The sequence below is a fragment of the Armatimonadota bacterium genome (genome assembly GCA_020354555.1).
Lineage (GTDB): Bacteria > Armatimonadota > Hebobacteria.
In genome coordinates, this window is sequence record CP070648.1 from 4,775,113 (window position 1) to 4,821,575 (window position 46,463).

The window sequence follows — 46,463 nt, forward strand, 5'->3', positions numbered from 1 at the left end:
CCACGGAACCGATAACGTGCTCGCCCTCGCCAATCTGGCGATGCTCACCGGCAATCTCGGCAAGCCCGGGGCCGGCGTCAACCCGCTGCGAGGGCAGAATAACGTCCAAGGCGCCTGCGACATGGGCGCGCTGCCGAACGTCTTCTCGGGCTACCAGCGCGTCAACGACGACGACGCGCGGCGCAAGTTCGAGCAGGCCTGGGCGAAGCCGCTTCCGTCCGAGCTCGGCCTGACGGTCGTCGAAATGATGAACGCCGCCGATTCGGGGCGGATTCGCGGCATGTACATCATGGGCGAGAACCCGGTGTTGAGCGACCCGGATGTGTGCCATGTGCGCGAGGCGCTGGCGAAGCTAGACCTCCTAGTCGTGCAGGACATTTTCCTGTCCGAGACCTGCGAGTTCGCTGATGTGGTGCTGCCCGGCGCCGCGTTCGCGGAGAAGGGCGGCACGTTCACGAATACGGAGCGGCGCGTGCAGGTCCTGCGCCGGGTGCTGCCAGCGCCTGGCGACGCGCGGGAGGATTGGCGGATTCTGCTCGATGTGGCGAAGGCTGCGGGCGAGGATTTCGCGCTCGCGGACGAATCCGCCGTGTTCGACGAGATGGCGGCGCTGACGCCGTCGTACGCCGGCATCAGCCACGCGCGACTCCGCGAGACGTCGCTGCACTGGCCCTGTCCTACCCCGGATCATCCGGGCACCCCTATCCTTCACACCGAGCGCTTCACGCGCGGCAAAGGGCTGTTCCACGCCGTCAGCTACCGCCCGCCCGCCGAGGAGCCCGATGCCGAGTATCCGCTGATCCTCACGACGGGCCGTATCCTATACCATTTCCACACCGGCACGGTCTCGCGCCGTTCGGCGAGCCTCGACGCCCTGGTGCCGGAGGGCTACGTCGAGCTGAGTCCAGACACGGCCGCGCAGTTAGGGGTTGCCGACAAGGACCGCGTGCGGGTGTCGTCGCGGCGCGGATCCATCGAGATCCGGGCCCGGCTCACCGAGCGGGTCGCCAACGATGTCGTCTTCATCCCGTTCCATTTCGCCGAGAGCGCGGCGAACGTGCTCACCAACGCGGCCCTCGACCCCCAGGCGAAGATACCGGAGTTCAAGGTCTGCGCCGTGCGCGTGGAGCGGGCGTAGGGCCTCGCCTTCTCTCCTGCCCAATCCCGACGAGTCGCCGTGCTGCGACACAGGGTCTCTTGCCAGCCCCGGCATCAGCACCGCCGCGGCCTGCCCGAAGTGACCGCCTGAGAGAGCGAAGGCGATGGTTTGGCTCACGGCGAATCCTCACCGCGTTCCACCCCAGGAGGAGTCAGCATGCCATGAGCACACAAGCTGCGTTTGCCGAAGTTGACATCACGCCGCCCCTCGGGACGAAGAAGATCGGGTGGCTGAAGGAAATCGTCGGCGATTCGGTGCTCGACCCGCTGTTCGCCCGAGCCGCGGTGATCCAATCGGGCGCGGCCGGCATTGCCTTCATCCAGTTGGACACCCTCAGCATTCGGTGGACGACGACCAATGAGATTCGGCGGCGGATAGAGCAGCGATGCGGGTTCCCGGGCGCGAGTGTCATGGCCGCGGCGACGCACAACCACGCCGGCCCAGCCGTCGCGACGACGGGCGAGGTGCCTCGCGACGACGCGTATATCGAGATGATGGTGTCCAGGATCGTTGACATGTTCTGCGCGGCGCTCGATAATCTGCAGCCCGCCGAGATCGGCATCGCCAGCGCGTTCGAGTGGAACGTGGCGCACAATCGGCGCGTCGTGATGCGCGATGGCACCGTTCAGACGCACGGCCGGTTCCCCGACCCGAACGCACTCTACATCGAGGGGCCGATTGACCCCGAGGTGGCGGTGCTCGCCGCGCGCAGCTCCAACGGCGAGATGCTGGGCGCCATTGTCAACTTCGCGTGCCACCCCACCCACCACGGCCCCGAGCCGGGCTTCTCCGCCGGCTTCCCCGGCGTGCTGGCGCGGGAGATGAAGTCTCGCGGGTGCCCGGTCACGCTGTTCCTCAACGGGGCGAGCGGGAACATCCACACCGCCGATCCCACGCGGAACGGGGCCGACGTGGAAATGGAAGCCGCCGGTCTCGCATTGGCCGACGACGTATCGCAAGCAATGACCGACATGTCTTTCAGGGCCGCCGTCCGCGTTGGCTGCGCGGCGCGCACGGTCGAGCTTCCGTTTCGCAAGGCCACGGAGGACGAGGTGCGCGGCACGATCCGGGGCGCGCAGCGGTTCGTGGATCCGACGATCTACGACCGTACGATGCCGCGGGTCCTCGAGAGGATACGCGAGTGCGGGGTGCAGCTTGCCGAGGTGCAGGCGCTGTTCGTGGACGACTACGCCTTCGTCAGCATGCCCGCGGAGTACTTCGTGCAGTTGGGTCTGCGCATCAAAGAAGAGTCACACCCGCGCCACGCGCTCGTCGTGAGCTGCGCGAATGGAATGGTCGGGTATGTTCCTCATCGCGAAGCGTTCCTGCGTGGAGGCTACGAGACGACGTTCACCAACAGCAGCAGGCTGGCGCCGGAGGCGGGCGACCTGCTGGCCGATTGCGCGATCGAGATCATCCGCGCCGGGTGCGACGGCGCGGTGGAGGTGTAGTCGCTTGTTCCGCGCCCCGCGAGGTCGTTGGCTGATCGCGGTCGCGCTGGCCGCAGCGGCTGCGAGCGCAGATCCTGCCCGGGAGGGAACCATGCAAATCGTGAAGCCGACGCGGCCGCAGGAGGTCTTCCGCGGCCACGGCGGCGTCATCCTCACCGACGATTCGCAGTTCGAGATCATCGCCCGCGACCCCGCCGCCCCGCTGTTCGAGGGCGAGGGGCGCGCGAATTACCTCTATCCGCCGGACGCCTCGCTCATCAGTCTGATGGATCAGGCCGCGAAGCGCGGCGCGGGCCGCTTCATGGTATCCTACGATTTCTTCTTCGGGGGCCAGGCGCGGCGGCTGCACCTCGACTCGCCGGAGACGCTCGCCGCGTTCGAGGTCATCGCGAGATTAGCGCGAGAGCGCGGCATGACCCTCGAGGGCAGCGTCATCAACCCGCTCGACCTCGGCCGCGGGTACGCCGCCAAGCATGACCACGCCGGCGAGATGTGCCTGTTCCAGGAAGGCCGCATTGCCGCGGACGGCCGCTACAGGATGACGCTGCGCGCGCAGGCGCAGTGGTGCAACAACAAAGGCCCGATCTCCCTCCAGGTGAAGGCGGTGAAGGTATTCGCATTTGCCGAGCGACGCGTACCCGGCACGTCGTACTTCGCCGTGGATCCGCGCGATATCGTTGACATCAGCGACACGGTGGAGCGGGCCGAGCCGGCGGGCGAGGTCACCGGCCCAGCGGCTGGGTGGCGCGAGCAGCCGTACCGAGTCGAAGGCCGGTGGCCGCAAGCGGGCAAAGACACGCGGTGCCTCGTCGTCCTGGTGCACGCGTTGCCGGAACTCGATTACTTCAACCCCGACGCGCTCGAGTATGCCAAAGGCGTGATTAACGAGTACCATCGCCGCGGGATAGACTTCGCCGCGTTCTATGGCGATGAAATGCACAGCCAGTTCGACTGGGACCTGCGGCGCGTCGGGCGCGAGGAATTGCAGGTGCGCTACGTCACCCCGAGCATGTGCCGGGCATTCGCGCGCGCTTACGGCCGCGAGTTCGCAGACCTCTATAAGTATTTGGTCTACTTCTGCCAAGGCCACGGGTGCCTGGACGGAGAGCAGGCGATTGACGGCACGCAGCACGTCATGGGGGCGGACCGGGAGAGCATCTACCGCACGTGGATGTTCCGTCGCAACTACTTCGATATGTTGTCCGCCGCGGTCGTCGGCCTGTCGCTCGAGGCGAAGCGGTATGCGGAGAGATTATATGGACGTCCGGTGGAGGTGACGGCGCATCCGACCTGGCAGGAGGCCCCGACGTGCGATGATTTCGGCGCGGGCTGCGGCGGCGATCGCGCGCATTCCTACGACTACACCGACGCGTTCCGCGGCAGCGCGTCGGTGCGCGAGGCGATCAGCGCCTGTTACGACTACTGGCGCTGGAACCGCGTGTACACCGGCTGCGGCACGGATCACCCGGAGGGCGGGTGGGCCGACCGCAACTACTTCGGGCGGGCATTCGCCTGCGGTCTGGGGACGATCAATGATGCGGGATGGACCTACTGCGCCTCCTGGGGCGCGCCGGCGGAAATCATCGCTCGCATGAACCAGGTCACCGCCGCCTACGGCTGCCGCCACAGTAACCCGCTGCATAACGTCGTCCAAGGCGAGGTGCACCGCGACACGGACGTGCTGCTGCTCTACCCGCTCGACTTGCTCTACGTCGATCAGCGCTTCGGCTCGTGGATGGTGCAGTACGGCTACTGCAACTATGCGACCGAGGAGGAGTTGTGCCGCTGGGGACGGGTGACCGCCGACGGCCGGCTCTCGCTTCGCGGGCGCCGGTACCGCGTGGTGGGGGCGCTGTTCGAGCCGTTCGTGCGGCCGAAAACGCTCGACCTGATGGCGGCCATGCTGGCGCGCGGCGGGTCAGTGTTGTGGATGGCCACGCCGCCGGAGCGATACGAGGAGGGCACGGGATCGCCGCTCGCCCGATGGCAGAGGATGTTCGGCGTCACGTACGAGCGGCCGCCCGCGGGAGGCGCCGCAGCGGGCGGCAAGAACGTGCGATTCGCCGGGGCGATGTCGAACGCCGCGCCCATGGAGGTGCCCTCTGATCTGCTGCCCGACTGGATCTATCCGGTCAAGCCGGATAACGCCGACGCCGTGGCGAGAATCGGCACGCGGGTGGTGGGGGCGATCCGATGCCACCGCGGCGGGGGACGGGCGATGTTCCTCGGCTTCCGCGCGAGAGACGACCAGTCGGCCTCGACGGGCAAGGACATCCGCGTTCTATTCGACGCACTGTCGGCGGCCGGCGCCTATACCGGCGATGACCATCCCGAGCGGATGTCGCGCACCGGCGACGTGCTCGCCAACAAGTTCCCGAATGGCGTAGTGACGGTGACGAATCACTTCCGCTCGCTGCCCGAGCAGTGGCCGGGAGGGTTCAAGCGCGACCCGGAGCGGGATGCTCCCATCGTGGCGCGACTGAACCTGCCGCCGAATGAGGTGCGACTGGACGGGGTAAGGCTGGACGGGCACACTGTGACGTACCGCGGCACGGAAATGGTGAGCTACCGCGTCGCGAGCGGCAAGTTGACGGCGTTCTGCGGCCGCGACACGACGGGCATCAAAATAGACGGCACGGAATACCGGTTTGCCGAGCAACCGCTGACGATCGCCTGGGCGGAGGTCGCGCGCCGCGAGCGAGCCTCTGCCGTGCGGACGGCGCACCGGTTGTGGGTGTCGGGGCCGTGCGAGGTCACGTTACCGGTGGACGCGCGGGGATGGCAGAGCCCGCGGGGCGCGGTGGCCAGCGGGGCTGACGCCGCGGGAGCCATCGCGGTGCGCGCCGCGGGAGACGCGTTGGTCGTATCCGTGGCGCCCGGTCAGGAAGGCCGATGGTTGTACGTGGGGGATTGGTGAGAAGCGCCGCCGGGCTCGCAGGGAGGAGACATGTCGTGCAAAGTGCTAGGTTCGCAAGGTGGTGTGCCATCGTGACGTGGTGCATGGCGATATCCGCCGGGGGCGGCGCGCAGGCACCGCAGCCGCTGGCGCCGGTGGTTGAGGTGGAAGAGGACGTGTACCAGTATGAGCCGGCGGACAACGGCGCCGGGCCGTTGTGGTGCAAAGGCTCCACCTGCATCGTGCGCATCGGCGATCACGTGCTGGCCAGCGGCCTGGAGACCATTCCTGATCTGAAGCCGCTCAACAACTGCCGATGGCTTCTGTTCAAGCGAACGGACGACGGCTGGGCACTGCAGCGGCGCGATGAGAAAGGCCGCACGCGCGAGCCGTGCCCGCTGGCCGGTTTCTCCGCCGACCGCATATTCCTCTCCGTGAATCCGACGCTCACCGAGCCGAACGTGTACGGCGGCCCGGCGCGACCTCAGATCCTGGAGTTCGCCGCCGCTGATCCCAAAGCTGACTATAAGACGCTCCTGCCCGAATGGGAGGACGAGCCCCGATTCACCGAGCATTCATATCGCGGCCTCGCCGCGGACGGGCCGAGCGGCGAGTTGTTGCTGCTCAACATCCTTGGGCACGAGGCACAGCACTGGAGTTTCCGCGACAAAGACGGGCGCTGGTCGGCACGAGGCAAGCTCGTGTTCCCGATGGGGATGGACTATGAGGAGCCGGAGCCGATTCGACTGTGTTATCCGGTGATCGCGCTCCGGAATCGCACGGCGTACGTGCTCGGCATCAGCGACATCATCGAGCCGGTCAAGGAGTGGCGCGCGTACAAGCGCGAGCTGACCGGGCGCGAGTGGGACTACGACTTCCGGCGCCTGTTTTTCACGTGGACCCCCGACATCGTCACCACGCCGTTCGCGGAGTGGGTCGAGATCGCCAGCCGCGAGAAGACGGCGGGGCATATCAACAACCTCGACATCTGGATCACCCCGGATGGCGCCGCGCACATGCTGTGGAGCGAGACATCGCTTGATTCCCGGCTGCGGGAAAAGTACTTCCCTGGGGAGCGCTTGACCTATGCGTTGGAGCGCTGCGTGGTGCGTGACGGGAAAGTAGTTGCCCGCGACACGCTGGCGAAGGGAGGAGAAGGCGAGTCGAGCGAGATACCCGGAGTCGCTCGTTTCCACGCGACCCCCGATGGCCGACTGTTTGTGTTCTATTACTGCGGGGGGAGCGACGCGCAGGGCAATCCGCTGTCGGAGAACCGGTTGATGGAGATACTGCCGGGCGAAACGCACGGCGAGCCGGTGAAGGTCAGGCTGGAATGTCCCCTCACCGGCTTCTTCACCGCGACTGAGCGCGGCGGCTCGGCGCCATCCGACACGCTCGATGTCCTCGGCGAGTGCCCCGCTAAGGCGCGGACGCTGCGCTACGCGCGCATTCGCATCCGGTGACGTCGGGGCGCTGTCGCAGGCGCAGGCTCGTGCGGCAGCACCGTGTCCGCGAGTCAAGGCTCACCGGCGATTCGCTCTACGCCCAATCCGGCGGCGCGTCCAGGTCCGCGAATACGCAGCGCTGCGCCGCCGCGCGCGCAATGAGTTCCCCGACCACACCGACCTCGGGCCATTTGACCTTCTTGACCTGATTGCGCGCAGCCTCGTAGATCGCCTGGATGGTGTACGTGACCTTGACACCTTCCGCAAGGGGGACGAACGGCGTCCCGCCGTGCATGATCGCCCGGTACAGGTTGTCGTGTTTGCTCGGGACGTCGGCGGGGATCTTCATCGCCCGCTTGGTGCCGTCGTGCAGGTCAATGTGGCTCGCGCCGAGAGTCGCGGCGCCTTTGGTGCCGAAGACCCTGATCCAGCTTGTTCCCTTGGCGCCCTCATTGCATGTCGTCGCGTAGAAGTAGAGCTTGGTTCCGGATGGCCCTTCGAGATCCACCACGGCGCAGGCCAAATCCTCCATCTCCAGTGTGCGCACGGGATGCGCGCGGTAGAGGCCGGCGCGGGCGCACTTGGCCACTGATATCGCCGGTCGCGGCGCCGTGTTTGCCAGCATCAGCGCGGCCGACATGGCGTGGCTCGCCTGGTTGTAGATCACACCGTCGCGGCACCACTTGCCCTCCACACGCTTGCGCCCGACCCAATGGGCGCGGCGGTAGTAGTCATCCTCGCGGTACCAGTTGACCACCGCAGCCACTTCGCGAATCTCGCCGAGGTCGCCGCGCGCGATGTGGTTCTTCAGCCCGATCAGCCCTGCGCCGGCGGGCGGGCTGAAACCGACGGTGACGACCTTGCCGGCTTAGTGCTGCGCCTTCAGCATGCGGTCGGCGTCGGCGTTGGAAGCCGTGGTCGGTTTCTCGACGAACACGTGCATGCCGCGCTTGAGCGCCGCGATGGTCATCGGCGCGTGCCAGTGGTGTGGCGTGCAGATGAATGCGACATCGCCCTCGACGGTGCGAAATGCGTCGCGATAGTCCTCGAAGAAGGGCACCCCCGCTGCCGCGGCAGCCTTGCGGCTGTTGCGCACATCGGGCCGTCGCGGATACGCATCGCACACGGCGGCGACGTCGAAGCGCGGGTTCTCCATCAGCGCTTTGAGGTGTCCTCGACCGATGCCACCGATACCTATCTGAATCGTCCTCAGCACTTTCGGCACGGCACTACCTCCTGGCTTGAATGATGCCATTTCCGGGCGACCAAGCCGACCGGCCGGTTGCCGCCGCGGTGCCCCGTCACGCGCATTACTTTCCGCTCGCATCGGTGAATCCCTTTCGCTGAGGCGGCAGTAGTCAGCGAGTCGGCGACATTCGCGGTCAACGCGGGCGCGCATAGCCCGCCGACACCGGCAGGCGCTGCGGCGGAGGCGGGCGAACTTATGCCTGCGAAGCCATGCGCAAGAAGCTCTCTTTCTGGGCGGCGGTCAGCCGCGCCCCGTTCTTCACGGGTTCCGCGCTGCCGGTCGGGCTCGGCGCCGCCGCTGTATGGTACCAGAGCGGCGAGTTCCGCCTCGGCCTGTTCGTGCTGACGCTCGTCGGCGCGGTGCTCGTCCACGCCGGCGCCAACATCGCAAACGATTACTACGACCACCTCTCCGGCGCCGACGACATCAACCCGGACTTCCACACGCCCCTGTTCGGCGGCAGCCGCTTGATCCAGGACGGGCTGATGACGCCGCGCGCGACGCTGATGGCGGCACTTGCATGTCTCAGCATTGCCGCCGTTATCGGCATCGTTCTCACCTGGCTGCGAGGTTGGCCGATACTTGCGCTTGGGCTCGTCGGTGTCCTCTCGGGCTTCTTCTACACCGCGCCGCCGCTCAAGCTAAGCTATCGCGGGTGGGGTGAATTGGCGGTGGCGCTCGATTTCGGCGTGCTCATGGTCGCGGGGACGCAGTACGTGCAAGTCCGCGCTGTAACGGCCGTAGGGCTTGCGGCTTCGGTGCCCGTGGCGCTGCTGATACTGCTCGTACTCTACGTCAACCAATTCCCCGATGCGCCCGCGGACGGACAGGCAGGCAAGCGGCACCTCGTGGTGAGATGGGGGACGCGGCGGGCGCGCCTTGGCGTGCCGGTCCTGTACGCCGCAACCTACGCCAGCATCTTGGCCGCGATCGCGGCCGGTCTGGCACCCGGCTGGTGCTTGGTGGCGCTGCTGACGGCGCCGCTGGGGGCGGGCGCGTCGGCCGTCGTATGGCAGTACCACTCTCAACCCAAGCGCCTGGTACCCGCCAGCGCCATGACCATCGCCGCGCATGCGCTGACGAGCGTGCTGCTCATCATCGGGTACGTCGCCGGCCGGGCGTCCGCCGGCGTGTGACCGCCGGCGCAGGGACACCTCACCCACAGGAGCGTTCAATGAGCAAGCAGGATCTTCGTTCGCAGCCATTTCGCACCATGGTCGCGTTGGGCGAAAGCCACGTCGCGGGGGCATGCGCCACCGATGAGAGCCGCCGCTGGGTCAACGTCGTCGCGGAACTCATCAGCAGGTGTCAGGGCGAGCCGGTCACGCTGCACAACAAGGGAATCGGCGCGAACGCCATCTCCCCGCGCAGCCCCGGCTACGCGAGTTCCGCCAAGCCGAGCGCCCTCGAACGCTACACCGCTGACGTCATCGCGCTGCAACCGGACCTGTTCATCCTCGCGTACGGGCTCAACGACATGCGGGCCGGCATGCCCCCGGAGGACTTCCGCGAGGACATGGCGCAGATCATCCGCGACGTCAGAGATGCCTGCAGCCCGGTGACCGTGCTGACGACCGTTTACCACATGAGCGCCTACGACTGGTATCCGCCGTATGACGTCGGGAGCGTGGCCGCGACGGAGGTCTTCAATCTCGTCATCCGTCAACTCGCCGAGGAACACGAATGCATCCTCGCCGATATCTGGGACGCCGAGGGGCAGGCCGACTGGGCGATACACCCGGACACGGTTCACGCGAACGATCTGGGGCATCTGCTGATCGCGAACCGAGTGTTCGAGGCGATTGCCACGAATTGCAGCGGCGTCGCGGCGCGCGTCACCGCCGAGCTTGCCGAAGATCGCGCGGAAGTCCTGCGCACCATTGACCAGCGCCGCAGGCCGCAGGACTACGGCTCAAAGGACTGAGCCTCCGCCGCTCCTCCCCTATCGGCCGCGCTGCGTCGGCGGCGGAGACGCGCGGATTCGCAGGTGCGCGGCCGCGGCGGGGCGAAGTCGGTTCCGGGATAACGCTTTCCAGGCTTATGACCATGGGCAAGTTCATGCGGGTGCTGTTCTGGGTCGTGCTGCTGGTGCTGGTGCTGACGGCAATCGCCGCCGGCGCGTTCTGGATCTGGTTCTTCTCGCCGCGGACCGAGACGACACTGGCTGCTCGGTACGGGCCGTTCCGCGAAGCGTGGCGGGCGGGCCGCCTCGAACAGGTCGCAGCCGGGCCGCTCACGGCGGGCGCGGCGTCGGTGGACATCACCCCGCCGATCGGCACGCCGTTGGGCGGATACGGTGCGCGCCGGGGCCGGCCGTCGACGGGCGTGCACGACGCAATCTATGCCAAAGCGCTCGTGCTCGACAACGGCAGCGAGCGGATCGGGATCGTCACGTGCGACCTGATCGGGGTCAGCAAGGACGTCAAGCGCCAGGTGCTCAAGCGTGCCGCGCGGGCGACCGGCCTCGACGACGACCACCTCCTGATCTGCGCCAGCCATACGCATTCGGGACCCGGCGCGCTCGCGCCCGAGTTCGTATGGCAGCTGGCGATGGGGCGGTACGATGCAGGCCTGCGCAGGCAAATCGTCAACAAGATCGCCGGTGCGCTCATCTCTGCGAACGGCAACCGCCGCCCCGCGCGCATCGGCTGGGCGGCAGGAACCGCGCCGGAGTTTGCCTCCAATCGCCGCGGCGAGGACGCCGAGCGCGTCACCGACCCCCAACTCGTCGTGGTGCGCGTGGATGGTCAGGATGACAAGCCCATCGCGGCGCTCGTCAATTTCGCCGCACACGGGACGTGCCTCGACGACGACAACATGCTGGTCTCGGGCGACTGGCCCGGGTATCTCCAGCGCCGCCTGGAGGCCGAGATCGGCGACGGCGTGACCGCAATGTTCGCCAACGGCGCACAGGGCGACCAGTCGCCGCGCTCGCCGAACGGGCTGGACGGCTATCGCGGCGCCGAGGACGTCGGCTTCGGGCTCGCCGACCGCTGCATCGAGATGTGGACGAAGATTCGTACCCAGGACGAGGCCGAACTCGCCGTCGCCTCGTTCCCCGTCCGGCTGCCGGAGGGCCTCGGGTCGGTGTTGCTGACGCCTGCGACGCGGATTACGGCGATGAATCTCGCCGGGCTCGGCATCATGGCGGTGCCGGGAGAGATGTCGGCACCGCTCGGCATGAGGCTCAAGGAGCAGGCACGACGACTGGGCTTCGCGGAGCCCTGCATATTCGGCCTGGCCAACGACCACATCGGTTACATCCTCACGGAAGACCAGTACCGACGCGGCGGGTACGAGCGCACGGTATCGGGCTACGGCCCCGGGCTGGGGCAGTTTATCGAGAAGGCTTTCGCCGGCGCCGTCATGGAGCTTGCGGTTCGCGCCAGCGACATCACGCCGGTCGTCGAAGACAAACTCGGCAGGCGCATCTGCGGGCCGGCGCGAGCATATCATAAGCACGGCCAGTGGATCCTGGAGTTGACCGGCAATCCGTATGAAATCGGCTACCGCCACGGCGCGCTAGTCAAGCCGGAGTTCAAGGAGACGCTGGCGGCCATGCGCAAGTCCGCGGGACGCGAGCTGCCGGTGCCCGGCGGCATGCGCAGCCTGCTGTTTGCCGCAAGGCGGTCGGAGTACATGCTGGAGCGGCACCTGCCGCCGGAGTACGTACTCGAAATCCACGGCCTGGCGGACGGCCTCGGGCTCGACTACGACACGACGCTGTTCCTGCAGGTCATGCTCGCGATCGTCGAGCAGCCGACGATGAAGAAGATGCTCGGGGTGGGAGCGAGTTGCTCGAACATGGTGGCCATCGGCTCGGCGACGCGGCGCGCGGGAGATCTGATTCACGGGCGCAACCTCGACTGGGGCATGGGCGAAGTGCTGCCGCAAGTCGCGACCGTGGCGTTCTACAAGCCGGCCGCCGGGCACGACTTCGTGGCAGTCAACTGGGCGGGCATGGTCGGCTGCCTGACTGCGATGAACGCGGCGGGCCTGTGCATCGGCGAGGAGAGCGTATCTTCGCCGCTCGACACGTCGGTTGACGGCAAGCCCTTGTTCCTGCTCATTCGCGAGGCGATTCAGTATTGCGATTCGCTCGACCAAGCGGTGGATTTCGTCGCCGAGACGCCCGGCACGTGCGGCTATCACGTGACGATTTGCGACGGGAACCTGCGCGACGCGCGCACCGTTGAAGTGACCGCGCATCACCATGCCGTGCGCGTGCCGCGGGATGATGTGCTGTTCGGATGCGTCGGCGAGCGTCGGCCGGAGATGTTCGAGGGGGGCGCCCTGCCGCATCCCGATATCGCGCGCGCTGATTCGAGCAGTGATTCGCGGTACGCGCGTCTGCGGGAGCTGGCGGCGGAGTATCACGGCCGGATTGACGTGCCGCGGATGGCGGAGTTCCTGCGGGATGACATAGATCCACGCAGCGGCAAGCCGGGATCATCGGGGCATTCGGTGTGCAACTCGTCAACGCTGCACAGCGTGGTCATGCGGCCCGGGCGGCGGGATCTGTGGGTCGCGCAGGGGGAGATGCCGGCACCGACCGGCGAGTACGTCCACTACGAGCTGCGCCAGGTGCTGGCGCGGATGAAGTAGCGCTACATCACGGCGGGAGGCGGCGGTGAGGCGCCTTCGGGTGCCGGGGCCGCCGTCTGTGCCCTGCGGCGCGCCACAACACCGCACGTCGTTGTGCCGAGCGCCAGCCCGACAACGGCGAACGCAATCGCAACCCCTGACACTCCTGGATCAACCATGCCATCGGCGAACACCACGACCGCGGCATAAGGCACGCCGATGACGAATCCCGGGAACGCTCGCGTCGCGTACAATCCGCACACGAGTCCGCCGAGGATGAACGGCAGCACGTGCCAAGCGGTCGGTGGGAAGATATGCGCCTTCAGCGGCCAGACCAGGAGGAGATGTCCTACGCCCTGCACGATGAGGCCGAGCACGATGCCTTTGATGATTCGCATAGCTGTTCTCCAAAGCTAAGCGGTTCTGCGCACAGAGCCCGCCTCCTGCTTATCCGATGAGTGCCGCAACTGCGTTTACAGGAACGCTTGCCGCGGCAGTCGAAGACTTCCGCCATCGCCAAGACGGAGGAGTGAGTATATGCCAAAGATTCAACGCGACGCCGCGACTGAGCTGTACCCGGTGCCAGCAGCCGTCATCAGCTGCGCGGACGCGCAGGGAGACGCCAACCTCATCACCCTCGCGTGGGTCGGCGTGGTCTGCTCTGACCCGCCTATGCTCAGCATCGCCGTGCGCCCCGGGCGGTACTCGCACCCCATGATTAAAGAGACTCGCGAGTTCGTCGTCAATCTGCCGCGCGCGAGCCAAGCGAAAGCGGTGGACGTGTGCGGCACGGTGTCCGGGCGCTCCGGGGACAAGTTCACGGCCGCCGGCGTGACCGCCGAGCCCGCCGCCTATGTCAAGGCTCCGTTGATCAAGGAGTTCCCCGTCAACATCGAGTGCCGCGTGCGGGAGGTCCTCAGCCTCGGGACGCACGACGTCTTCCTCGGCGAGATTCTGTGCGTCCACGCGGATGAGGAGGTGCTCGACGAGGGCGGTAACCTGGCGGCGGAGAAGCTCGACCCGCTGGCATTTGTCAACGGCGAATACTACGCCCTGGGCAAGCTGGTGGGGTCCCACGGCTTCTCGGCGAAGTAGGGCGCGGGATGCGCCTTGGCCCGTCGCGATGCCCGCGTCGTCCGTTTCGGCGCGAGCTTGTGCGAACTTTTCGGGCGCCGCCGGCTCTAATCCTATAGCCCGATTCCGCGGAGCGGCCGATGCCGGATGTGAGCCAAGCAAGCCCACTGTACGTTGGCGAGGCCGAGCTGATAGCAGCCTGCCAAAGCGGCGACGAGGCAGCCTGGAACGAGCTGTTTCGCCGCTACCGCAGGCTCGTGTTCACGCACGGCCTGCTGGTGGCCGGCGACGCAGAGGGAGCGGCAGACTTCGTCGCGGAGATCTTCGCCCGGTTGCTGGCGGCTCTCCCCCGTTTTCGCGGTGACGCCGCGTTCATCACCTACCTCCGCAGCATGCTCGCGCGTGAAGGCCGGCGCTGGCGGCGCCGCGAGCAGGCGTCTCATTTGCTCGAAGACCCCGCCGACGAGTGCAGCGCCAATCCGGCGACCGAACTTGTGCGGGCGGAACGACTGGCCCGTGTTCGACGCGTCATCGCCTCACTCCCACCTAGACTGCGCGAGGTCATCGTGCTCCGGCATGTCCACGACCTCAGCTACCAGGAGATAGCTCGGGCCGTGCGCTGTCCCATCGGTACCGTGCGGTCGCGGCTGAGCAAGGCGCGGGAAATGCTGCGGGTGCGACTCGTCGCCATGGGCATCAGCGAAAGAGACGAACCATGAAGACATTCAACTGCAGGCGCGCGCGCCCGTGCCTGTCGGCGTATCTGGATGGCGAGCTGACGCCGGAACGAGCGCGGACGCTGGAGGCCCATCTGCGGGCGTGCGCCGACTGCGCGGCGCATCTCGATGTGCTCGCGGCCCACGCTGCGCTCGTGGACGCGGCTGCCGACGGCGGTGCTGCTGTGCCTGACGGCCTGTGGGCCCGTGCGCGCGAACGAGCGGCGACGAGGCGCACCCGAGCGTCGGTAGGCTGGCGCGAAACCGCGGCAATTGCAGCTGCGACGATGGCCTTAATTCTGTTGATGTGGCTGGCGGAGCCGCGAGACCGGCGAGACATCACACCTGTGGTACGTCCGCCGGGCGCAGAGGAGATGGAAATACTTGACCTCGTGGCCAGGCTTGACCTCGACGAAGCTGCAGATGGTTCAGAACGGTTCGGATTCCGGAGGACGCCATGACCGAAGACGAGATGCCCGGCAGTGCGCGGGACGGCGACCCCGGCGTTCTCGGATATATCGCGAAGTGGGCCCTGATAAGCCTGGTGTTCGGCGTAGTGCTCGGCGCGCTCAAGGGCGCCGGGCTTCTCGCGAGTTCGTGGTCACTGCGCCTCGAAGCGCTGGCCTGGGTGCAGTGGCTCAAGGGGCAGCTCGGCCCCATCTCCGGCGGGCTGTGGCTCGTCGCCTTCCTCTACGGCGTGTGCATCGCGCGCCTGGCAGGCTACGCATGGCGAGAAGCACTGTGGCGCGTGACGGCCGTCGCCTTCGCACTTCTCGCCTTTGCGGGGGTCGCGCTGCTGAGCGCGTCGTGCGCGCGCGAGCACGGCTTCATACCGCCGCCGGAGGTCGGACGCTTGTGGAGGTGGATGCCGGCGGTCGCAGCAACGGCGATCGCGTACGGGCTGCATGCTCGCTCGTGGAAGGGAGCAGCGCTGGCCCTGCTGGTGAGTGCCGGCGTACTGTGTGCCGTGTTCGGCGCGTGGATTATCGGGTGCGAGGGCCGCATCGCGTATTCCGTAGCCGCGGTAGGAGCGGTCGCTCTCGCCTGCGCGGCATACTGCTGGTCTGGACGCGATGGGATCATAGCGGGTGTGACCGGCGGCATCGTCGTCGGCGCGGCATGGGTAGCGGGGCTGCTGGCGGCCCAAATGTACTCCGGTCAATCCGAGTACAGCACGTACGCTATCCCGTTGTTTCACGGCGTCGGCCTCGTCTGCTTGGCGGGCGTGATCGCCGGCGTGGCGAGGCGGTCGGCGGCATCGGCGGCGCTGGCGACCGCGGGCACGGCGGTCGCCTGGGCGATGATCAACAGCCTCGGTCAGATATCCACCTGGCTTCGCAGCGCATCAGACGGCTTGCGGAGCTACGCCGCTTCAACATCACTCCCAGCGCCGCCGCTTCCGGGATACCTTGCACTGACGTTGCAGGGGCCGGCGAGAGGACACGCAGCATGGCATGATGCGTTCGGGGGAGCGGCGCTGGGCATTGCGGGAGGCCTTGCGTGGTGGGCGACTGCGCGAGAGCGTTCGGTTCGCAATCTGGCGGTTACCGTCGGCGCCGCAGCGGTTTGCGGTGCCCTGATCGCAGCTCTGCTCCGTTCGGCTGCGGACGTAAGTGCGTTCTACGTCTTCAGTCGCGGCGGCACGCCGGAGATTGGGGAAGCGATCGTGTTCGGCGGGCTTGCGGCGGGATGCGTGCTCATCACGAGTGTTGCGTTCGGGTTGCTCATCCGGATCGCCCACAGTGGTGAAGCGGCGCCAGCCCGCCAGGTGCGGCGGGCTGCAGTCGCGGTGATCGGGCTCATTGCAGCGTGTCTCGCGACCAGCTACAGTTACGTCAGTTGGGCCAACGGCCCGAATCACGACCGTTTGTTGGAGATTCTACGCGATCACCGTGAAGAGCGTCGGGCTTACGAGACGGGCGGCGAGCACCGTATCCAGTCGGGGCCTGCGCCGCTTGTTACTCTCGATTTCTCGCACGCCGGCGATTACCGGGTGCCGCATCGGCTGGACTATCCTCGGGGCGACGTGCTGCTCTCCACGTTGAGCTGGTACCGGCGCGCGGGCTGCGGCGCCGCCGATAGGCCGCGTCTTCTCCACTATATCTACCGCGAGCAGACCAAGCAGTGGCGTCTCGCGCCGGCGCTGAAGACGGCGCAGGCTGCCTGGCGGGACTACGGGGTGAATGCGTCCTGGGCGCGAGCAGGGATGATCCGTATGCTGATGGCGCTCCGGCGTTGGGATGAGGCGGCGCGCGAGCTGGAGGGCATCATCGAGCAGGGATATGTGGCTGAGGTGCGGAGACGGGACAAGTTCGGACGTTTGATGACACAAACAGTCACCCTGTACGAAATGGGCTACGGCGGCCCGGAGCAGATGCTGGCCACGTGCTACGAGATGATGGGGCAGTGGGAGCAGTGCTTGGCGATGGCCGGCAAGGCGCTTGAGAAGGTCAAACATCCGCCGGCAGGCATGTACACTTACACGGGGAACGCCGCGGCGGCGCTTGAATCTCAGATAGGCCGCGCGCGGCGGGCGCGCCGCGACGGCGTTGGGAAATGGTCTGGCGTGGTCGTCGGAAGCTTGCGTGTCGGGTCCGCGCGGGTACGCGCCGAAGCCATCCTGTTGTCTCACGAGAACACGGGCTGGACGCGATGGCTCGAGCCATGGGCGCCGGCTGCATCTCTGGCGGGATTCGCTGGTACAAGCAAGGGCGTGTTCCGGTTCGATGGCCTGCCGCCAGGCACGTACCATCTCGTCGTCCGGTTCGTCTATAGGCCGTACATGGAGGGGTGCGTAGTGCTCGACGGACCGAAAGAGATTAGGGTTGATGAGAACACCGTCCACCTCGATCCCATCGAATTCGTGCCTGCGCTGAGACACAAGTCGCCCGCCGCGGGCGCGACGATAAGAGCCACGAACCCTGTGCTGTCCTGGTATCCGCACCCCAGAGCGGCCTATTACACCGTGCACATCAGCGGCGGCTGCGAGAAGTGGGTGTGGGAGAGCGGATCCATCACCAACAGCTCCGTTCGCGTGGATGCCGAGGGCTTCGACCGGGGCGCAGGAGGTACGGAGAGGTGGCGGGGGGGCCTTATTCCTGGAGCATGGTACGGTTGGCTGGTCGTGGCACATGACGAGCGCGGCCGTGCGATATCGAACAGCCAGGACTACCGGCTCAGTGGGATCCCATGGTTCAAGGTCGCCAAGTGAGGGACTAGAACACACCGGGGATGAGGCGGGCGGTGCGGCGGGCGTACTCCTGGTATTCATCGCCGTAGTGACGGGCGAGCAGTTCCTCCTCGACCTGGATGCGGTGACCGACCGCAGGCCACACACCGAGTCCCATGACTACGGCCGCCCACATGCTCTGGAACGCTATCGGTATGCCGAGGCAGACCAGGAGCATGCCGAGGTACGAGGGATGCCGCATGAAGCGGTACACCCCGCCGGTGATCAGGGGCTGCCCGTCCTTAACCTCCGCACGCAGCGACCACCATTTACCAAGCGCCCGCCCGGCGGCCATGCGCAGGATTAGCCCGACGAGCATGAGCAGCAAGCCGATGCCGGCGAGAAGCGGGCGTGGCGGCGCAAAGCCCCGAGCCGGCAGCGCGAGCAGCGCCACGATCACCTCGCCGTAGTACGCCAGGCGCAGGGCGATGAGTGATCCGCGATCTGTGCCAGTCGTCTTTTCAGCCATGGTCTATCGCCAGTGCTCCGAAGGCGCTTGACCGCAGCAGGTGCTATTTGGCGCTCCCGGTCGCCTTTCCCTGCTGTGGGAGATGGACCGCGCGCGAGCGCGGGCGCAGAATCTCGAGTTCATAGAGGCGCTTGCGCATTGCCGTAAGGCTGACGCCAAACCTCTGCGCCAACACCTCGACGAGCGCGTCGGGGTTCGTGCTGAAGCGACCGGCTTCGGCCATCATCACATCCGCCGGCATCAGTATGCACGTCGCGAATCGGTTGGCGAGTCGCTCCACGCCGACCTGGGAGAGTTCCGTCGGGAAGCCCCGCTGCGCCGCCAACAGGCAGAACACCTCGCGCCAGGCGGCGAAAGCTTGCGCCTCGCGCTGCTCGTGCTCGGACACGGTGATCGCGTAGCCGTCGCCCCGGCGCACCCGCTTTCCTCGCGCGGGCGGCTCCACCATCCCGCGTTCGACGGTGATCCCGATGCGCGGCAGCAGCGAGCGGGGGTCGCGCGGCGGCGCGCCTGCTCTCAGCAGCTCCGCGAAGCGCTGGGCGAACGTCTCGACGTTCGTGCGGCGCACGTAGGCGAAGCGGCGCAGGAAACGATCCAATCGGCGATCCGTTTCAGAGCGAGGCGACGTTCTGTCCATTCCGGTCTCCGCTCTGCGGCAGGTAGCCGTCGCGCTGATAGCGTATCACACCCAGCGCAGCGCTGTAAACACATTGGCGCGGTGCAGGCAGCCTGCCGCCCGCCCGCCCGCTCTGCTTGGAGGTTGTCCTATGCCAGAGATTACCGCGGAGGAGACCGAGCGTTTCCTGGATTATGTGAGCGTGTGGCTCGGCGGACTGCCGGCGCTGAAATGGGCCGAGGTGGAGCGCGAGGCCGGCGGCCCCGACAACATCGCGGTGCTGGCCGTGGATGTGACTAACGGCTTCTGCAAGCACGGGAACCTGGCGAGCAAACGAGTCGGCGCCATCGTCGAGCCAATCGTGCGCCTGTTTCGCGCAGCCCACGAGCGCGGCGTGCGCACGTTCATCCTGCCGCAGGACTGCCACCCGCCGGACTCCCCTGAGTTCGACGCCTACGGCCCGCACGCCGTGTGCGGCACGGACGAGGCGGAAACAGTCCGGGAGTTGAGAGATCTGCCGTTTTCGAACATCTTCCGGATCATGCCTAAGCGCGCCATCAACGTCGCGATTGACACCGATCTCGAGCCGTGGCTTGAGAAAGCAGGCACGCCGGAGGCGGCCATCGTGACCGGCGACTGCACCGACCTCTGCGTCTACCAGTTGGCCACCTACCTCAAGTTCCGGTCGGACGCACGCGGCGAGAGGGCGCTCGTCGTGGTACCGCAGGACTGTGTGGACACGTACGATGTGACGGTCGAAGCGGCCGAGGCAGCAGGCATCATCCCCCACCCCGGCGAGCTGATGCACCGGCTGTTCCTCTACCACATGATGCTCAACGGCATCCGGGTGGTGCAGCGGATCGAGTAGGACCGGCTTGGCGGGCGCGCGTCACGAGACATCGGCGCGCTGCGTCGGTGCGATCAGGCCGCTGCCTTTGCCGCAGGCGGACCCAACGCAGCCGCGACGGCGGTGCCGAGAAAGAGCCCGAACAGAAGGCCGACGACGAGATTGACGACCAGCTTGGGGCGATCGTGGCGCTCCGGCGGCACCGCCTTGTCCAGCACCTCGAACACGGGCTGCTCTTGGAGTTCCCTGAGCCGCGCCGCCTCGAGCTGCGTGCCGATGGTGATGTACACCTGCTCCTGCGCACGCACCTCGCGCTGCAGCCTCGAGTAGTGGAGCAGTCGCTCCGGCAGCTCGCCGGAGCGGCCCTCGACTTGGTTGACCAACTCCTGCAGGCCCTGCACCCGTGCTTCCTGGCCAATCACCGCCGTCTCCAACGAGACGAGCTGCTCGAGCGCCGACGCATACACCGGGCTGCGCGTGCGCGTTTCGGCGGTGAGGGTCTTGCGCGCCTCGGAGGCGAGGCGGCTGCGCGTCTCCTCGATCCGGCTCTGCAGCCGCTTGACTTCGGGGTGCTCATCGCTGAGGTCGTGGCGAGCGGCGGCGAGCTGCACCTCGAGGCTGACCAACTCCGCGCGAATCGCAGCGGTCTCGGGGTTGTCCGAGAGCGTCTCGCTCGTCATCTCCCACGGCACGGCATAGACGGACCCCGACTCTGATCCTTGCGGATTCTCGGCGGCGAGACGACTGAGCTGCGTGACCAATTCAGCGCGCCGCCGCTGCGCCGACTCGAGTTCGACCTCAGCGGTCGCCTGCTCGATGCGGATGTCCGCGAGCTTCTCCAGTATCGGCGCCACTTCATCGGGCGCGAGCAGCGCTTCGCCGCGCTTCTGGTAGTCCTCCAACTCGGCCTCGAAAGTCCTGAGGTCTGTCTCGGCCTGGGCCACGCGCCGCTCGAGAAACTCGCGCTCGCCGCGTGCGCGCGAGACCGTGCCCTCGCGGTAGACGCGCTCGACAATCCGCGCGTAGGCATTGGCGAGGTCGGCGGAGAGACGCGGGTCGGTCGTGTCGACGCGAATCAGCAGCAGCCCCTCGGGAGTAATCGCCGTCCACGTGGAGTCGCGCAGTTGATCCGTGGCGTCCTGGAAGGTTTCGGTCTCAAAACGCTCCTGCAAGCCGTACTCGCGACAGATCTCCGCGCGCGCGGAGTAGCTGTCGGCGATTGCCTTGCACAGCGACGCCGCCGCCGACGACGGGCCCAACCTGGCGAGAGCCGCCGACACGCCCGCCGCTTGCCCCAGCGATCCGAGGGCTGCGGTCAGTCCCGTATCGCGCGACTCGGGGAAGAAGACGCTGGTCTGAGCGCGGTAGATCTTGGGCAGCGCGATGGTCACCGCGCCGGCCGTGACGACGCAGACAACGGTGACCAGTGCCACCAGCACCTTGCGGCGCCAGACCACCCGGATCAGTTGCGTCAGTGAGAACTCGTCTGCCATATCAGAATATCCTGATGGCGGCCACAATGCCGGTCAGGACCTGGCCCAGGGAACCCCAGTCCTGCACGGTGGCGATGCGCCGTCCGGGAACGAAGATGACATCGCCTTGTGCGACGAGCGGCGGGGCGCCTTTGGCTCGTCCCGTCATGAACTTGGCGAGGTCCACAGGTATCGTGCGCGGCTCGGCGTTGCCGCGGCGGACGATGACCACTCGATCGAGCACCGCGCGATTGGTCGCGCCCCCAGCGAGGCCGATGTAATCTATGACCGTCCGGTTCTCCTCGAACGGCTTCGCGCCGGGCTGTGCTACTTCTCCGGCCAGGTAGACATCCGTGAGCCGACTCACCAGGCGCACGGTATCCCCGAAGATGAGCGGCGGGTCCGCATCCCCGCCCGGATCCGCCAGAGCCGCCCGAGGGTTCACCTCGATGGTCTGGGGCTCACCGTCAGGCGTCGGGCGCTCGATAACCGCGCGCTCGGGATCAGCCGCCGCCGTCAGGCCGCCGGCCATAACGAGGACATGGCTGAGTCGGTCCCCATGGAGCAGTTCGTACACGGCAGGCGCTTGGGCGGGCCCGATCACGGTGACCCACCGCTCGCGCGTCGCGACATATACCACGTCCTGCGGGTGCAGGACGACGTCCTGGTCGCTGCGGCCGAGACTGAGTATCGCGTACAGGTCAATCGGGCCGATTTCTTGCCCGCCACGCACAAGGGAGACCCGCCGCGACGATGCCTGCGGCAGCAGGCCGCCAGCCTGCGTCACCGCCTGGGACAGCAAGGGGCGCTCATCCGGCAAACGCTGCTCCCCCGGCTCCGCCACCTGCCCCAGTACGGAGACCACGATCTCCTTGCGCTCGGTCACGAGCACGACCACTTGCACCTGGCCGACATAGTATCGCTCCAACTCGCGCGCGATCTCGGCCTCCAGCTCGACGGGGGTCTTTCCCTCCGCGGCGAAGGCGCCCGTGGGGGGAACGTAGATGCGCCCGTCCACAGACACGACGCTGTCGAGCGACAACTGCGTCTGCTCGGTGCGCACTTCGATGGTAACGCTGTCGCCGGGACCGAGGGTGTACGCGAGGGCCAGGGTCGGCGTCAATGCGATGAGCAGTCCGAGCGCAACTCGTAGATGGAATCTGACGCAACTCACGTGCTTTCGCCTCCCCGATGCTTGAGAGTATAGGGAAACGCGCTGCTCCGTGTCAAGGGAGCGGCGGATCCGGGCCGTCGTACCGATTTCGCCGCAGCGCCGCACAGTCACGGCGAGGAAAGGCGCCAGTACGGGGCGAAGAGACGAGGGCGCGCGGCAGGCACCGTGCGGGGTGAAGCCGGAGCGAGGGAGGAGTCGAGATGCGGATCGTTGACGCGATGGATGTCGAAGCCAAGCCGGTAGCTATGGAGGGGGCGAAGGGCGTCGCGATGCGCGTGCTCATCGGGCCTGAGATGGGCGCGCCGAGTTTCGTGATGCGCATGTTCGAGGTCGAGCCCGGCGGTAATACCCCGCTGCACCAACATGCCTGGGAGCACGAGGTGTTCGTTCTCGCGGGGCAGGGGGAAGTGGCTTCCCCGGACGAGCGCAGACCGCTGCGGGCCGGAACCGCGGCGTTCGTCCCCGGCGGCGAAACGCATCAGTTCGTCAACCCCGGGAGTGACGTGCTGCGCTTCCTGTGCCTGATACCGGCCGAAGGCTAGCCTGCCGGCGCGTATCCGGCGGGCGCCGGATCCCGGAGCGGCAGCGCCGCTCAATGCCCTGTGCGGAACCGAGGCGCAAGGAACGCCCCGATCGCAATGAATCGGAGCCCAAAGATGAACCGCTGTCTCGATATTCTCACCGACGACCAGCTTGACCAGCTTGCCGATGCCGCGTTGACCGTGCTCGAGCGTGCGGGCGTGATGTTCCAGTCCGACGCGATTCTGGATGCGCTCCAGTCCGCGGGGGCGGAGGTGGATAGACACGCGCAGCGGGCGCGTTTCCCGCGCCAGGTGATCGAAACCGTCGTCGCGCATCAGAAGCAGCGCGCGCCGACAACGGCGTTCTGGGAGCCCGCGTCGCCCGACGGCGCACTCCCCGGCATCGCGCTCCAGATCGCGCAGTTCTACTACGACCACGAGGGAGGCGAACGACGGCCGGGCAATCGCGATGACCTGGTGCGGATGGTGCAGTTCGGCGACGCGCTGGATGAGCGCGAGTCGGTGTCGCACGTCCTTATCATGCGCGAGCAACCGCCGCCGGTAGAGCCGCTGGAGGCGGCGCTGGTGCTGCTCGAACACACGGCGCGCCCGGGTCATGTGTACCCGCACTTCGCGTCTCAGTTTCCGTACCTCGAAGAAATCGGCGAGATCTGCGCTGGCGACTCCAACCGGTTCCTGACCGGCGGCGTCTTCATGGTATCGCCGCTGCGGATGGACCGCCGTTCTGCGGATTACATGGTGGACATGTCGCGCCGCAAACTGGCGCGCGGCGTCGGCACGCAGCCGGTCAGCGGCGTCTCCGCGCCGGTCACACGAGCAGGCGTGATCGTCGTCGCCGCTGCGGACATACTCGCGGGCTGGGCGGCGGCGCTCGCGCTCGACCCGGACCTGCCGGTGTCGGGCGGCATCTGCTCGGGGTCGGTGGACATGGCGACGGGCAATGTCAGCTTCTGCTCGCCCGAGGCGATGGTGCAGGACATCGGGTGCGTCGAGTTATTCCGCCGCCGCTTCGGCGGGCGCGTCGGTGTCGCCGGCGGCGCGGATTACACTAATGCGAAGTCCCCGGGCTACCAGGCGGGCTTCGAGAAGGCGTTCGAGGCGCTGACTATCGCGGCGCATACCGGCTCGCATCCGCACTTGGGCGCCGGCTTGCTCGATTCGGGCAAGACGTTTTCGCCGCTGCAACTGCTCATTGACCGCGAGCTGCAGAGCTGTCTGTGGCGATTCGCGGCCGGCGCGCCGGTGGACGAGGAGAGCATCGCACTCGACACGATTCTCGACATCGGCTCCGGCATCGAGTCGTCGTATCTGGAAGCGGAGCATACGCTGCGGCATTATCGCCAGAACCTGTGGTTTCCGGCGCTGTTGGATCGCGGCGTGTGGCGAAGCGAACGCGAGGAGGAACACCCGGATCGGCGGCTGCTCGAGCGCGCGCAGAAGCAGTTCGACGAAGTAATAGCGCGCTATCGCCCGCCCGACGTGGATCGAGACATGCTGGCGAAGGTGAAGCAAGTCGTCGACCGCGCGCGACGCGAGCTGCTGGAGAGTTGAGTCCGGGCGCGAAAGCGACGCGAGGCGAGAGGCGCTGTGGCGCGTCATGGGAGGGCAGGCCGATGATTGTTGATGAGCTGAAGAACTGGCGGCGATACGCGCAGCTGGCCGAGCTGAGGCCGGCGTTCGAGTGGCTGGAGCAGCATGCGGGCGAGGACCTACCGGAGGGCCGCATCGAGATCGACGGCGCTCGTCTTTTTGCACTGCCGCAGAGCTACGCGCCCAAGCCGGTCGAGGGCAGTCTGTTCGAGGCCCACCGGCGGTATGCTGATGTGCAGTACATCGCCGCCGGCACGGAAATGATCGGCTACGCGCCGACCGAAACGCTGACGGTTGAGACGCCCCACGACGCGGGGAAAGACATCGCGTTCTACGCGCGGCCTAGCCGGTACACACCGGTCGCGTTGACTGCCGGCATGTTTGCCGTTTTCTACCCCGAAGATGCGCACATGCCGTGCTGCCGGCTCGATTCCGATGCGATCGTGCGCAAGCTAGTGATCAAGATCGCGCTGTAGGCGGGGCGTCGCGGCCGGCCGTCTTGCGCCAACGGACGCGGGCCAATGCCGCGCCGTACGGGCGTCCGGTCAGTCCACCGCTTCTTTATCCTCCGGCAGGTAGGGGCACTTGATGAAGATGATGCGGGTGTCCTGGTCGCTATCGTTGATGATGTCGTGGGCCTCGCCCGGGTCGAGGCGGAAGACATCGCCGGGTGTGACGCGGTGCTGGGCCCCGTCCACGACCATGATCGGCGCGCCCGATTCGAAGTAAAACGTCTCTTCGACCTCGCGGTGGCGATGGGCGCCGAGCGTCTGCCCGGGATGGAAGACGATGACGCCCCACTCGTGTTTCGGCCCGCGGATGAAGTACTTCGGGCCGCTGTCGCCGAAGCGGAACTCACACTCGAACTCGTTGACGCGCTGCATCCCAATCCTCCCTGGCGTATCAGTATTGGGTTCCGTAGAGGAGCGAGGCCAGTATCGCGATTCCGCCGCAGAGCACGATGACGGCGGCGCTTCCGAGATTGACGGTGAACTGCAGCAATGTGACCGATACCCCAGCAGCGGCGTGGCCGACAGCGCCCGCGGCGAGCAGGGCGAGGGCGAACCCGGCGTATGTGATGCCGTCGAGCCATCGGGGCACCGGCAGCAAGCCCGCGCGGCCGGCTTTCGCTATCGCCCGACTGAGGATCGCCGCACGCAGTTCGGCCGGCGGCTCGGCCAGCGGCTCCGCCGACAAGCCATGGTCGAGAGCGCGCAAGGACTCGAACTCGAGCCGGCATGCGTCACAACCGCTCACGTGCCGCTCGATCCCCCGCGCCTCCCGTTCGGTCAGCGCGCCGTCCGCGAACGCCTGCAGACGGCTCTGAACGCGGCTACATCTCATCCTCGGGATTCCCTTCCCTCAAGACCAACGGTCCGAGCAGATCCCGCAGCATCCTGCGGGCGCGGTACAGCCGTGTCTTGAGCGTGAGCACCGGCACTCCCGTCAGCCTTGCAGCTTCCTTGTATGATCGACCCTCGATGTAGAATGCGACGACGGCCAGCCGGTACTTCGGCGGCAGTTGAGCAATCGCGTCGCGAACCGAGATCGCGACGTCGGCGCCGGAGTGGCTCTCGCTCCGCCCGTACGCCGGCATCCTATCGACCTCACTCGGCAGTCCTGCGCGCTCGGGGCGTGAGCGCAGCCGCATCAGGCATAGGTTGGCCGCGATGCGCGACAGCCACGAGCGAAACGCTGCGTCATCCTTGAGGCGCGGCAGGGCCTCGAATGCCTTGAGAAACGCCTCCTGGGTCACGTCCTCGGCGTCCTCGCGCTGGCGCAGCATCCGATAGGCCAGGTTATACACGACCGTCTGGTGGCGCCGGACCAGTTCGTCGAGAGCCGACGGGTCGCCCCGGCGCGCCAGCGCCAGCAGCCTCGAATCGGCCGCCTCCGGCGTAAGCCCGCCGGACGACAGTCGCGCGAGCAGACACGCTGCAGCGGCGCTCATGAAGTGCTCTCGGTGTCCGAGCATTCGGCAGTACCGCTCCGCCTGCATCCCCAGATGATATGAGCGACCAGCACGACGAGCCCCACAGCCGCGGCAGCGCCTCCGAGGCTCGCCAGCACGCCTCCGCCGGCCTCATCGGTGTCCATCACCACCAAGCCTGCCGCGAGCACACCTGCTCCCAGCAGCAGCACGATCGCACCGGCGATTATACCGCCGCGAATCCGCCAGCGTTCACGGTCGGCTATCAAGGCCTGCCACTCGCCGCCCCGCTCGTGCAGCAGGATCAGCTCTTTGTGATGCAGGTAGCGATTCCACGCCAGCCAGGCGAACAGGGCGACCAGGAGCACTACCCCGGAACCATCGAAATCGTACGACACCATAGCCATGATGGCCTCCATAGCGCGTTACTTCCGATAGTACAGATGCAATGCGGTCGCGATATGGCTTCACACGGACATGACAATTCGCCGTGCCGCAGGGATGCTACTGCCGCGACAGAGGCCTATTTCGGCACCGCCTAGGTTGCGGCAGGCATCACCTCGGACAACGCCGAATCCCATGGCCAATCCCGCACGGAGGTCATGCCATCGTGACAAGATCCACGTCTCGCCCACAGCATCCGCGAGCCGCCGCGATTCTCAAGGGCGCGTGCACAGCTTTGATGCTCGTGGCCGTGCTGCTCGCAGGGATGCCTCTTGCGGCTCGCGCCGCAGCGGATTCGCTCGCTGCCGGCTTCGAGCGCCCGCCCGATTCGGCCAAACCCCACACGTGGTGGCACTGGCTGAACGGCAACTCGAGCGAGGCGGGCATCACCGCCGACCTCGAAGCCATGCGGAGCGCGGGCATCGGCGGGGTGCAGATCTTCAACGTAGACTGCGGCATCCCCGACGGCCCGGTGCCCGTGATGAGCCAGGAATGGCGCGAGCATACGCGGCACGCCATCGCTGAGGCCGCGCGACTCGGTCTCGAAGTCTGCGTCCATAACTGCGCGGGATGGTCGAGCAGCGGCGGGCCGTGGGTCAGCCCCGAACACGCCATGCAAATGCTGACCTGGTCGGAGCAGACGGTAACCGGCCCCGCGCTCTTCGATGCCGTGCTCGAACAGCCCCCAACGCGCCGGGACTACTACCGCGACATCGCCGTCTTCGCCATCCCGACGCCGAAGGACTCGGCCGCTGCCGCGTATCGCATTGCCGGCATCGGCCCGAAAGCATCATTCGCCAGGCCGCCCATGCGAGATCCCGAACTGACGCCCGGTGCCCCCGCCGGCATTCCGGCATCTGGTGTTGTTGACATTACGAGCCACATGGACACCTCGGGCAAGCTGACTTGGGATGTGCCCGATGGCCAATGGACGGTCCTCCGCATGGGCCATACATGCACCGGAGCCCAGAACGCGCCGGCGCCGGCCTCGGGACGCGGGCTGGAGGTGGACAAGCTCAGCCGCGAGGCCATGGACGCCTTCTGGCCGGGCTTCATGGGCGCGGTCATCGCCGAGGCCGGACCGCTGACTGGCACGACGCTCAACAACGCGCTCATAGACAGCTACGAGACCGGCTACCAGAACTGGACGCCTCGGTTCCGCGAGGAGTTTGTGCGTCTCCGCGGCTACGACCCGATGCCTTACCTGCCTGCGATTACAGGCCGGGTCGTCGAGAGCCTCGAGCAAAGCGAACGCTTCCTCTGGGACTTCCGCCGCACGGTGGCCGATCTGTGGGCGGCCAACTACTACGGCTACTTCGCGGAATTGTGCCGCAAGCACGACATGCTGTTCTCGGTCGAGCCCTACGGCAACGGCGGATTCGACAACCTGCAGTGCGGCGGGCTGGCCGACGTGCCCATGGGCGAATTCTGGGTGCCCAACGCCGGCGCCGGCGAGACGCTGAAGATCGCGGCATCGGCAGCGCACACGAACGCGCGCAAGTTCGTGGGCGCAGAGTCGTTTACCGCCGACGAGCGCCGTGGGCGCTGGCTGGTCGAGCCTTACGGTATCAAAGCGCTGGGCGACTACGTTTTCACCCAGGGCATCAACCGCTACATCTTCCACCGGTACGCTCACCAGCCGTGGATGGATCTCTACCCCGGCATGACGATGGGCCCATGGGGCACGCATCTTGAGCGGACGATCACGTGGTGGGACCAGGCGTCCGCGTGGTTCCGCTACATCGCCCGCTGCCAGTACCTACTCCAGTCGGGCAAGTTCGTGGCCGATGCCTGCTACTTCACCGGCGAGGCGGGTCCCAACAACCTGGACGGCCGTCCGTGGCTGAATCCGCAATTGCCAGCCGGCTACGACTACGACGGATGTGACGCGACAGTGGTGATGAACCGGATGGCGGTCAGGAATGGGCGCATCGTGCTTCCCGACGGCATGAGCTACGGCGTGCTCGTCCTCCCCGACAGCCGGTTCATGACGCCCGCGCTGGCACGCAAGATACGCGACCTCGTGCGGGCGGGGGCGACGGTCATCGGGCCGAAGCCGGAGCAGTCGCCGAGCCTTCAGGGCTACCCGCAGTGCGATGCCGAGGTGGCGGCCATCGGCGAAGAGGTCTGGGGCAACTGCGACGGTCGAACCGTGAAGCAGCGCGCGTACGGCAAGGGCCGCGTGCTTTGGGGCGTGACAATGCGCGAGGTCTTCATGTTGCTGAAGACGCCGTGGGACTTTGACTATCGGGCGGCAGGCGGCGCGAAGCTCGCCTATATTCACCGGCGAATCGGCGATGCTGAGGTCTACTTCGTCTCGAATCAGCAATACCGGAACGTGGCGGTAGATTGCCGGTTCCGGGTGCACGGTAAGCTGCCGGAGCTATGGCACCCAGACACCGGTGCGATCGAGCTTGCGCCGCTGTGGCGCGCAACCGGGAGTCGCACGGTCGTCTCGCTTCGCATGGAGCCCGCTGCGTCGGTCTTCGTCGTCTTCCGCAAGCCCGCGAAGGGTGATCACCTGACTCACGTCGCGCGCTCCGGGCCCGCTGGTCCGAAGCCGCAGGCGGAGCGCATCGAGGTGACGCTCGCGCGCTACGAGGCCCAGGACGGAAGCCGCTGGGGCGACGTCACTGCGCGCGTCGCCGCAATGGTGGCCGCAGGCCAGACTGAGATACCGGCGACGAACGAGGTCTTCGGCGACCCCGTGCCAATGGCGGTGAAGCGGCTGCGAGTCGAGTATCTGCTCAACGGGAAGCCGATGCAGGCAATGGCGGATGAGGGCAGCTCGGTGCTGCTGAGTTCGCAGGCGCGGCTGGCTGCGCAGTCCCAGTGGTTCCTACGCCTCAAGACATCGGGCACGGCGATCCTCACGCCGTGGCGCGCAGGGATCTACGAGCTTCGCACCGCATGGGGCGCGATGCAAACGATACCGGTAGGCGTCGGTGCTGACGAGTTGCAGGTGACCGGGCCGTGGACCGTCCGCTTCACACCCGGATGGGGCGCTCCGCCGGAGGCGACGTTCCCCGAACTTGCGTCGTGGACCGACAACGCGGAAGAGGGCATCCGGTACTACTCCGGCTCGGCGACCTACATCAAGGATATCACTGTTCCGGCGTCCGCTCTGGGACGAGGCCGCGACGTGGTACTCGATCTCGGATCGGTCAAGAACTTCGCCGAGGTCACCCTGAACGGGCGTTACCTCGGCGCACTCTGGAAAGCGCCGTTCCGCGTCAATGTCACCGGGATGCTAAAGGCTGGCGAGAATACGCTGGAGATCAAGGTCACCAACCTGTGGCCCAACCGCCTCATCGGTGATGAACAGTTGCCGCCGGAGGTCGAGTGGGAGGGTAACAGACTGAAGGCATGGCCGGACTGGCTCTGGTCCGGCAAGCCGCGCCCTAGGACGGAGCGCTATACGTTCACGACATGGCGCTTCTGGTGGAAGGACAGCGAACTCGTCGAGTCGGGACTGTTGGGGCCGGTGGTCATCCGTTCGGCGAAGACGGTGACTGTGGAGTTGTGACGCATCACGAAGGCGGGGCGCGGCCCGGTCACGCACATTTGGAGGACCGCCGTTGTGGGTCGCGCAGTGTTGTCTGTCCGCCCGGTGGCTGCCGCGGCCCATAGGGCTGAGGGGCCGCGGCAGCCCGGTTGAGCGCTTGAGTGGTGGAATGGAAGAATTGAAGTGTGTGTCCCCCGAATTCCCCCCTGCACGTGCTACCTCTTTAGCCGCACGATGTGTTTCTCCACCATGTGGTGCGGGTGATAGGACTCCTTCGCTTTCCTGAGTCCCTGTATGCCGAGGTCCTGCTGTCGGTTCACAAACGCGTACCCCTGCCATTGATGCTCGAGGAATTGCTGGTTCACGACCTGGTAGAGGCCGTGAAACTGCGCGTTGGCCTTTTCCAGGTGAATCGTTACCGTATCGTCGTTGAGGGGTTCGCCGACGGTAAAGGCCTGGACCTTGCCCTCGACCAGGATGCAACCGCCAACGGCGGAGAGCGTATCCAGGTTGCGCAGCGCCTCTTTAACGGCGCGTGATTCTGCGCGCAGGGTCGCCGACAGATCGCAGTGCCTCTCGTCGCACCACATATCCTGCAGTTCCTCGCACGCAGGCACGAGATCCGGCGTCAGCGGCCGGTATTCGAAGTCATGCTTGGCCTGGAACTGCGCGATGTGATTGCGCTTGCCGTGGTACTTGTCGCCGCTGAGTTCAATAAGGTCGCGGACAGAATACACGTAGTCCCAGTTGTCCCGATCCGGTTCGATGGCGAAGCGCTCGGCGTCAAGGCCCATCGTCTTGAGTTGGGCGGCTGAGACGCGGCAGAGCTTCGCGTCGTGCCCGTTCTGCGCCATGTGCTCGAGCGCGCGCGCGACCCCCTGCGGGCTTCCCGACGACAGCGGAAGCGGCGGCAGAAGGAACGAATCCTCGGGATCGCTGCGCCAGGCGAAGATACACAGCGTGTCGTCAACGCCGCTGAGACGCAACTCGTAGGCGTGCCGCCATATGAACAGGTTCGTGAAGGTCAACTCGGATGTGTCCGGCCGGTCGCGGGCGAGCAGCCCTTCGATGAGCGCGCGATCGTCGAGAGTCAGTTCGCGCATGTCCGGAAGCTGAGGTATGCCGTCGAGCGCGGTCATCGCGTTGTCAGCCCGTCTCCTGCCGATTCCCGGCGGCGTCTCGGACAGCCTTCGACAGTCCTTCGAAGTCCTGCGGCCCGTCATAGCGCTCGCCGTTGATGAAGAATGTGGGGGTCGTGTTGAGGCCGCTGCGCACGCCTTCGCGCTTTTGCTCGCGGATCTTGCGCGCCAGGTCGTCATCGTCGAGGTCAGCCTGGAATCGCTCGACATCAAGCCCCAGTTCCCCGGCATGCCGCAGGAGGTGATCGCGGCCGAGCTGCGGCGGGTCACGAAACAGCCGCTCGTGCATCTCCCAGAATTTGCCCTGTCGCCCCGCGGCTTCCGCCGCCATCGCCGCGTCCATCGCGTGTTCATGTCTGCTGACGAGCGGAACGTGCCGCACGGCGAACCGGATGCGCGAGCCTTCCGCTTCGAACAGCCGCTCCACCACTGAGTGCGCCGCCCGACACAGGGGGCACTCGTAGTCCGTGTACTCGACGAGCGTCACCGGCGCATTTTCCGCCCCACGCGTCCAGTCGTCTTCGGAGACCGGAACGCGCAGGCGATCAGGCCTGTCCGGCGCGTCGAAGCCGCTCACGCCCCGCCTTCCCCCATTCCTTCGAGCGCATCGAGTATCCGCCCCACCCCTGGGTTCTCCCCGATTGGCGAGACGTAGGAGTAGCGGATCGTGCCGTCGCGGTCGATGACAAACAGCGCGCGCTCGGTGACGCCGTCATCGCGCATCACGCCGTACTTCTCGGCGACCGCGCCTTTCGGGTGGAAGTCGGAGAGCAGCGGAAAGGTGATGCCCCGGTTCTCGGCAAACGCCGCATTCGACCAGAAGTTGTCCACCGAGATGCCGACGACCTTGGCGTTGAGGCGCTCAAGCTCGTCCAGCGATTCCTGGAACAGCGTCAGCTCGTCGCCACACACCCCGCTCCACGCGGCCGGGTAGAAGGCAAGGACAATGTGCTTGCCGTCCTTGAGCAGACCCGACAGGCTCACTGCGCTGCGCTGGGCGTCAGTCAGTTTGAAATCGGGGGCTTTGCTGTCCACTCGGAGTGCCGGCATTTTGTGCGCTACCTCCCTTGTTCTTCGCTTCCCGCGTTTCGCAGGCGAGATGCCTGCGCTACCGCATCGGCAGCCGAGGACGGTCGCCCTACCATCGTTCCCGACGGAGAACGGCCGCGCTATTGTCTCACGCAGGCTCGGACGGCCTCGACGACATCGTACCGGTCCGCCATGACGTGATTCTCCAGCGGTTCGGCGAAGGGTATCGGGGCAAAGCGCGAGCCGACGCGCACCGGCGCCTGCTTGAGATGCTCCCACGCGCGCTCAGTCAGTTGCGCGACGACCTCGGCCCCGAGCCCGCAATACGTCACGGCTTCGTGGGCGACCACGAGGCGGCCGGTCTTGCGCACGGAGTCGATCACCGGCTCGAGATCCACGGGCAGCAGCGTGCGCAGGTCTATCACCTCGACTTCTATGCCGTCGTCTGCCACCTCCTCCGCAGCCGCAACGCATTCGCCGGCCATGGCCGACCACGAAACGAGCGTCACGTCCTTGCCCTCGCGCACTACCTTCGCGACCCCGATCGGTTCGAGCGTCTCTTCCGCCGGCATCGCCCCCGTCGTCTGGTACAGGGCCTTGTGCTCGATGACCACGACCGGGTTCGGGTCGCGAATCGCGGACTTCAGCAGACCGCGCGCATCCCCGCAGTTGCCAGGCGTGACCACCTTCAGCCCCGGGATGTGAGTGACCCACGTCTCGAGCGATTGCGAGTGCTGTGCCGCGTAGCCGTGGCCGCCGGCGGAGGTCCGGATCACCATCGGTATCTCCAACTGCCCGCCGCTCATGTAGCGGAGTTTCGCGGCGTTGTTGGCGATCGCGTCGAGGGCGATGGACAGGAAGTCGCAGTACATGATCTCAGCCACCGGCCGCAGCCCGCCGATGGCGGCGCCGACGGCCATGCCGGCGATAGCGGCCTCGGAGATCGGCGTGTCGCGCACGCGCTCCTCGCCGAACTCGCGCTGCAGGCCGCGGGTCGCGCCGTACACGCCCCCGTACACGCCGATGTCCTCACCCATGAGGAAAACACGGTCGTCGCGCAGCATCTCCTCGCGCAGCGCAGTGCGCACCGCCAGCGCATAGGCAACTTCCCGCACGCCGGGTCCCGCCTTCTTCGACGCCTCAGGCTTCCGTGACATAGACGTCCTCCATCGCCCATTCCGTCGGCGGCGGCTGGATCTGCTTCGCGGCCTCGGCCGCGTCGTCAATCTCCCGCTTCACGCGCTCGCGCAGCTCGACCAGCGCATCCATCGGCACAGTGTGATCGTCGCCGAGTTCGCGCTCCAGGAGATGGATCGGGTCGTGCTCGCGGAATTCGTCGCGCGCCTCCTCCGGCGGGCGGTAGCGCAGCGTGTCCTTGGTGTAATGGCCGACGAAGCGATAGGTATTGGCGACGAGCAGCACTGGCACCTGATGGCTGCGGCATACTTCCACTGCCCGTCGCGCGGCGTCGTACACCTCCCATACGCGCATGCCGTCAACACTCTCGTGCCAGATGCCGTAGGCGGCGGCGCGGTCGGCGAGGTCGGTGACTGCGCTGGCGCGCTCGACCGACACCGAGATCGCATAGCGGTTGTTCTCGCAGATCATGAACAGGGGCAGCTTCCACACGCTGGCGAGGTTGGCCGTCTCGTGGAACGCGCCCGTATTCATCGCGCCGTCGCCGAAGAACACCGCAGTCACGCGCCCGTTGTCCAGATACTTCGAGGCTAACGCGAGACCAGCGCCGATCGGTATGTTAGCGCCGACGACGGGATTCGCGCCGACGAAGTTGGTCTCCATGTCGCAGAGGTGCATCGAGCCGCCCTTGCCCCGACAGACACCGTCGCGGCGGCCCATGATCTCGGCGAACACGCGCATCGGGTCGGAACCGCGTATCAGGCAGTGGCCGTGGCCGCGGTGCGTGCTCAGGACGTAGTCCTGCGCCTCCAACGCGCGGATCACGCCCACGCCGGTCGCCTCTTGCCCGATGTAGAGGTGGGTCAGCCCACGGATGAGCCCGGCCGGGAAGATCTCCTGGTCGAGCTTCTCCTCGAAGAACCGTACGCGGAGCATGTCCTCGAGCATGCTCACCAACTGTTCGGTCGGCGGCTTTGTCGGCACGCTACTCCTCCTCGCCGGACCAGGACTGGATCCGTTCCATGAGCACCGACAGAAACTCGGCGCCCACCGCGCCGTCCACGACTCGATGGTCAACCGTGAGCGCCAGCCACACGGTCGGCCGCACGACGACCGTGTCATCGGACACGACGGGGCGCTTTGCGATAGGTCCGATCGCCAGAATCCCCGTCTGCGGCGGGCTGATGATGGCGTCGAACGCGTCGATCTTCTTGGGGCCGACGTTGGAGATGGTGAAGCCGGCCCACTGTTGGAAGCTCGCGCGCAGCCTGCCCTTGCGCGCAAGCTCCGTCAGCTCCAGCGCCTCCTCGTTGATCTGGCGCAGCGGTTTCTTGTTCGCGTCGAACACCGTCGGCAGCAACACGCCCTGGTCGGTTTGCACGGCGAAGCCGAGGTGCACCGGCTTGAACACCTTCAGGCCTTCGTCCTCGCACCATGCGTTGAGAACCGGGAACTCCGGCATGACCCTGGCGACGATGTAGATGAACAGGTCGTTGTACGTCGGCACGAATCCGTCGCCGCTCTGCTTTCTGCGCTCGCGGTCGTCGAGGAGCGAGCCGACGTCCGCCTGGACGAACAGATCGAAGTGCGGGATTTCCCGCCGGCTTCGGCTGACGCGCTCGCCGATCGCCAAGCGCGTGCGGCTGTGCGGTATCAGGTCAAACTCCGGGGGTTGTTTTGGGACTTCCATTGCCTCTCTGCACCCTCCGTTCCGATGAGTCACGGAGCCCATGCCGTAACGTATCCCCGACGGCAGACGCGCAGCCGGACTCCGCCATATGTTTCTTCGCGTCCCGGCCGACTCCGGGGCGCAGATCGCCGACGGCGGCCGCGTCATGCCGATGACGCGCATCAGAGCGGCCGCCCGACAGACGTGCTCAGCGCGGCGCGAATCGCGTCCCGCGCGTGCTACTTGCCCTAGTCTGGATTATACATACTAGGCCTGAGGTGCGTGCATCCTGACCATCACTCGTGCGCGCATGAGTAATGCGCGCTAGGCGGCGGCGAGGCGCTTGGCGACGTCATCCCAGTTGACCAGGCTGTCCATGAACGCCTTCGTCCACTCAGGGCGCCGGTTCTGGTACTTCAGATAGTACGCGTGCTCCCAGACGTCGAGGACGAGGATGGGCACGACGCCCCACTGGGTCAGGTTCTCGTGCTTCTCCGCCTGCAGCACAATCAGCGCGTCGTCGGCCTTGCGATACGCCAGAACGCCCCAACCCGAGCCGGCGACCGCATTTGTCGCCGCAAGGAAGAGCCCCTTGAACGCTTCGAAGCTGCCAAACTGCTTCGCGATCGCGGCCGCGAGTTCCCCCGCCGGCTCGCCGCCGCCGTTCGGCTTCATGTTGGTCCAGAAGATGGAGTGCAACATGTGCCCGGAGCCGTGGAAAGCCAACTCGCCGCACACCGCTTTCGCGGCCGCGAAGTCGCCCGATTTCAGCATTGCCGCGACTTTCTCTTCCGCGGCGTTCAAGCCCTTCACGTATCCGGCGTGATGGATATCGTGATGCAGTCGAACCGTCTGCTCGTCGTAGTACGGCTCCAGCGCGTCGTACGCGTAAGGCAACTCCGGAAGTTCGTGATGGTGTGGCATACTCTCGTTTCCTCCTTGCTCAGTTGATGCGGATATCAAGCGACATTCCATTAGTCCCACAGCGGCGCCGAAGCCGACTGCTCTCAGGAATTCCCGCCGACTGACCACTGTCTTCTCCCGGCGCGCGGTCTCGCCCCAGCGGATTCTTCGCGCTGCTCGCTCGTCATCCCTCGTTCGATCAACGCCCATTGCGGTCTTCGACCACTTCGCGGTTGACGATGTTCGGCGGCGCCTCGCCACGCATCGCCGCGAACACGTTCTCCGCGGCAAGCATGATCATGCGCGTGCGCGTCTCGACCGTCGCGCTGCCGATGTGAGGCGCGAGAACGACGTTGTCCAGTTCCGCCAAGCCATCGGTGAGCTGCGGCTCGTTCTCGAAGACATCCAGCGCGGCGCCGGCGATGCGCTTCTCACGAAGTGCCTGCACCAGCGCCGCCTCGTCCACGACTGCTCCGCGCGCGGTGTTGACGAGGTAAGCCGTAGGCTTCATCATGCCCAGGCGTTCGGCCCCGATGAAGTGGCGCGTGTCGGGCGTCAGCGGAACATGCAGGGAAACGAAGTCCGCCTCGCGCAGCGCCGTTTCCAGATCCACGCGGCGCGCGCCGAGTTCGCGCTCAAGGGCATCATTCGGCCGTTCGTCCACATAGACTACGCGCATGTTGAAGCCCTTCGAGCGCATCGCGAACGCGCTGCCGACGCGCCCCGTGCCGATCACGGCCAGCGTCTTCCCGACAAGGTCCGACCCGAGCAGCAGCCCCGGCTCCCATCCGCGGAACTTGCCCGCGCGCACTAACCTGTCGGCCTCCACGACGCGGCGCACAACCGCCATGAGCAGCGCCCAGGCGAGGTCCGCCGTCGCGTCGGTCAAGACGTCCGGGGTGTTGGTGACGATGATGCCGCGCGCGGTGGCCGCCCTAACGTCAATGTTGTCGAAGCCGACGGCGCAGTTGGCGATCACCCGCAGCTCACCGCCGCCCTCGATGATCTCCGCGTCAATCCGGTCGGTGAGAAACGTGAGCACGGCGTCGCGGTCGCGCAGATTCCGTATCAACTCATCGCGCGTGAGACCACGGTCTTCGGCGTTCACCTCGATGTTGAGGCATGCCTGACAAAGGCGCTGGCGGGCGGCCTCGGGTATCGGTCGTGTGACAAAGATGCGGCAGGACTCCGCCACGAGCGCCTCCTGGGAAGGCTGCCATCCGCTCGGTATCTCGCCGACAGCGGCTGTTGCGCCGAAGGTTACCAGGAAGCTCGCGGAGTGTGTGGACAACCATGTCGCTTCCGGCATACATTGCTTCCCTCCCGCCCAACGAATTGGGGGCACTTGTGGGCACGACCTTACAAGCTGCGTTGTTTCAATCGTGCAAATTGCTGACCCTTGGCCGCCAGCCATTCATCTGTCACTGAAGGCCATCGAAGCCGCGTGCCAGCGCCGCCCCGCTGCGACGTCAAGCAGGAGAGCCGAGGCGCCGGGGTTAATCAAGAGGCGCTGCGTTATTTTCAGCGGGAGGGACAGCCGCGTTGAACGATAGCGAGCAGCAGACTTATGACCTCGTCATCATCGGCGCCGGGCCCGCAGGCGGAACCGCCGCCATCTATGCCGCCCGAGCGCGGCTGGGGACGCTCGTCATTGACAAGGCCAAGGTCGGTGGGTCGCTGGCGGTTGCGCCGTGGATCGCGAACTTCCCGGGTTGCACCAAGCCCATGCCCGGCGTCAAGCTCGCCGGCATCATCAAGCAGCAGGCGATTGATCTCGGCGCGGAATACCTTCAGGCCCCTGTGCTGGGGGTTGACTTCAACGCCGATCCCAAGCAGGTCTTCACCACCGAGGGCGTGCGCGCCGCCAAGACGGTCATCGTCGCGACCGGCGCGATGGGCCGCGGTTCGCGCGTGCCGGGCGAGGACGAATTCCTCGGGCGCGGGGTGAGCTACTGCGCGACTTGCGATGCGGCGTTCTACGACGGCCAGATCGTGGCGGTGGTCGGCAAAACCGAAGAGGCGGTGGACGACGCCCTGCTGCTCGCGAAGTTCGCGCAGCGCGTGTACCTGGTGGCGCCGTCGGCAAATCTGTCAGTCGGCGAGGAGGGCCAGCGCGCTGTCGAGGCCGATGCGCGGATTGAGCTGCTCCAAGAGCGGAAACTGACCGAGGTCCGCGGCGAGGAGCAGGTCAAGGAGATCGTGCTCGCCGCGGCCGACGGCTCGACGCAGACGCTGGAGGTCGGCGGGGTGTTCATCTACCTCGCGGGCAACAAGCCGGTAGTTGACTTCCTGCATGAGGCCCTGGAGCTGACCGGTGATGGCTGCATCCGCGCTGATTCCACGATGGCGACGAGCATCCCCGGGGTGTTCGCCGCGGGCGACGTGCGGTGCACGGATTTCCGGCAGGCGATCACCGCGGCGGGCGACGGCGCGATTGCCGCGATGTCGGCGGATCGGTACGTCAACCGCCGCGAGAGCTTTCGGCCATCGCGGTGAAGGACGATGGCGGCGAGCGGGAATCGCGCCCGGGGGGGGTGGATCAGGGCGCGCGGCAGACGTCGTTGGGCCTCACCTGTTCTCTCACGGGACTGCAAGCAATTCCAACGCGGCGATCCCGAATCTTTGCGGCATGCGAGACGATTGGAGGCATGAGATGAGTCGGTGTACGTGCAGAGCTGGGTTGGCTGTAGTCGTTCTCGTGCTCGCGGCGCTCGGTCCGGCGCGCGCGGCGGAGGACTCCAGCGAGCCGCTGCGAATCAAGATCGGCCCGTATCAGCAGCACGTCACCCGGGACAGCATCACCATCATGTGGGAGACGAACAGGCCTGCGTCGTCCGTCGTCGAGTACGGCACCGCGGCGCCGCCGACGCTGCGGTGCGAGAGCGCCGGCGAGGCGAAGATGCACGAGGTCACAATCACCGGCTTGCTTGCCGAGCTGGTGTTCTTCTATCGCGTGATATCCGAGGCCGGCGGCGAGCGCGTCGAGAGCGAGGTGTATCCCTTCAAGACGGCCGCTGTTGAGGGCACGCCATTCGCCTTCGCGGTGGTCGGCGACAATCGCTCGAACCCCGAGAACTGGGGGCGGATCGCGGATCTCTGCTATGCCGAGCGCCCCAACTTCGTGATCAACGTCGGCGACCTGTGCGCGGACGGCAACGTGTACGAGGAGTGGATCGAGCAGTGGCTCGCGCCGGCCGCGACGCTGATGGCGCGCGTGCCGATGTACGCGTCAATCGGCAATCACGAGCGCAATGCGGATTGGTACTACTACTACGTCTCGTATCCGCAGCCCGAGAACTACTACTCCTTCGACTACGGCAACGCGCACTTCGTCGCGGTGGACACGAACCAGGATGTCTCGCCCGACAGCCCGCAGTACAGGTGGCTGGAGAAGGATCTGCGCCGCGCCGACGAGCGATGGAAGTTCGTGTTCCACCATCATCCCCTGTACAGCTCCGATCTCAACGACTATGGCGACACGACCAAGGAGCAGTCCACGCTCGGGCACCTGAACCTGCGGCATCTCGCGCGGCTGTACGAGAACTACGGGGTTGACGTCGTGTTCGTCGGCCACATCCACAGCTACGAGCGCACGTGGCCGATGCGCGGGGGGAAGGTGAACCACAACGGCGGAGTGATCTACCTGCAGGCGGGCGGCGGCGGGGCTCCGCTGGAGGACTTCGCGCCCGAGCGCAGCTACTTCACCGCCAAGGTCGCGAGCAATCACCATTACTGCATCGTCGCGATTTCCGGCAACACACTGCGCATGATGGCGTACGATATTGACGGGCGGATGTTCGATTACCTCGACGTGAACAAGCGGTAGGCAGGCCCCGGATTCAGCCGCCGATTGACGCGGATGAACGCGGATCTGGTGGGATGGAAGGGGCACGCGCGGCTGCGCCACGCGTCTGGATGTGTAGGGCGACCGTACCTACGGCCGCCGATACCCCAGAATGGCGGGCATAGGAATGTCTGCCCTACAATGGGCGCGATTTGGGGACGCCGCGCCCAAAGGTGCGGCCTCTCCGGCATCCCCGCGATCCCGCGAGGTCGCTCGCGGCGGGCGTGCGCGGCGATTACGAGCCACCCTCACCTCGGTCCCGCCCGAGGCGGGTGCACCTCTGCCTTGTACGGATAGCAGTCAGCGCGCGTCAGCCCTGCTTCGCCGCGATGGCCCGGCGCAGTCCAACGAGCGCATCCGCGACCCGCCGCCGCTCGCGCTTCAGGACCTCCCAGCTCAGCTCGGGCAGGTCTTCGTCCCAGCCGGCACTGACGGCGTTGACCGCTTCGGCGCGCGTGGTTCGGGCGCGCTCGCACAGCGCGGCATCAACGCCCGCTGTTTCCGCCTCCGCGACGGCGTCGTCGAGCAGGAGCACCGCCGTCACGTCCTGCACGCCGTCGTGCGCGGAACGCCAGCGCCGCGCGTCCACGACTTGCGTCCGGTCGATGTGCACCGTCCCGTAGTCGGGCTCGTTCTTCTCGCCGACACCCCAGAGATCGGAGTAGTAATAGACCCAGAACCCCGACCCGCGGGCGCCGTTGCGCAGCGCCACCCACGGCTGCCTGCGGTAGAAGCCCAGCGGGCTGAGGACGCGTATGTTCCCGGGCGCGTCGTACATCCAGACGTGGCGGTTGCGCGCGGACATGACCGCGTGGAAGTCAGCGCGATTCGACAGGCCGCTCGACGGCGCCCATACGTCAACCCACGGATCAAGCTCGCGAATCCATTCCAAGGTATATGCCGCGCCCGCCGGGTCGGCATACACAGGCGCGTTGGGGTCGGCTTCGCGCAGTATCTTCGCCTCCGCGATGAGCTGCTCGATGCCGCTGTGGCCTGAGTTGCCCGGCTCATCCACGGGATAGAACGCGAAGTCGCGGTAGGTGATGCCGATCGACGCGAGGTGTGCGACGAATTCCTGCATCCACGCCTTGAACGCCTTCTTCCACTCCGGCGCTTCTCGCGTCATGCCCTGCGGGGCGCTGAGAGGCAGTGAGGTGAAGAACAGGAACGGGTCGCCCGGTTTCGCCACGGCCACAAGGGCATCGAGCTGCGACCAGTCCACCTCCCCTATCAACTCGCCCTGCTCGTCACATTGGCGCGCCGGGGCGTTTGCGTACATCACGTTCGACCCGTGCGAGATGAGATTCCGAATCACGCGGTCGCGCAGCGGCTGGGGGAATCCCATCGGCCACGCCCAGTTGCACATCTTCCAGGGGTATGGGTACGGAAGCTCGACGGGGAGCACATCGAGGCGCAGGGTGACGTCGACGGCCTCGGCCGACATGGTCAGGGATTGCAGACGCACAGGGATGCTCCACTCGCCCGGCGCGAGGCCTTTCGTATCCACGACCAGCCAGACCTGTGCGAACCTGCTGGGCGCAAGCTGCACCGTGCGGCCGGGGTTCATTTCCGGCAGCATGTCCGGCACCTCGCCGCCGAAGCGGGTCGGCATCCACACGACCTCGAGGACACTCAGATGCTCCTGCCACGGCGCCTTCGCTTCGCCCGGGCCGACAAGGTCTTGCGGCTCGATGCGGACGCTGTACGTGTCCGGGCTGAGGCTCAGCAGGTTAAGACAGAAGTCCTCGCGCTGGTTGCCGTACGCCCAACCGGCGAAGGTCGCTTCGGCGGAAGTGGCCTGCGGGAGATCATCACGGGGATCCGCGTCGTCCCACGGGTTGGCATCGTGCCAGGCGATGAAGCGCAGGTCAGGCGCGTTCTCGGCTGCTCCGCGCGCGAACTCAGCGAACGCCTTCTCACGGCCAATCTGGCTGCGCAGAGCCGCCGCTTCTGCGACGACGGCTTCCGGGAACTCGGCATCGGTGGATACCTGCGCGACGCGGGCCTGGAGGGTCGCGAGCATCGCGCGCAGTTGGGCGCGGCGCCGCTCCAACCCAGCAGAGATGTGCGGGACGGATGACGCAAGTGTTGCTGGCGGCTCGAGGTCCGCAATCGCTTCCTCGACCATGCGTCGCTCGGCCGCAAGCGACTCGTAGGTCAGCGCGCGCGTTTCCTCAAACAGAACGCGCCGCGCCGCGGTGTCCAGGAGTCGAGCTGTGATCTGGTAGCGGCCGCGGTGACGGAATGGAATCAGCACCTCCACCGACTGCTCGTCCCGCGTCGTGCGGAAAGCCTGCGTGACCAGGACGCCGCGCGGATTCGTGACCGCGATTTCCACGTATCCCTGCCTGGGAGTCGAAGCTTCCCAGGTTGCCGTCACCGGCGTGTCGCCGAGAACCGGTTCGAACGTCGCGGGCAGCAGTCGGCCTTCACGTGCGGCGGCCGCCTTTGCTGCGGCGGCGACGGCGGCGCGCGCGGTGAGACGATTGCCGTTCAGCGCGGAGTTCCCACGGTAGCACGGCCACAACACCTCGCCCGCCTTCGCGGGACTGCCGAAGTGGTAGGCGAAGACCGTGTTGCGCGAGCAGCTCACCACGTCGAGCGCGCCGTCGCGGTCGAGGTCGGCAACCATCGGCGCGACGTTCGCCTCGCCCTCCTGCGGATACGCCCCGAGCACGTTGCCCGCGGTGTCGAGGACGTAGAGGGAGTTCCCCTCGACACCGGACTGCCGAACGCCGACCACGATTTCCAGCTCGCCGTTTCCGTCAACGTCCGCGACCGCGGAACTCCAGAAGATACCGTGGCCACCCATCGTGGTCACCCACAGCGGCTCGCCGGTGTGCGAGAACGCCCGCAGCTCGTTGTACTTCGTGCCGACGAGGATCTCATCGAAGCCATCTCTATTGATGTCGGCGACGGTCAGCGCGCAGAACCCCTTGGCGGGAACGTGCGCGGCCCACAGCAGCCTGCCGATCGCGCCGTCCAGGCAGTGGACCATGCTGTCCGCATCGGTCTTGAGCATGAAGACCTCGGGCTTGCCGTCGCGCTCAACGTCCGCCACCACCGCGTGACATCGGCCGAAGTTGTGCGGATCCGCGAACTCCCAGAACAGCCGGCCGTCGTTGGTGAGCGCCACGATGCGCTCGGCATCTATGCCGGAGACGAATTCGTTCTTGCCATCGCCATTGAGGTCGGCAGCCGCGGGAGACGAGATCGGCCCTTCCTCTGCGATCCTGTAGCGCCAGCGGATGCGGCCATTCGGGTCGAGGCACGTGAGCCACCCGTCCGGGTTGTTGAGGAGGACGTCGCAGCCGCCGCCCGGGCGCTCCGACAGCACAACGCACGCGTAGTTCACAAAGGCGTAACGCACATCGCACGACCAGTTTAGATGCCCGTCGCCGGTGAGGCACACGATATACCCGCGCACCGTGCCCGCGACGATATCCACCGAGCCGTCGCCGTCCACATCGCCGCACGCGGGCACCGCGCCGATGCCATCACCGAGGTCGTATTCGAATATGACCTCGCCCTTCGCGTCGAGCCGTACGACCTTGTTATCGCCAGTGGTGATGACGACGCTGTCGGGCGCGTCCGCGGAGGGATACGGGACCGGCGATGAACCAACGCCGCCGGCGATCTTAGCGCTCCAGACGATGGCTCGCTCGAGGTCGGCGCCCGCGCAGGCGGCAGAGAGCGCGAGCGCGAGGCCGACTGCCAGGATTCCGCGGGTCAGCCATTTCACATCCGACATCAAGACACGTCTCCTATTCCTGGGCTCTTCCGCCCGAGATGCTCTCGGCGGGCGAATCCATCATGGGGAAGTTCGGCAAGCGAAGGGGCGTGTTCCTGCTCAGCCAGGATTCGAGTTCGGCGGGCGCACCCGAGCGCTCATGGCTCGCGTGACGGCTCACCCGCGGTTCTGTCGGGCCGCCTTTCGCAGGCGGAGGCAGTTGTGCCGCTGCGTCGGAACTGAGCCCGTATCTTGCCGTTTGGTCAGACAAGTGTTGATGAGACTCCAAGGATGCACAGGGCACATTCAGAATATGAGGCGGAGAGCCGCACAACTGCTGGCGGCGCTGAAAGGACGCAGCACATGTGTCAGGGCTCGCCCATCAACGGCATACCGACGCGCATTCTGGGTGGAACCGGCGTCCAGTTGGCCGTGCTTGGCGTCGGCGGGTACCACATCGGCGCGGTCAAGGACGCCGAGCTGGGCATACGTATCATTCGGACGGCGATTGACGAGGGCGTCAACTTCCTGGACAACGCCTGGTGCTACAACGAAGGCGAAAGCGAGCGCCGCATGGGTCAGGCCATGCGCGACGGCTATCGCGACCGGGTCTTCCTGATGACGAAGAACCACGGCCGCGATGCCGCGACCTTCAAGCGCCAGTTGGATGAGAGCCTGGAGCGACTGCAAACCGACCGCATTGACCTGCTCCAATTCCACGAGATCATCCACGAGGGGGAGCCGCAGCGCATCTTTTCCGAGGGCGCGATCGAGGCGGCGGTTGAAGCGCGGGACGCGGGGAAGATACGCTTTATCGGTTTCACCGGACATCGCTGGCCCGAGCTGTTCCGCGAGATGTTGAACGAGGACTTCGCGTGGGACACGGTGCAGCTTCCGACCAACCTGCTCGACTTCTACTTCCGCAGCTTCACGCGCGAGATCGTGCCGCTCCTCCGGGCGCGTGGGATCGGCGTCATCGGCATGAAGAGCCTGTCCGGCGGGCGCATCTTTCGGGCGGATGTCAGCGCAAAGGACGCGATCAGCTACGCGTTGACGCTGCCCATTCACACGCTGGTGAGCGGGATGGATTCGCTGGAGGTGCTCGCGGAGAACCTGGAGATCGTCCGCGCGTGGGCGCCGATGTCGGCGAAAGAGGCAAGCGCCCTGCTCGAGCGCGTCGCGCCCCACGCGCTCGACGGGCAGCTCGAATATCACAAGACGCGGTGAGCCCGTAACCGGACGACCGCGGCCGCGCTGCAACCCCGCTAGTGCCGATCGCTGGCTTGCGCAATTGAGCCGGCCGAGGTGGATGGTTGCCGCCCACGGCCACCGCAACTCAGCGGCATTTCCTACGCAAGCCCTAGAAGCTGTAGTGATAGGCGATCGTCGCGGTCACGTCCGGCGCATCGCCCGCAAGCGCCGTGCTCGCCCCCCACGCGAGCACCGACCAGGGGGTGAGTTGGCTGCGCACACCCACCTCGACCACGATCGAGTCGTCGCCGTCCCGCTCATCCGATTGCTCCCAGAACGCATCGAGGATCAACAGTTCGTCGAAGCTCAGCGGCCGGTCGTAGCCGATCCCGGCGAACCAGACCTGACACCGATCGCCTGGCTCAGGGGAACCGACGTCGGTGTAGGCGATATTGACGTGGACGCGCTCCGCCCACGTCCCGATGGTGCGGGTCATGATCGCCTTCGCGGAAACGTCCGTGCCCTCGGAATCCGTGCCAGTCGCAAATCGGCTCTCAAGGACGAGTGACAACGCTGGCGTGCGCATCGTTTCCGTATTGAAGTTGTACAGGGCGTGAAGTCGCACATCGCCATTGCCAGCGCGGTCGCCGCTACCGAAGAGAAACGGTGCCGCCAGGGAGACCTGGAGGTTCCTCGCGGCGCCATAGTCGAAGCCGATCTCGAGTTCGCCAAGGTCGCCTTCGTCTTCGTTGAGGTAGCGCACGGCGGCCTGCACCTCGCGCGCGCGGTAGGGATGCGGATATGCGTCCTCGACGCGCGTCGGCAGGCCCTCTTCCAGGTCCTGATGGTCGGCGGCGAAGCAGGGCAAAGGAGCGACAGACGCCAGTCCCGCCGCAATGGCCAATGCCAAGCTGATGACGGAAGTCTTCATCCAATCGCGCTCCCTTCCCTGAATCAATAGCGTATGCCCCGGATCTTCACTTCGCCGCGCTCGTACCTGGCCATGAGATCCGAGATTCGATCCTCGGGCATCTGCATGGCCGCGTGAGCGGGCGGGTGGTGTTCCAGCTGCGCGGGCATCGTCATGCCCATAATGCGTCCCATCTCGCCCGCATCCCTCGTCCATATCTGCAGGTCGTAGGTGGTGGGGTCGTAGTCGGGATATGGTATCGGAAAGTCCGCCGCGAGCGACATGTCGCCGGGTCGTGCGAGCATTAGATCGAGAACCCGATAGAGTTCGCGGCGCTTCTGCTGCATGGTTAATTCGGGGTAAGCCAGGATGTCGTAGATGATGCCGTGCAGCATGTGCAGGTTGTCGAAGATGTTGGCGGCTGCGGGCGCGAGTTTTGAGAAACGCGGCATCGCTTCGCGCGAGAGCACCATGCGGTTGGGCGGATGCCGGAGCACTGTTTCGGTGAACAGCCGGTCG

Annotated in this window: 41 protein-coding genes; 19 read left to right on the forward strand and 22 right to left on the reverse strand. The window is 66.4% G+C overall.

What is annotated here, in order from left to right:
- From JSV65_19620 to JSV65_19635, 4 genes are all read left to right on the forward strand, one after another.
- Window positions 1-1,138 (forward strand): molybdopterin-dependent oxidoreductase (locus JSV65_19620; protein ID UCH34696.1); only part of this gene is annotated, 1,138 nt, incomplete at its 5' end.
- Window positions 1,139-1,320: 182 nt separating this feature from the next.
- Complete coding sequence (locus JSV65_19625; GenBank protein UCH34697.1) at window positions 1,321-2,610, forward strand: hypothetical protein; 1,290 nt, start codon at window positions 1,321-1,323, stop codon at window positions 2,608-2,610.
- Window positions 2,611-2,701: 91 nt separating this feature from the next.
- The gene (locus tag JSV65_19630; GenBank protein ID UCH34698.1) at window positions 2,702-5,527 is read left to right on the forward strand and encodes a hypothetical protein; all 2,826 of its coding nucleotides are present in this window, start codon (window positions 2,702-2,704) and stop codon (window positions 5,525-5,527) included.
- A gap of 35 nt (window positions 5,528-5,562) precedes the next feature.
- Window positions 5,563-6,969 carry a hypothetical protein gene (locus JSV65_19635; GenBank protein ID UCH34699.1) on the forward strand — a complete coding sequence of 469 codons (1,407 nt, stop codon included), beginning with the start codon at window positions 5,563-5,565 and terminating at the stop codon, window positions 6,967-6,969.
- 76 nt (window positions 6,970-7,045) lie between these two features.
- On the opposite strand, the gene JSV65_19640 is transcribed toward JSV65_19635, so the two are convergent.
- Both JSV65_19640 and JSV65_19645 read right to left on the reverse strand, forming a co-directional pair.
- A complete protein-coding gene (locus JSV65_19640; protein UCH34700.1) occupies window positions 7,046-7,717 on the reverse strand; it encodes a hypothetical protein in 672 nt (223 codons plus the stop codon).
- A gap of 102 nt (window positions 7,718-7,819) precedes the next feature.
- Window positions 7,820-8,176, reverse strand: a complete 357-nt coding sequence (locus JSV65_19645) for a Gfo/Idh/MocA family oxidoreductase (protein ID UCH34701.1) — start codon at window positions 8,174-8,176, stop codon at window positions 7,820-7,822.
- 233 nt (window positions 8,177-8,409) lie between these two features.
- On the opposite strand from JSV65_19645, the gene menA reads away from it, so the two are divergent.
- The 3 genes from menA (at window position 8,410) to JSV65_19660 (ending at window position 12,805) form a co-directional block, all read left to right on the forward strand.
- A complete protein-coding gene (gene menA / locus JSV65_19650; protein UCH34702.1) occupies window positions 8,410-9,336 on the forward strand; it encodes a 1,4-dihydroxy-2-naphthoate octaprenyltransferase in 927 nt (308 codons plus the stop codon).
- 38 nt (window positions 9,337-9,374) lie between these two features.
- Window positions 9,375-10,124, forward strand: coding sequence for an SGNH/GDSL hydrolase family protein (locus tag JSV65_19655; protein ID UCH34703.1), 750 nt, complete (start codon window positions 9,375-9,377; stop codon window positions 10,122-10,124).
- Between the two features lie 122 nt (window positions 10,125-10,246).
- On the forward strand, window positions 10,247-12,805 hold the full coding sequence (locus JSV65_19660) for a neutral/alkaline non-lysosomal ceramidase N-terminal domain-containing protein (protein ID UCH34704.1): 2,559 nt from the start codon (window positions 10,247-10,249) through the stop codon (window positions 12,803-12,805).
- Window positions 12,806-12,807: 2 nt separating this feature from the next.
- Here JSV65_19660 and JSV65_19665 read toward each other — a convergent pair whose 3' ends face one another.
- Window positions 12,808-13,182 (reverse strand): hypothetical protein, encoded by a 375-nt coding sequence (locus tag JSV65_19665; GenBank protein UCH34705.1) that lies wholly within the window; start codon window positions 13,180-13,182, stop codon window positions 12,808-12,810.
- A 139-nt stretch (window positions 13,183-13,321) separates the two neighbouring features.
- Here JSV65_19665 and JSV65_19670 point away from each other — a divergent pair, with 139 nt between their 5' ends.
- The 4 genes from JSV65_19670 (at window position 13,322) to JSV65_19685 (ending at window position 17,785) form a co-directional block, all read left to right on the forward strand.
- Entirely contained in the window at window positions 13,322-13,879 is a 558-nt protein-coding gene (locus JSV65_19670) for a flavin reductase family protein (protein UCH34706.1), read from the forward strand.
- Window positions 13,880-13,998: 119 nt separating this feature from the next.
- Window positions 13,999-14,577, forward strand: coding sequence for a sigma-70 family RNA polymerase sigma factor (locus JSV65_19675; GenBank protein UCH34707.1), 579 nt, complete (start codon window positions 13,999-14,001; stop codon window positions 14,575-14,577).
- Complete coding sequence (locus JSV65_19680; GenBank protein UCH34708.1) at window positions 14,574-15,035, forward strand: zf-HC2 domain-containing protein; 462 nt, start codon at window positions 14,574-14,576, stop codon at window positions 15,033-15,035. Before JSV65_19675 ends, JSV65_19680 begins: the two co-directional genes overlap by 4 nt.
- Entirely contained in the window at window positions 15,032-17,785 is a 2,754-nt protein-coding gene (locus tag JSV65_19685; GenBank protein ID UCH34709.1) for a carboxypeptidase regulatory-like domain-containing protein, read from the forward strand. Before JSV65_19680 ends, JSV65_19685 begins: the two co-directional genes overlap by 4 nt.
- 4 nt (window positions 17,786-17,789) lie before the next feature.
- On the opposite strand, the gene JSV65_19690 is transcribed toward JSV65_19685, so the two are convergent.
- Together JSV65_19690 and JSV65_19695 are read right to left on the reverse strand one after the other, a co-directional pair.
- On the reverse strand, window positions 17,790-18,272 hold the full coding sequence (locus JSV65_19690) for an isoprenylcysteine carboxylmethyltransferase family protein (protein ID UCH34710.1): 483 nt from the start codon (window positions 18,270-18,272) through the stop codon (window positions 17,790-17,792).
- Window positions 18,273-18,315: 43 nt separating this feature from the next.
- Entirely contained in the window at window positions 18,316-18,909 is a 594-nt protein-coding gene (locus JSV65_19695) for an ImmA/IrrE family metallo-endopeptidase (protein ID UCH34711.1), read from the reverse strand.
- 130 nt (window positions 18,910-19,039) lie between these two features.
- On the opposite strand from JSV65_19695, the gene JSV65_19700 reads away from it, so the two are divergent.
- Window positions 19,040-19,756, forward strand: coding sequence for a cysteine hydrolase (locus JSV65_19700; protein ID UCH34712.1), 717 nt, complete (start codon window positions 19,040-19,042; stop codon window positions 19,754-19,756).
- 53 nt (window positions 19,757-19,809) lie between these two features.
- Here the strand turns inward: JSV65_19700 and JSV65_19705 are convergent, their stop codons facing one another.
- Both JSV65_19705 and JSV65_19710 read right to left on the reverse strand, forming a co-directional pair.
- A complete protein-coding gene (locus JSV65_19705) occupies window positions 19,810-21,228 on the reverse strand; it encodes a hypothetical protein (GenBank protein UCH34713.1) in 1,419 nt (472 codons plus the stop codon).
- Window position 21,229: 1 nt separating this feature from the next.
- A complete protein-coding gene (locus JSV65_19710; GenBank protein UCH34714.1) occupies window positions 21,230-22,381 on the reverse strand; it encodes an SLBB domain-containing protein in 1,152 nt (383 codons plus the stop codon).
- Between the two features lie 200 nt (window positions 22,382-22,581).
- Between JSV65_19710 and JSV65_19715 the strand changes: the two genes are divergently transcribed.
- From JSV65_19715 to JSV65_19725, 3 genes are all read left to right on the forward strand, one after another.
- On the forward strand, window positions 22,582-22,923 hold the full coding sequence (locus JSV65_19715; protein UCH34715.1) for a cupin domain-containing protein: 342 nt from the start codon (window positions 22,582-22,584) through the stop codon (window positions 22,921-22,923).
- A gap of 114 nt (window positions 22,924-23,037) precedes the next feature.
- Window positions 23,038-24,474, forward strand: a complete 1,437-nt coding sequence (locus JSV65_19720) for a trimethylamine methyltransferase family protein (GenBank protein UCH34716.1) — start codon at window positions 23,038-23,040, stop codon at window positions 24,472-24,474.
- A 62-nt stretch (window positions 24,475-24,536) separates the two neighbouring features.
- Entirely contained in the window at window positions 24,537-24,989 is a 453-nt protein-coding gene (locus JSV65_19725; protein UCH34717.1) for a YhcH/YjgK/YiaL family protein, read from the forward strand.
- Between the two features lie 69 nt (window positions 24,990-25,058).
- On the opposite strand, the gene JSV65_19730 is transcribed toward JSV65_19725, so the two are convergent.
- Genes JSV65_19730 through JSV65_19745 form a run of 4 tightly spaced genes read right to left on the reverse strand, consistent with a single transcriptional unit; the run spans window position 25,059 to window position 26,850 of the window.
- Window positions 25,059-25,397, reverse strand: a complete 339-nt coding sequence (locus JSV65_19730) for a cupin domain-containing protein (protein ID UCH34718.1) — start codon at window positions 25,395-25,397, stop codon at window positions 25,059-25,061.
- Window positions 25,398-25,416: 19 nt separating this feature from the next.
- Window positions 25,417-25,857, reverse strand: a complete 441-nt coding sequence (locus JSV65_19735; GenBank protein UCH34719.1) for a zf-HC2 domain-containing protein — start codon at window positions 25,855-25,857, stop codon at window positions 25,417-25,419.
- Entirely contained in the window at window positions 25,847-26,464 is a 618-nt protein-coding gene (locus JSV65_19740) for a sigma-70 family RNA polymerase sigma factor (GenBank protein UCH34720.1), read from the reverse strand. The genes JSV65_19735 and JSV65_19740 overlap by 11 nt, the downstream gene beginning before the upstream one ends.
- Window positions 26,461-26,850 (reverse strand): hypothetical protein, encoded by a 390-nt coding sequence (locus tag JSV65_19745; protein UCH34721.1) that lies wholly within the window; start codon window positions 26,848-26,850, stop codon window positions 26,461-26,463. The genes JSV65_19740 and JSV65_19745 overlap by 4 nt, the downstream gene beginning before the upstream one ends.
- Window positions 26,851-27,053: 203 nt before the next feature.
- Here JSV65_19745 and JSV65_19750 point away from each other — a divergent pair, with 203 nt between their 5' ends.
- Window positions 27,054-30,413: a hypothetical protein gene (locus tag JSV65_19750; GenBank protein UCH34722.1), complete on the forward strand. Its 3,360-nt coding sequence runs from the start codon at window positions 27,054-27,056 to the stop codon at window positions 30,411-30,413.
- 194 nt (window positions 30,414-30,607) lie between these two features.
- On the opposite strand, the gene JSV65_19755 is transcribed toward JSV65_19750, so the two are convergent.
- The 8 genes from JSV65_19755 to JSV65_19790 form a co-directional block, all read right to left on the reverse strand.
- Window positions 30,608-31,531 (reverse strand): DUF2156 domain-containing protein, encoded by a 924-nt coding sequence (locus JSV65_19755; GenBank protein ID UCH34723.1) that lies wholly within the window; start codon window positions 31,529-31,531, stop codon window positions 30,608-30,610.
- Between the two features lie 7 nt (window positions 31,532-31,538).
- The gene (locus JSV65_19760; GenBank protein UCH36857.1) at window positions 31,539-32,072 is read right to left on the reverse strand and encodes a thioredoxin domain-containing protein; all 534 of its coding nucleotides are present in this window, start codon (window positions 32,070-32,072) and stop codon (window positions 31,539-31,541) included.
- Window positions 32,073-32,104: 32 nt separating this feature from the next.
- Window positions 32,105-32,581, reverse strand: a complete 477-nt coding sequence (locus tag JSV65_19765; protein UCH34724.1) for a peroxiredoxin — start codon at window positions 32,579-32,581, stop codon at window positions 32,105-32,107.
- Window positions 32,582-32,700: 119 nt separating this feature from the next.
- Window positions 32,701-33,675 carry an alpha-ketoacid dehydrogenase subunit beta gene (locus JSV65_19770; GenBank protein ID UCH36858.1) on the reverse strand — a complete coding sequence of 325 codons (975 nt, stop codon included), beginning with the start codon at window positions 33,673-33,675 and terminating at the stop codon, window positions 32,701-32,703.
- 25 nt (window positions 33,676-33,700) lie between these two features.
- Window positions 33,701-34,681 (reverse strand): hypothetical protein, encoded by a 981-nt coding sequence (locus JSV65_19775; GenBank protein UCH34725.1) that lies wholly within the window; start codon window positions 34,679-34,681, stop codon window positions 33,701-33,703.
- Window position 34,682: 1 nt separating this feature from the next.
- Window positions 34,683-35,387, reverse strand: coding sequence for a 2-oxo acid dehydrogenase subunit E2 (locus JSV65_19780; GenBank protein UCH34726.1), 705 nt, complete (start codon window positions 35,385-35,387; stop codon window positions 34,683-34,685).
- A 303-nt stretch (window positions 35,388-35,690) separates the two neighbouring features.
- Complete coding sequence (locus JSV65_19785) at window positions 35,691-36,290, reverse strand: superoxide dismutase (protein UCH34727.1); 600 nt, start codon at window positions 36,288-36,290, stop codon at window positions 35,691-35,693.
- 178 nt (window positions 36,291-36,468) lie between these two features.
- A complete protein-coding gene (locus tag JSV65_19790) occupies window positions 36,469-37,578 on the reverse strand; it encodes a D-glycerate dehydrogenase (GenBank protein UCH34728.1) in 1,110 nt (369 codons plus the stop codon).
- A 233-nt stretch (window positions 37,579-37,811) separates the two neighbouring features.
- Here JSV65_19790 and JSV65_19795 point away from each other — a divergent pair, with 233 nt between their 5' ends.
- Window positions 37,812-38,765 carry an FAD-dependent oxidoreductase gene (locus JSV65_19795; GenBank protein ID UCH34729.1) on the forward strand — a complete coding sequence of 318 codons (954 nt, stop codon included), beginning with the start codon at window positions 37,812-37,814 and terminating at the stop codon, window positions 38,763-38,765.
- A gap of 184 nt (window positions 38,766-38,949) precedes the next feature.
- The gene (locus JSV65_19800; protein ID UCH34730.1) at window positions 38,950-40,095 is read left to right on the forward strand and encodes a metallophosphoesterase family protein; all 1,146 of its coding nucleotides are present in this window, start codon (window positions 38,950-38,952) and stop codon (window positions 40,093-40,095) included.
- A gap of 328 nt (window positions 40,096-40,423) precedes the next feature.
- On the opposite strand, the gene JSV65_19805 is transcribed toward JSV65_19800, so the two are convergent.
- Window positions 40,424-43,864, reverse strand: coding sequence for a PQQ-like beta-propeller repeat protein (locus JSV65_19805; protein ID UCH34731.1), 3,441 nt, complete (start codon window positions 43,862-43,864; stop codon window positions 40,424-40,426).
- Window positions 43,865-44,206: 342 nt separating this feature from the next.
- Between JSV65_19805 and JSV65_19810 the strand changes: the two genes are divergently transcribed.
- The gene (locus JSV65_19810; GenBank protein ID UCH34732.1) at window positions 44,207-45,070 is read left to right on the forward strand and encodes an aldo/keto reductase; all 864 of its coding nucleotides are present in this window, start codon (window positions 44,207-44,209) and stop codon (window positions 45,068-45,070) included.
- A gap of 133 nt (window positions 45,071-45,203) precedes the next feature.
- Here the strand turns inward: JSV65_19810 and JSV65_19815 are convergent, their stop codons facing one another.
- Window positions 45,204-45,965, reverse strand: a complete 762-nt coding sequence (locus JSV65_19815; GenBank protein UCH34733.1) for a hypothetical protein — start codon at window positions 45,963-45,965, stop codon at window positions 45,204-45,206.
- A 23-nt stretch (window positions 45,966-45,988) separates the two neighbouring features.
- Window positions 45,989-46,463, reverse strand: a 475-nt coding sequence (locus tag JSV65_19820; GenBank protein ID UCH34734.1) for a hypothetical protein, incomplete at its 5' end; no start/stop codon positions are given.

Excerpts from the sequence above, each read along its gene's own strand:
- JSV65_19625 (UCH34697.1), top strand. The coding sequence starts at position 1,321 with ATGAGCACACAAGCTGCGTTTGCCGAAGTTGACATCACGCCGCCCCTC.
- JSV65_19630 (UCH34698.1), top strand. The coding sequence starts at position 2,702 with ATGCAAATCGTGAAGCCGACGCGGCCGCAGGAGGTCTTCCGCGGCCAC.
- menA (UCH34702.1), top strand. The coding sequence starts at position 8,410 with ATGCGCAAGAAGCTCTCTTTCTGGGCGGCGGTCAGCCGCGCCCCGTTC.
- JSV65_19655 (UCH34703.1), top strand. The coding sequence starts at position 9,375 with ATGAGCAAGCAGGATCTTCGTTCGCAGCCATTTCGCACCATGGTCGCG.
- JSV65_19660 (UCH34704.1), top strand. The coding sequence starts at position 10,247 with ATGGGCAAGTTCATGCGGGTGCTGTTCTGGGTCGTGCTGCTGGTGCTG.
- JSV65_19665 (UCH34705.1), bottom strand. The coding sequence starts at position 13,182 with ATGCGAATCATCAAAGGCATCGTGCTCGGCCTCATCGTGCAGGGCGTA.
- JSV65_19670 (UCH34706.1), top strand. The coding sequence starts at position 13,322 with ATGCCAAAGATTCAACGCGACGCCGCGACTGAGCTGTACCCGGTGCCA.
- JSV65_19675 (UCH34707.1), top strand. The coding sequence starts at position 13,999 with ATGCCGGATGTGAGCCAAGCAAGCCCACTGTACGTTGGCGAGGCCGAG.
- JSV65_19680 (UCH34708.1), top strand. The coding sequence starts at position 14,574 with ATGAAGACATTCAACTGCAGGCGCGCGCGCCCGTGCCTGTCGGCGTAT.
- JSV65_19685 (UCH34709.1), top strand. The coding sequence starts at position 15,032 with ATGACCGAAGACGAGATGCCCGGCAGTGCGCGGGACGGCGACCCCGGC.
- JSV65_19690 (UCH34710.1), bottom strand. The coding sequence starts at position 18,272 with ATGGCTGAAAAGACGACTGGCACAGATCGCGGATCACTCATCGCCCTG.
- JSV65_19695 (UCH34711.1), bottom strand. The coding sequence starts at position 18,909 with ATGGACAGAACGTCGCCTCGCTCTGAAACGGATCGCCGATTGGATCGT.
- JSV65_19700 (UCH34712.1), top strand. The coding sequence starts at position 19,040 with ATGCCAGAGATTACCGCGGAGGAGACCGAGCGTTTCCTGGATTATGTG.
- JSV65_19705 (UCH34713.1), bottom strand. The coding sequence starts at position 21,228 with ATGGCAGACGAGTTCTCACTGACGCAACTGATCCGGGTGGTCTGGCGC.
- JSV65_19715 (UCH34715.1), top strand. The coding sequence starts at position 22,582 with ATGCGGATCGTTGACGCGATGGATGTCGAAGCCAAGCCGGTAGCTATG.
- JSV65_19720 (UCH34716.1), top strand. The coding sequence starts at position 23,038 with ATGAACCGCTGTCTCGATATTCTCACCGACGACCAGCTTGACCAGCTT.
- JSV65_19725 (UCH34717.1), top strand. The coding sequence starts at position 24,537 with ATGATTGTTGATGAGCTGAAGAACTGGCGGCGATACGCGCAGCTGGCC.
- JSV65_19730 (UCH34718.1), bottom strand. The coding sequence starts at position 25,397 with ATGCAGCGCGTCAACGAGTTCGAGTGTGAGTTCCGCTTCGGCGACAGC.
- JSV65_19735 (UCH34719.1), bottom strand. The coding sequence starts at position 25,857 with ATGAGATGTAGCCGCGTTCAGAGCCGTCTGCAGGCGTTCGCGGACGGC.
- JSV65_19740 (UCH34720.1), bottom strand. The coding sequence starts at position 26,464 with ATGAGCGCCGCTGCAGCGTGTCTGCTCGCGCGACTGTCGTCCGGCGGG.
- JSV65_19745 (UCH34721.1), bottom strand. The coding sequence starts at position 26,850 with ATGGCTATGGTGTCGTACGATTTCGATGGTTCCGGGGTAGTGCTCCTG.
- JSV65_19755 (UCH34723.1), bottom strand. The coding sequence starts at position 31,531 with ATGACCGCGCTCGACGGCATACCTCAGCTTCCGGACATGCGCGAACTG.
- JSV65_19765 (UCH34724.1), bottom strand. The coding sequence starts at position 32,581 with ATGCCGGCACTCCGAGTGGACAGCAAAGCCCCCGATTTCAAACTGACT.
- JSV65_19780 (UCH34726.1), bottom strand. The coding sequence starts at position 35,387 with ATGGAAGTCCCAAAACAACCCCCGGAGTTTGACCTGATACCGCACAGC.
- JSV65_19785 (UCH34727.1), bottom strand. The coding sequence starts at position 36,290 with ATGCCACACCATCACGAACTTCCGGAGTTGCCTTACGCGTACGACGCG.
- JSV65_19790 (UCH34728.1), bottom strand. The coding sequence starts at position 37,578 with ATGCCGGAAGCGACATGGTTGTCCACACACTCCGCGAGCTTCCTGGTA.
- JSV65_19805 (UCH34731.1), bottom strand. The coding sequence starts at position 43,864 with ATGTCGGATGTGAAATGGCTGACCCGCGGAATCCTGGCAGTCGGCCTC.
- JSV65_19810 (UCH34732.1), top strand. The coding sequence starts at position 44,207 with ATGTGTCAGGGCTCGCCCATCAACGGCATACCGACGCGCATTCTGGGT.
- JSV65_19815 (UCH34733.1), bottom strand. The coding sequence starts at position 45,965 with ATGAAGACTTCCGTCATCAGCTTGGCATTGGCCATTGCGGCGGGACTG.